This window comes from Pseudomonas sp. P106(2024) (assembly GCF_057480815.1).
The window spans coordinates 1-56,710 of record NZ_JBLIYU010000021.1 but is presented as its reverse complement, the minus strand read 5'-3'; the positions used below and the strand labels follow the sequence as shown (position 1 = coordinate 56,710).

Sequence of the window (56,710 nt, the reverse complement as noted above, 5' to 3'; positions counted from 1 at the left end):
CACCGCCGCCCTCGCCCTCGCCTCCCTGGCAGGGGCAGCCGTGGCCGACGACACCACCAAGGCAGCCACCATGGAGAAATGCTACGGCGTGGCCATGGCCGGCAAGAACGACTGCAAGGCCGGCGCCGGCACCACCTGCGCCGGCAGCGCGAAAAAGGACTACGACGGCATGCACTGGAAAAACGTACCGACCGGTACCTGCACCTCGATCAAGACCCCCAACGGCATGGGTTCGCTGACCCCGGTCAAATCCTGAGCAGAGGCCATCGACCATGAACGGGAATCAGCCGATGGGCGCAGGGCTCGGCTTGAAGGCCGAGCACTATGACCAGGCCTGGGCCTGCCACGCCGAAGGGTTGTGGTTCGAAGTCCATCCGGAGAACTACATGGTCGGTGGCCCTCGTCTGGCCTGGCTGGCGCGGATGGCCGAGCGCCATCCGCTGTCGCTGCACGGCGTGGCGCTGTCACTGGCGGCGGATGCCGAACCTGACACCACGCACCTGCGGCGCCTGCGTACCCTGATCGACCAGGTACGCCCGGCCCTGGTGTCGGAGCACTTGGCCTGGTCGACCTGGCGCGGCCAGTATCATCCAGACCTGCTGCCCTTTCCACGCAGCGACGAGGCCCTGGCCCGTATTGCCGACAACATCCAGCGCACCCAGGACGGTTTGGGCTGCCACATCTCCATCGAGAACCCCAGCCATTACCTGCACTTGCAGGGCCATGACCTGGATGAGATCGACTTCCTTGCCGAGCTGGTGCGACGCACCGGCTGCGGCCTGTTGCTGGACGTCAACAATGTGTACGTCAGCGCCCACAATCTCGGCTTCGATGCCGCCGACTACCTCGCCCGCTTCCCTGCCCAGGCCATCACCGAGATTCACCTGGCCGGGCACAGTCACGACGACCAGGGCGCACTGCTGGTCGATTCCCACGATGCCGCCATCGCTGCGCCGGTGTGGTCGCTGTACCAGCAGTTGATCGCCCGCATCGGTCCGCGCCCGACCTTGATAGAACGCGACGGCAACATCCCGGCGTTCGACGAACTGCTCGCCGAACGCGCCTTCGCCCAGGCCACCCTGGACCTGGCAGGAGCCTTGCCATGAACCTCAGCCTCGGACAGTTCCAGAACGCCTTCATCGACGCCCTCTATCAGCGCCCCGCGCCTGAGCTGGCGACACTGACGGCGCAGCCCGCGTTCGCGGTGTATCGCAACACGGTGCTGTCCGGTTGCGTCGAGGCCCTGCGCGCCAACTTTCCCAGCGTCGAGACCCTGGTCGGGCAGCAATGGATGCACGACGCCGCCGCGGAATATGCCCGGCAATCGCCGCCCTGTGATGTGCGGCTGATCCGCTATGGCGCGGCGTTTCCGGCATTTCTCGAGGCGTTGCAGCCCGTCCATGGACTTTGCTACCTGGCGGATGTCGCACGGCTGGACTTCGCCTGGTGCGAAGCATTCAGCGCCGACGACGATCCCTGGCTGAGATTGGCCGACCTGGCCGGCATGACCGCCTCGGACCTCGAACACAGCCAGTTGAGCCCGCGCTCCGGCGTGCGCTGGCACTGGTTCGACCAGCATCCTGCCTACAGCCTCTGGCAGCACGGCCGCGATGGCAGGCCCTGGCCCGAGGACCAGCCCTGGGTGGCCGAAGGCGCCCTGCTCAGCGGCGACCGCGAAGGCGTCGTCCACCAGCCGTTGAGCCTGGGGGGATGCATCTTCCTCGATGCCTGTGCCGCCGGCTACCCATTGGACAAGGCCTCGCAGTTGGCCCTGCACGCCCAACCCAACCTGGACTTCAGTGACCTGCTGGGCAGGCTGCTGAATGCCCGGGCCTTGCGCCCGCTCGCCTTCACCTGAGGAAAACGCCATGGACATCAGCCACGCCAGTTCATCGCCCCACGGCCTGCGTTTTTACTGGAACCGCCTCGCCGAACAGCTGCAACGCCTGCTTGGCGACAGCGTCCTGTGCCTGGTCGCCCGCCTGGGCATCGCCTCGATCTTCTTTCTGTCCGGTCGGACCAAGGTCGAAGGCCTGCTGAGCATCACCCCCGGCACCTACGAGCTGTTCCAGAGCGAGTACGCCTTGCCGCTGGTGTCACCCTGGCTGGCGGCGCACCTGGCGACCTACGCCGAGCACCTGTTCCCACTGTTGCTGGTACTCGGCCTGTTCACCCGGCTGTCAGCCCTGGCCCTGCTGGGCATGACCCTGGTGATCGAGATCTTCGTCTATCCGGACGCCTGGCCCACCCACCTTTCCTGGGCCGGCCTGCTCCTGCTGCTGATCGCCCGGGGCGGCGGTGCACTGTCCCTGGACCGGGTATTGCGCTTGCGTTAAGAAAAAGGGTCGCCAAGCGACCCTTTTCATTCATTCGAGCGACTCGGCTCAGAGCCCTGCCGCCCGCGCCCGCGCCGCGTGCAGCTTCTTGTAGCTCTCCACCAGGCGCAGGTGGCGATCCAGTCCCTCGAGCTGCAGGTTGGTCGGCGTCAACCCATGGAACCGGACGCTGCCGTCCACCGAGCCCAGCACCGCGTCCATCCGCTCATTGCCGAACATGCGACGGAAGTTGTGCTCGTAGTCGGCCATCTCCAGCTCATCGTCCAGCACCACCTCCAGCACCACGTTCAACGCCTGGTAGAACAGCCCGCGCTCGACGGTGTTGTCGTTGAACTGCAGGAACATCTCGACCAGCTCCTTGGCCTCCTCGAAACGCTGCAGCACCAGGTGGATCAACAGCTTCAGCTCGAGGATGGTCAGCTGACCCCACACCGTGTTGTCGTCGAACTCGACGCCGATCAGCGTGGTGATGGTGGTGTAGTCATCCACCTCGGCGTTGTCCAGGCGCTTGAGCAGCAGCTTCAGCGAACGATTGTCCAGCTTGTGCAGGTTGAGGATATCGGCACGGAACCCCAGCGCGCGGTTGGTGTTGTCCCAGATCAGGTCCTCGACCGGGTAGATCTCGGAATAACCCGGCACCAGGATGCGGCAGGCAGTGGCGCCAAGGTCGTCGTACACGGCCATGTACACCTCCTTGCCCAGGTCCTTGAGGATGCCGAACAGGGTCTGCGCCTCCTGCTGGTTGGAGTCCTCGCCGTGCCCCGAGAAGTCCCACTCGACGAACTCGAAGTCGGCCTTGGCGCCGAAGAAGCGCCACGACACCACGCCGCTGGAATCGATGAAGTGCTCGACGAAGTTGTTCGGCTCGGTCAGCGCGAGGCTGTCGAAGGTCGGCTGCGGCAGGTCGTTCAGGCCCTCGAAGCTGCGGCCCTGGAGCAGTTCGGTGAGGCTGCGTTCCAGCGCCACCTCGAAGCTCGGGTGGGCGCCGAACGAGGCGAACACGCCGCCGGTGCGCGGGTTCATCAGGGTCACGCACATCACCGGGAACTCACCGCCCAGCGACGCGTCCTTGACCAGCACCGGGAAGCCCTGCTCCTCCAGCCCCTGGATGCCGGCGACGATGCCCGGGTACTTGGCCAGCACCTCCTGCGGCACGTCCGGCAGGCACAGCTCGCCTTCGAGGATCTCGCGTTTGACCGCTCGCTCGAAAATTTCCGAAAGGCACTGGACCTGTGCCTCGGCCAGGGTGTTGCCGGCGCTCATGCCGTTGCTCAGGTACAGGTTCTCGATCAGGTTGGACGGGAAGTACACCGTCTCGCCGTCCGACTGGCGCACGAACGGCAGCGAGCAGATGCCACGCTCCTTGTTGCCCGAGTTGGTGTCGTACAGGTGCGAGCCGCGCAGCTCGCCGTCGGGGTTGAAGATCTGCAGGCAGTGCTCGTCGAGGATCTCGGCCGGCAGCGCGTCCTTGGGTCCTGGCTTGAACCACTGCTCGTTGGGGTAGTGCACGAACGCCGCATTGGCGATGTCCTCGCCCCAGAACTGGTCGTTGTAGAAGAAGTTGCAGTTCAGCCGCTCGATGAACTCGCCCAGCGCCGAGGCCAGCGCCGCTTCCTTGGTCGCGCCCTTGCCATTGGTGAAGCACATCGGCGACTGCGCGTCGCGCACGTGCAGCGACCAGACATTGGGCACGATGTTGCGCCAGGAGGCGATCTCGATCTTCATCCCCAGGCCCGCGAGGATCGCCGACATGTTGGCGATGGTCTGCTCCAGCGGCAGGTCCTTGCCCGGAATGTAGGTGCTGGTATCCGACACCGGCATCAGCAGCGCCTGGGCGTCGGCGTCGAGGTTGTCGACCTGCTCGATGATGAACTCGGGGCCGGTCTGCACCACCTTCTTCACGGTGCAGCGGTCGATGGAGCGCAGGATGCCCTGGCGGTCCTTCTCGGAGATGTCCTCGGGCAGCTCGACCTGGATCTTGAAGATCTGGTTGTAGCGATTCTCGGGGTCGACGATGTTGTTCTGCGACAGGCGGATGTTCTCGGTCGGAATATCGCGGGTCTGGCAGTACAGCTTGACGAAGTACGCCGCGCACAGCGCCGACGACGCCAGGAAGTAGTCGAACGGCCCCGGGGCCGAGCCGTCGCCCTTGTAGCGGATCGGCTGGTCGGCGATCACCGTGAAGTCGTCGAACTTGGCTTCGAGACGAAGGTTGTCGAGAAAATTGACCTTGATTTCCATGCGCAGGGGTACCAAAAGCGGGCGGGAACGGATAAATGGCGGGCATTATCCGGGATTTTTGCCGGAAAGTGTTGGCCTGCGACGAGCTGGGGATTGCTGCCCCTCGCAAAAGCCAGCCGTGCTTACTACGCTGGGTCATCGACAGGGAGAGCGAGACGACAATGCCCCATCACGCGACACTTCAGCAGGCCGGTTACGTCCTGCTTCGCCAGGCCGTCCCCCAGGGATGGCTGGAAGAACTGCGCCATGTGTTCGAGGCCGGGGTGAAACCTGCGCGGCAGTGGCCAGTGCCGCGCGCCAGCGACTGGCGTCACTCGCAACTGGACTGCGCCAAGCGGGTCCAGGCGGTCTGCCGCCTGCCGCAGTTGCTGGCAGCGGTGGGCGCGCTGATCGGCGAACGGTTCTTTCTCTACCAGGTGGAGGGCCGTGCCCCCGTGGCGGGTGGCGGCCACCAGGCGCTGCATCGCGATCTGTCGATGCAGCGGCCGGGCGACCTGGTGGGTGTCATGGTCTATCTGGACGACTACGGCCCGCAGAACGGCGCCACCCGCATTGTCCCTGGCAGCCACCGGCCTGAACCTGGCGAGACGCCCTTCGACTACAGCGACGAATCCCGGAGCCTTCACCTGTCGGGGCGCGCGGGGGATGCCCTGGTGTTCGATGTAGACCTGGTGCATGCCGCCAGCCTGAATGCCAGCGGCGCGCCGCGCCGCGCCTTGCTCATCGGCTATGCCGCCGAACCGCTCCAGGTGGCACTTCAGCAAACCGAGCATTTGCGCAATGTGCACATGAACACGCAGGAATGCTTCGAACCCTCAGACTACGTGTTCACAGCACCATGACCGGGAGCCTGCCATTCACCCGACCGATCCTCGCGATGTAGGGGCTGTAGGCCGCTGCAACCAGGACGGCAACTTCATCGGCGTCGTCGAGCATGGCCCGGCGCAGGCGGATTGCAGCATCCATGTCCGTCTCAGTCCCTGACTACCGGCCACAGCACCGCTTGAGCAGCCACTACATGTCCCTTGCTGCTATCGAAGGTCACACTGGGCGACCCATGAAGCTGATAGCCCAAGGCCAGGCTCTCGGAAATACGCTGGCAGAAACTGGCGTCGTCCTTGCCGGTGATCAGGCGATAGACCGGCAGGCCGTTGGGTGGGGTCGAGGGCATCTGAGTATTCCTTTCATGGCAGGCGTCTATCGCGTGCGAGGCCGGGCATCATGCCATAGCTATCGTGTTGATTCGCCTCGGTGTGGGCTGAGCGGGCATGCTCCATAAGGATGGCACCGGCTGCGCCGGTTCGGCCATGAGTGGTGTTTCTTAACCAACCCCTGCTGAAAAGAGTGTTACCGAAACGCAGAGTGAGCCCTCGAATAATGCAGAAGATCGCATTCAAACCACAATGGATGAGTTGAAGGCTCACACGCCACCCCATTAACTCATTAGACGACATCTACGAATTCGCTGACCAATTAAGGGACACCGTGGGCTACTACGAGTAAAGAAAAGACGCCCTCGCCACTGGAGTGCCGCCGGAGCAAGGATAACCCTACCGTCTCACCATCAACTGCCCCCCGCCCGATCCCGCACCGGACACTGCGCCCGGTGCAGGTTCAACGCCGTATTGATGATCCCGATATGGCTGAACGCCTGCGGGAAATTCCCCAGCATGCGCTTCCCCGCCGGGTCGTACTGTTCGGCCAGCAGCCCCACGTCATTGCACAAGCCCGTCAGTCGCTCATACAGCACCTGCGCCTCGTCCTGCCGCCCCAGCAGCACATACACATCCGCCAGCCAGAACGAACACACCAGGAACGTCCCCTCCCCCGGCGTCAGGCCGTCGCTGCAACTGTCGCTGTCGTAGCGCAGCAGCAGGCCGTTGCGCAGCAGGCGCCTTTCGATCTGTTCCAGGGTGCGCAGAAAGCGTGGATCGTCGGCCGGCAGAAAGCCGGTCAGGGCGATCTGCAGCAGACTCGCGTCCAGCTCCGTCGAGCCGTAGGCCTGGACGAAGTGCCGGCCGCCGGCGTCCAGCCCGCGCCGGCAGACCTCGTCACGGATCTCGTCCGCCACCTGGCGGTAATGCCGGCTGCGCTCACGCCCCTCCTCGGTGGTGTCGGCCAGGCCCGCCGCCCGGTCGAAGGCAACCCAGGCCATGACCTTGGAGTGCACGAAGTGCTGGCGGCCGCCCCGCACCTCCCACAGCCCCTCGTCCGGCTCTCGCCAGATGCCTTCCAGGTACGGCAGGATCGCACGGGCGATGGCTGCGCCGCGCGAGTGGCGCGGCAGCCCGCCCTTGATGGCCTGGGTCATGGCGTCGGCCAGTTCGCCGTAGATGTCCAGCTGCAACTGCCCGGCGGCGGCATTGCCGACCCGAACCGGTTGCGAGCCCTCGTAACCCGGCAGCCAGGGCAAGGTGAACTCGGGAAGATCCCGCTCCCCCGCCAGGCCGTACATGATCTGCATCTGCTCGGGGTTGCCGGCCACCGAGCGCAGCAGCCATTCGCGCCAGGCCTGGGCCTCGTCGAAGTAGCCCAGGTTCATCAACGCCAGCAGGGTCATGGTGGCGTCGCGCAGCCAGCAGTAGCGGTAGTCCCAGTTGCGCTCGCCGCCGACGCGCTCGGGCAGCGAGGTGGTGACGGCGGCGACCATGCCGCCAGTGGGCGCGTAGGTCATGGCCTTGAGGGTCAGTAGCGAACGACGTACCCGGTCGGTGTAAGGCCCGACATCAGGGCAGCGGGCGGCGAAGGCGCGCCACTGCTCCAGGGTCTGTTCGAAGTCGTGGTCAATGTCGCATTCGGGCTGCACGGGCAGGTGCGAGGCCTGGTGGCAGAGGCTGAATACCTGGCGCTGCCCCGCGCCCACGCGAAAACGGGCGACGCTGTGGTGGTCGCGGCCATGGATTTCGGTGCTGCTGCGCAGGATCAGCCGATCGGGACCGGCGACGGCGCTCAGGGTCAGCGGGTCGATCTTTTCCACCCAGGGCACGCTGCGGCCGTAGTCGAAGCGCAGCACCAGGTCCATCTCGAAGGCCGTTTCGCCGGCCAGGCCCTCGACGATGCGCAGCACGGCGTTGCGCTCGCCTAGGGGCATGCAGTCGAGCACCCGGGCGCGGCCACTGGCGGTGGTCCAGGTGGTTTCCAGTACCAGGGTGTCGTCGAGGTAGCGGCGCGCGCTGTGCTCGACCGGGTCGCTGGGGGCGATGCGCCAACGTCCGTTTTCCTCGTTGCCCAGCAGCGCGGCGAACACCGCGGGAGCATCAAAGCGTGGCAGGCACAGCCAGTCGAGGGCGCCGTCGCGGTTGATCAGGGCGGCGCTACGGCAGTTGCCGATGAGGGCGTAGTCTTCGATGTGGGCGGGCATCTCGGAGCCTCGGGAGGGAGGTTGAGGTTGGATGCCGGAGAGGGATTCAGGGTTCCGCTGAAGTGCTCTCGGGGTGGAGTAGAAGTTGTCGATATCGATGCCCAGGAACATTGATCCACGACATTGAGCCACTCTTTTCCTGTGCTAGAAATAGCGGGCCAGAGGCTGCTTACAGGAATGAGCATGCCTCTGCCCATGCGTAGCCATTACGCAGGATCAATCCCCTCAACAAGGACGTTATATGAAGATCGTCGGACTTTCCGCAATACTGCCGTCACGCCAAGTCACCAACCAGGACGTCATCAACCTGGTCGAACAACACTCCAGGGACACCTTCCAGGAGGACTTGCCGAAAACCTTGAAGACCATCGGCAAGTTGCTGGACAAAAGCGGCAGCGATACCCGCCATTGGCTGGCGGCTGACGAGACGCCGATGGCCCTGATGGAAGCAGCATTCGACGCGGCGCTGGCCCAGGCCAATATCAGCAAGGCCGACCTGGACCTGCTGATCTATCCCAACGTCACCCGTGGTTTCATCGAACCGGCCAACAGTACCTTCATCGCCAAGGCGCTGGGCCTGAACTGCCGCAACTTCGATGTGGTCGACGCCTGCAACGGCTGGGTGACGGCCATGGACGTCATCAACAGCAAGATGCAAGCCGGTGAAATCCGCTACGCCGCCATCGTCAACATGGAGTTCGGCATGTCGGAAGGCGGGCCGGTGATGCCCAAGAACTTCTCGTTGCAGTCGTCGGCCGAACTGGCCTACAAGTTCCCGAGCTTTACCATTGGCGAGGCCGCCGTCGTCACCATCCTGAGTAACGAGGCACCGGGGAACTTCAAGTTCTCCTATATCAACCGACCTGATCTGAGTGACTTGTCGACGATCTCCTTGCCGGACTGGAAGCTGTTCTGCAACGAGGCCGATATCGCCAAGATCGAACCGACCGGTGGCCAGTACCAGTTCAACTCCTATGCCGCCGCCTTGCATGAAGACGGGCGCAACGAAGCGATGAAAGTCTTCAACATGCAGAACCTCACCGCGGACGACGTGCACAAAGTGTTCATCCATACCGGCTCGCCAAAGATGTGGGAACACATTGGCCAGATGATTGGCGTCGATCACAAGTTGCATCACGTCGGGCACAAGACCGGCAACATCATTACCGCGTCGATTCCCTTCGGCATCTTTGATGCCATGAGCCGGGGCGAAGCCGAGCCAGGCCAGTTCTGCATGGGCTGGGCGGGCAGTGGCGGGATGGTGTTCTCGGCGCTGTCGTTTACCTTGTAGGGCTGCTTTGAAGGCCTGCCGCCGCGCTGTAACGGCGGCAGGATGCTATCCCGGCCAGCGTCACCCCAGCGTGTGCCACTCGCGCTTATCCCGCGCCAGCAGTTCGTCGCCGGCCTCGGGGCCATCCTCCCCCGCCGCATACCCATGCACTTCGCCGCCCTCGGCCGCCCAGGCATCGAGGAACGGTTGCACCGCGCGCCAGCCGTTTTCGATGTTGTCGGCTCGCTGGAACAGGGTCTGGTCGCCGGTGAGGCAGTCGTAGATCAGCGTCTCGTAACCGGTCGCTGGGGTCATCTTGAAGAAGTCCTTGTAGGCGAAGCCCATCTCGACATTTTCCATCACCAGCTCCGGCCCTGGGCGCTTGGCCTGCAGGTCGAACCACATGCCTTCGTTGGGCTGGATCTGGATCTTCAGGTAGTTCGGCTTGGGCCGCTCCAGCTCGCTTTCGCGAAACTGCGCGTAGGGCGCCGGCTTGAAGCAGATGGCGATCTCGGTGTCGCGCACGCTCATGCGCTTGCCGGTACGCAGGTAGAACGGCACCCCGGCCCAGCGCCAGTTGTCGATCATCACCTTGAGGGCGACGTAGGTCTCGGTCTGGCTGTGCGGGGCGACGTTGGCCTCCTCGCGATAACCGGGCAGTTGCTTGCGGCCCTGCTTGCCGGCGCTGTACTGGCCACGCACGGAATTGCGCAGGGCCATCTTGTGCGACCAGGGGCGGATGGCGCCGATCACCTTGGCCTTTTCACCGCGCACGGCGTCGGCGCCGAAGGCCGCCGGTGGCTCCATGGCGACCATGGCCAGCAACTGGAACAGGTGGTTGGGCACCATGTCGCGCAGGGCGCCGGTGTTGTCGTAGAACGCCCCGCGCGTCTCGACGCCGACAGTTTCGGCGGCGGTAATCTGCACGTGGTCGATGTAATGATTGTTCCAGAACGATTCGAACAGGCCGTTGGAGAAACGGCTGACCAGGATGTTCTGGACGGTCTCCTTGCCCAGGTAATGGTCGATACGGTAGATCTGCCGCTCGTTCATCACCTTGAGCAGGCGGGCGTTGAGCGCCTCGGCGCTGGCCAGGTCAGTGCCGAAGGGCTTTTCCACCACCACCCGGCGAAAGCCACCGCCCGACTCGTCGAGCAGGCCGGCATCGCCCAGGCGCTGGGCCACCTCGGGGAAAAAGCGTGGCGAGGTGGCCAGGTAGAAGATGGCGTTGCCGTGGCGCGTCTTGTCGATGCGCCGGGCCAGGGCCTGGTAAGTCTGCGGATCGAGGAAATCGCCGGTCTGGTAGTCCAGGCGCTTGGCCAGGCGTGCCCAGAGCTTCTCGTCCAGGCACTTGCCGGCATCGCGCTCGGCCATGAAGGCATGCAGGCGCTCGGCGAACGCCTCGGCCGTGGCGGCATTGTGGTCGACTCCGACGATGCGCATGTTGCGATCGAGCAGGCCGTCACGGCTGAGGTTGTACAGCGCCGGCATCAGCAGGCGCTTGACCAGGTCGCCGCTGGCGCCGAACAGGAACAGGGTGCAGGGCGGCGCAGCGGGGATGGTCGATTTGCTCATTCAGTCCTTCTTCTTCTCGACGTGGCCGCCAAAGCCCAGGCGCATGGCGGAAAGGATCTTGTCACCGTAGGTGCCCTGCTGCTGGCGCGAGCGGAAGCGGGCGAACAGCGCGCTGGACAGCACCGGCACCGGCACGGCCTGCTCGACGGCGGCGTCGATGGTCCAGCGGCCTTCGCCGCTGTCGGAGACCGAACCGCTGAATTCGGTCAGTTGCGGGTCGGCGACCAGCGCGTCGGCGGTCAGGTCCAGCAACCAGGAGGTGACCACGCTGCCGCGGCGCCACACTTCGGCGATCTCGGCCACATTCAGGTCAAAGCGCTGGTCCTTCGGCAGTTCCGGGCCGCCCTTGCTGCGCAGCAGGTCGAAGCCTTCGGCGTAGGCCTGCATCAGGCCGTACTCGATGCCGTTGTGCACCATCTTCACGTAATGGCCGGCACCGGGCGGGCCGGCGTGGATGTAGCCGTGCTCGGCGCGCTCGTGCTCGCCGCTGCGGCCCTGGGTGCGCGGAATGTCGCCGACGCCCGGGGCGAGGGCCTTGAACAGCGGCTCCAGGCGCTCGAACACCGCCTTCTCGCCGCCGATCATCATGCAGTAGCCACGGTCCAGGCCCCACACGCCGCCCGAGGTGCCGACGTCGAGGTAGTGCAGGCCACGCTTGCCCAGTTCGGCGGCGCGGCGCACATCATCCTTGTAGAAGGTGTTGCCGCCATCGATGATGGCGTCGCCCGGCTCGAGCAGGTCGGCGAGCTGGGCGATGGTCTGCTCGGTGATTTCGCCCGCCGGCAGCATGACCCATACTGCCCGCGGCGCCTTGAGTTTCTGCACCAGCGCACCCAGGTCGTGGGCGCCCACGGCACCTTCGCCTTCCAGGGTGGTGATGGCTTCGCGGTTGCGATCGTGGACCACAGTGCTGTGACCTGCGCGCATCAGGCGCCTTGCGATATTGCCGCCCATGCGGCCAAGCCCGATGATTCCCAGTTGCATGTGACGACGCTCCCGTTGGTTTTGCTTTACAACAATTGACGATTTCAGATTAGTCCAGCGTTCTGGCGGAGGGTTCACCGACGAACGGGGCGACAACGATAAACAAAAAAGTTCCCAAGGGCCTGCGAAGAATTCAGAATGCGCGCCGCGCGAAGCGACTACGCTTCAAATTGTCACCAGCCATGCGAGGTGTGCCATGGGTACCCTGATGCCAGCCACTCCCACCCAGACCCTCTATGTCACCGTGCGCCGCGACGAGCTGCGCCAGTTGAAGGACGAACGTGACCAGTTGCGTCAGCAGGTCGCCCAGCTGAACCTGCTGCTCGAGCAGGCCCGCGTGCACGGCAAGGCCGCCGGTCTCTGATTCACCCTTCCTGTGTGGGAGCACCTTGGCTCCCACCCGCTCACTGACGCCCTTCCTTGTTGCCGTATCGCGCCCGTAGCGGGTCGAACCCTAACGTAGCGCTGCGACCCTCATATTTTGCAACAACTCGCCAACGTTTGCGCGGGCAAACGTCCGCGAGAAACATGACCAACGGGTCACTTTTCTTGCATTTGGTCTCCTACACTGCAGTTTCGGCCCGCGTTTTGCTCATAAAAAAAGTGACGTAAAAAAGTCGAACTTTGCAAAGCACGGGCAGGTCAGGACTTAAGTGGGCCGGTGCAAAAGGACTTCCTCACGCCAGGCCCGCCCACCCCAACCAGTCAATACGTCTTTCGGCCGGAATGCCGAACGTGCCGTGCCTGCGCGCACGAATCTGGGGCAAGGACCGCACTACGAAGATGCAACAACGATCAGAGAGCACACCCACGAGCCAACGTTAAGCACACACCAGAACAAGGGACGGAGAGAAGTATGATCAGTGCCGCTGTCGAACCTCACGTAGAATCATTCAACCCGGATAGCCGCGAGCCGCTGCCAGCGGCGCTCGCTCCGACAGTCAAGGCACCCGGCGCCCAGCGCCAGCACAATCCGAACAAGCGCAAGATCCTGTTCGTCACCTCGGAGATCGCCGACCTGGTCAAGACCGGCGGCCTGGGCGACGTGTCCTCCGCCCTGCCCCGCGCCCTGGCGCATTTGCACGATGTGCGGGTACTGATCCCCGGTTACCGGCAGGTAATGGAAAGCGACAACCCCATCCATATCGTCGGCGAACTGGGTGGCCACGCAGCCCTGCCACCGTGCAGGATCGGCCGCATGGACCTGGCCGACGGCCTGGTGATCTACGTGCTGATCTGCCCCGAGCTGTACCAGCGCGACGGCACGCCCTACGGTGCCAACAACGGCCGCGACTGGCCCGACAACCATATCCGCTTCGCCCGCCTGGGCTTGGCGGCGGCGGAAATCGCGGCTGGCGAAGGCATGGCCCACTGGCGCCCCGACCTGGTGCACGCCCACGACTGGCCGGCCGGGCTGGCCCCGGCCTACATGCACTGGCGCGGCTTGAGCACCCCGACCCTGTTCACCATCCACAACCTGGCCTATCAGGGCGTGTACAGCCGCGGCTGCAGCCCGGAGCTGGCGATCCCCGACCACGCCATGCAACAGGAAGGCATGGAGTTCTACGGCAAGCTGTCGTTCCTCAAGGCCGGCCTGGCGTACTCCAGCCACATCACCACGGTCAGCGCCACCTATGCCCGGGAGATCACCACCCCCGAGTTCGGCTGCGGCCTGGACGGTTTCCTGGCCAGCAAAGCGCAACAAGGGCTGCTCGGCGGCATCCCCAACGGCATCGATGAAAGCTGGGACTCGGCCACCGACCAGCACCTGCACCACAATTTCAGCCTCAACGACTGGGCCGGCAAGGCGCGCAACGCCCAGCAGGTACGTGAGCTGTTCGAACTGGAGCCGTCGGACGGTCCGCTGTTCGCCGTTGTGTCGCGGCTGGTCTACCAGAAAGGCCTGGACCTGACCCTGGGGGTGGCCGACTACATCGTCCAGCAGGGCGGCCAGATCGCCATCATCGGCCGCGGCGAACCCGAGGAGGAACAGGCCATGCGCGAGCTGGCCCTGCGTCATCCGGGCCGTATCGGCGTGCGCATCGGCTTCAACGAGACCGACGCCCGGCGCATGTTCGCAGGCAGTGACTTCCTGCTGATGCCGTCGCGCTACGAGCCTTGCGGCCTGAGCCAGATGTACGCCCAGCGCTTCGGCTCGCTGCCAGTGGCGCGCAACACCGGTGGGCTGGCCGACACCATCGAGAACGGTGTCACCGGCTTTTTGTTCGACGATTCGACCGTCGACAGCTACCGCGAGGCCCTGGCCCGCGCCTTCTACGTGTACGGCAAGAAGAGCCTGTTGAACGCCATGCGCTGCCTGTCGATGACCCAGCCGTTCAACTGGTGCCAGGCGGTGGAGCCCTATGCACGCCTGTACGAGGACTTGGTCAAGCAGGCGCAGCACAGCCACTACTGAGCGGGGAATTGAAGATGCACAGGCATGGCGCACACCTGCTGGACGCCACGTCGGCGCGCTTCGCCCTCTGGGCGCCGGATGCGCGCAGCGTGAGCGTGGAACTGGAGCAGCAGCCGGCGATCGAGCTGTTGCCCGACGGTGACGGCTGGTACACCGGCGTGGCCCCGTGCCGGGCCGGTGACCGTTACCACTACCGTATCGACAATGCACTGAAGGTGGCCGACCCGGCCTCGCGCTATCAGCCCGATGGCGTACAGGGGCCGAGCCAGGTGGTGGATGTGGCCAGCTACGCCTGGCGACACCCCTGGCAGGGCCTCCCCTGGCACGAAGCGGTCATCCAGGAGCTGCATGTCGGCTTGCTCGACGGCTACGTCGGGGTGGCCCGGCACCTGCCGCGTCTGGCCGAACTGGGCATCAGCGCCGTCGAACTGATGCCGCTGGGACAGTTCCCTGGCGAGCGGAACTGGGGTTACGACGGCGTGCTGCCCTATGCGCCGCAAAACACCTATGGCAGTCCCGAGCAATTGTGTGAGCTGGTCGACCAGGCACATGGCCAGGGGCTGATGGTGCTGGTCGATGTGGTGTACAACCATTTTGGCCCCGACGGCAATTACCTGCAGCAGTACGCCAGCCCATTCTTTCGCGAGGACCGGCAGACTCCCTGGGGTGCAGCCATCGACTTCCGTCGCCCGCAGGTGCGCGAGTACTTCATCCAGAACGCCCTGATGTGGTTGTGCGACTACCGCATTGATGGCCTGCGCCTGGATGCCGTGCACGCCATCGATCAGCCCGACTTCCTGGTCGAGTTGGCGCAACGGGTACGCGCGGCCGTGGAGCCGGGCCGTCACGTATGGCTGGTGCTGGAAAACGAGCACAACCAGGCCGCACTGCTGCAGCAAGGCTTCGACGCGCAGTGGAACGACGATGGCCACAACGCCCTGCATGTGTTGCTGACCGGCGAGACCGAAGGCTACTACGCCGACTACAAGGACCGACCGATCAACCAACTGGCCCGCTGCCTGGCCGAAGGCTTCGTGTTCCAGGGCCAACCCGACCGCCACGGCACGCCCCGCGGCGAGCCCAGCGGCCACCTGCCACCGAGCGCCTTCGTGCTGTTTTTGCAGAACCACGACCAGATCGGCAACCGCGCCCTGGGTGAACGCCTCACCCGCCTCTGCCCACCGCCGGCCCTGCGCGCCGCCACCGCGCTGCTGCTGCTGGCGCCGATGATCCCGCTGCTGTTCATGGGCGACGACGACGGCAGCCGTGAGCCGTTCCTGTTCTTCACCGATTTTCACGATGAGCTGGCCGACGCCGTGCGTGAGGGCCGCCGCGGCGAGTTCGCCCATTTCGACGCCTTCGCCGACCCGCACAAGCGCGAGCAGATACCCGACCCGAATGCCGAGGCGACCTTCGCCTCATCCAGGCCCCGGCAACGGAATGTACTGGCCGGCTGGCACGGTCTGTACCAGCAATTGCTCGACCTGCGCCGGCGCCATGTCGTACCGCACCTGCCCGGCGCACGCGCCCTCGGCAGCGAGGTGCTCGGCGACCAGGCGCTGACCGCCCGCTGGCGCCTGGGCAATGGCGACGAGCTGCGCATCGACCTCAACCTCGCCGCCCAACCCCAGCCGGTCGCGCTGCCCGCCCTTCAGCGGCGCCTGTACGACAGCAGCGACAACGCCCACCCCGACTCGGCCCTCGCCGCGCACAGCTGCGTGGTCAGCCTACTGCCCCCCGACCAGGAGACGCAATGAGCGAACAGCCCCTCCACCGCCTGGCCGCGCGGGTCGGCCTGGCCCGCGACTGGATCGATGCCAACAACCGCCCGCAGCAGGTCAGCGACGAGGTATTGCGCCGAGTGCTCGCAGGCCTCGGCCACCCGGCCGGCGATGCCGCCGCCATCGCTGCCAGCCTGCGCGCCGTCGAGCAAGCCGAGGACAGCGAGCACCTGCCGCCACTGCTGACCGTCGATATCGGCCAGCCCCTGGACCTGCGGCGCTATTTCACCGCCGACCGCCAGGCGCACTGCACACTGGAGGACGGCAGCCTCCGCCACCTGGCCCTGGACACCCAGGCGCGGTTGCCGGGCGAGCTGCCGCTGGGCTACCACCGGGTTGACATCGATGGCCGCAGCTTCAGCGTGGCCGTGGCGCCGCCGCGCTGCCATGCCCTGGAGGACCGCGTCGAGCAGCAACCGCCGCGCTGCTGGGGCATCGCGGCGCAGCTGTACAGCCTGCGCCGCCCCGGCGATGGCGGCTACGGCGACTGCCTGGCCCTGGAGCAACTGGCGCGCAACGCCGCAGAGCGCGGCGCCGATGCCTTGGCGATCAGCCCGATCCACACCCTGTCGGCGTTCGATCAGCGCCACTTCAGCCCCTACTCGCCCTCCAGCCGGCTGCTGCGCAACGTGCTGTACGCCAGCCCCGGTGTGGTCTTTGGCGAGCGCGAGGTGCGCATGGCCATCGAGGCCTGCGACCTGCAGGCGACCCTCGACACGCTGGAGCAGCAGGCGCTGGTGGACTGGCCACGGGCCGCCGATGCCCGCCTGCGCCTGCTCGAGGCGCTCTACCGGCAGTTCAGCCAGGGCGAGCATCCATTGCGCGAGGACTTCGAGAGTTTCCGCGCCAGCGCCGGCGAGCGACTGGAGCACCATTGCCGCTTCGAAGTGCTGCAGGCGGAAGCTGTCAGTACGGGCCTGGGCGCCGACTGGCGCCGCTGGCCCAAGGCCTGGCACGACCCCTACCACCCCGAGGTCGAAGCCTTCGCCAACGCCTATCCGGCGCGGGTCGAGTTCCACGCGTTCTGCCAGTGGCTGACCGAGCGCAGCCTGCAGCGGGCCCAGGACGCGGCGCGCGGCAACGGCATGGCGGTAGGCCTGATCGCCGACCTGGCGGTGGGGGCCGACGGCGCCGGCAGCCAGGCCTGGAGCCGCCAGGACGAACTGCTGGCCGAGCTCAAGGTCGGCGCGCCACCGGACATCCTCAACCGCTCCGGCCAGGATTGGGGCATCTGCGCCTTCTCCCCCGAAGGCCTCAGGCGCAACGGCTACCGCGCGTTCATCGAGATGCTGCGGGCCAACCTGGCCCATGCCGGTGGCCTGCGCATCGACCATGTGATGGGCCTGCGCCGGCTGTGGCTGATCCCCCGCGGCGCCAAGCCGAGCGAAGGCGCCTACCTGGACTATCCGCTGGACGACCTGCTGCGCCTGCTGGCGCTGGAATCGGCGCGACACCAGGCGATCATCCTCGGTGAAGACCTGGGCACCGTGCCCGAGGGCCTGCGCGAACGCCTGGCCGACAAGGCCGTGCTGGGCATGCGCGTGCTGCCGTTCGAGCAGGCCGCGCCCGGACAGCTCAAGCCGATCCTCGACTGGCCGGACAATGCCCTGGCCACCACCGGCACCCACGACCTGGCGCCCCTGGCCGGTTGGCTGGCGGGCCGCGACATCGACTGGAGCCATCGCCTGCAACTGATCGACGCCGCCACCGAGCTGCACTGGCGCCACACCCGGGCCCTGGAACGCGACGGCCTGCGCCGCACCCTGGAGCAGAACTACGGGCCACTGCGCGGCGACGACGCGCTGATCGACGCGGCGATCCGCTATGTTGGCCACACCCGCGCCCCCCTGGTACTGGTGCCGCTGGAAGACCTGCTGGGCAGTGACGAGCAGGCCAACCTGCCCGGCACCACCGAAGGCCACCCCAACTGGCGCCGGCGCTTCAAGGCGCCAGCATGCGATCTGCTCGACGACGAGGACGCCGCCCGCCGCCTGGAGCTGCTGGCCCAGGCTCGCGAACAGGCCTGGGAGCGTGACCGATGAAACCGTTGACCGCGACCCTGCGACTGCAACTGCACAGCGACTTCACCCTGGATGACGCGGTGCCGCTGGTGCCCTACTTCGCCCGCCTTGGCATCAGCCACCTGTACGCTTCGCCGATCCTCACCGCCCGCGCCGGTTCCCGGCATGGCTACGACGTGGTCGACCCGACCCGGGTCAACCCGGAGCTTGGCGGCGAGGCGGCGCTCGAACGCCTGGTGGCCGCGTTGCGCCAGCACGGCATGGGGCTGATCCTCGACACCGTGTCCAACCACATGGCCGTCGGCGGCGCCGACAATCCCTGGTGGCAGAGCCTGCTGGCCTGGGGCCGGCGCAGCCCCTATGCGGAATTCTTCGATATCCAGTGGCATTCCAGCGACCCGTTGCTGGCCGGGCAACTGTTGCTGCCGTTCCTGGGCAGCGATTACGGCGCGGCCCTGCAAAACGGCGAGATCCCGCTGACCTTCGAGGCGCCACAGGGGCGTTTTGAGGTGGCCCACCATGAACATCGCTTCCCGATCTGTCCGCTGGACTACGGGCGCATCCTCGATCAGGCCGAGGATCCGCGCCTGCAGGCACTGGCCGCGCACTTCAGCGCCCTCGGCGAGGCCGACGACCCACTGGCCGCGGCCCTGTCCCTGCAGCACGAGCTGGCGCGCCTGGCCGCCGCCGGCGCGGACCTGCAAGCGGCCCTCGGCGCCTTCGACAGCCGCACCGAGGCCGGTTTCAAGCGCTTGCACCTGCTGCTGGAACGCCAGACCTACCGCCTGGCCAGCTGGCGCACCGCCGCCGACGACATCAACTGGCGGCGCTTCTTCGACATCAACGAACTCGGTGGCCTGCGCGTCGAGCGCGCGGTGGTGTTCGAGGCCACCCATGCCAAGCTGTTCGAGCTGATCGAACGCGGCCTGGTGGACGGCCTGCGCATCGACCATATCGATGGCCTGGCCGATCCGCGACGCTACTGCCGCAACCTGCGCCGCCGGGTCGACCGCTTGCTGGCGCGACGGCCACTGGATGCCGCACTGGCGCACTTCCCGATCTATGTGGAGAAAATCCTCGGCGCCGACGAACACCTGCACCGCGACTGGCTCACCGACGGTACCACCGGCTACGAGTTCATGAACCAGGTGTCGCTGCTGCAGCACGATCCCGCCGGCGAGGGGCCGCTGGGCGAGTTGTGGAACAGCGTCAGCGAGCGCCCCGAGTTCGCCGAGGAGGTGCGCACTGCCCGCCACCTGGTACTCAACGCCAGCCTGGCCGGCGACTGCGAGTCGGTGGCCCAGGCCCTGCTGCAGGTGGCCCGCGACGACCTGATGACCCGCGACCTCACCCTTGGCGCCATTCGCCGGGCGCTGCAGGCGCTGGTCGAGCACTACCCGGTATACCGCACCTACATCAACGCCTGTGGCCGCCCCGCCGAGGACGAGGCGTTTTTCCAGCAGGCGTTGGCCGGGGCGCGGCAGTCACTGGGCGAAGCCGACTGGCCGCTGCTCGAGCAGCTAGAGCGCTGGCTCGGTGGCCAGCCGTGGCGCCGCTTGCCGCCGGGCCGGCCGCGCAAGCACCTGCACCATGCCTGCGTGCGCTTCCAGCAACTGACCGCGCCCAGCGCCGCCAAGGCCGTCGAGGACACCGCGTTCTATCGCTCGGCCCGCCTGCTGTCGCGCAACGACGTGGGCTTCGACGCCGAGCGCTTCAGCGCCGCGCCGGCCTGGTTCCACAACGAGGCCCAGCGCCGCCTGCGCGACTTCCCCGACAACCTGTTGGCCACCGCCACCCACGATCACAAGCGCGGCGAGGATTGCCGGGCGCGCCTGGCCGTGCTCAGCGAGCACGGCCCCTGGCTGGCCAGCCGCGTCGAGCACTGGCGCGAGCTGGCCGCGCCGCTGCGCGAAGCACTGGACGATGGCGAGGCCCCCAGCCCCGCCGACGAACTGCTGCTGTTGCAGACGTTGCTCGGCAGCTGGCCGCTGACCCTCGACCTGCATGACCCAACGGCCCTGCGCGCCTATGCCGAACGCATCCGCCAATGGCAGCGCAAGGCCCTGCGCGAAGCCAAGCTGCGCAGCAGCTGGGCCGCGCCGAACGAGCGCTACGAGCAGGCCTGCGCGACCTATGTCGACGGCCTGCTGCTGAACGACGAAAACCAGCAGTTGCGCCAGTCCCTGCACGAAGCGGCGCGCCGCCTGGCCTGCCCCGGCGCCTTGAACGGCCTGGTGCAGTGCCTGTTGCGCATGACCACGCCCGGCGTGCCGGATCTTTACCAGGGCAACGAGTACTGGGACCTGTCGCTGGTCGACCCGGACAACCGCCGCCCGGTGGACTACCCTGCAAGACGGGCCAGCCTGGACGACGCAACGCCCCTGGCCGATCTGCTCGCCCACTGGCGCGACGGCCGCCTCAAGCAGGCCCTGGTGGCCCGGGTGCTGGACGCCCGCCAGGCCCACCCCGAACTGTTCCAGCGTGGCGCCTACCTGCCGCTTGCCGTGCGCGGGCGCCATGCCGACAAGGTGCTGGCCTTCGCCCGGCTGGGCGAGGACGCCCGCGCCATCATCGTCGTACCGCGGTTGGCCAGCGCCCTGCTGGGCCCGGCCACCACCCCGTTGATCCCGGCACAGAACTGGGACGACACCCGGCTTGTCCTGCCGTTTGCCTTGTCGCCTGCCAACTGCTCGGGACTTTTCGGCGGCGGTGCTGTCACCCCTTCAAGGGAACTGATGTTGAGCACCGTGCTGATGGAGTTTCCAGTCAATGTGTTGATTGAACATGCCTAACTGCATTCAGGAGTGTCGAGATGAGCGTCGAAGAAAAACGAATTCGCGAGTTCGCCTATCAGATCTGGGAGTCGGAGGGTAAGCCCGAGGGGCGCGAAGAGGAACATTGGGACAAGGCCCGCAAGCTGGCCGAAGCCGAGGCGCTGGCGCCCAAGACGCCACCGCGCAAGAAGGCGGCGGCAAAACCCAAGCCCACCACTGCCGTGGAAAAACCGCTGGCGGTGAAGAAGCCCAGGGCAGTGAAGAAGCCGGCAAGCTGATTGCCTTGTAGCGCCTGTACCGGCCTCATCGCTGGCAAGCCAGCTCCCACAGGGTCCGTGCAGGCTTCTCGAGTACCGCTGTACCTGTGGGAGCTGGCTTGTCGTAGCGACGATCCGCAGCAATGGGCCGCACAGCGGCCCCGCTTCCGCCCCAAGGACCATGAGGACCGCCATGAGCCCCCGCACCCCGAAGAAGACCCGCTCCGTCGCCCCGTCGCGCATTCGCGAAGGCCTGCCCTTTCCGCTCGGCGCCACCTGGGACGGCCTGGGGGTCAACTTCGCGCTTTTCTCGGCCAACGCCACCAAGGTCGAGCTGTGCCTGTTCGACGCCAGCGGCGAGCAGGAAATAGAGCGCATAGAACTGCCCGAGTACACCGACGAGATCTATCACGGCTACTTGCCGGACGCCCACCCTGGCCTGGTCTACGGCTACCGTGTGCACGGCCCGTACGACCCCGAGAACGGCCACCGTTTCAACCCCAACAAACTGCTGATCGACCCCTACGCCAAGCAGCTGGTCGGCTCGCTGAAATGGTCCGAGGCGCTGTTCGGCTACACCATCGGCCACCCGGACGCCGACTTGTCGTTCGACGAGCGTGACAGCGCGCCGTTCGTGCCCAAGTGCAAGGTCATCGACCCGGCCTTTACCTGGGGCCGCGACCAGCGCGTGTCGATCCCGTGGGAGCGCACCATCATCTATGAAGCCCACACCCGCGGCATCAGCATGCGCCACCCGGCGGTGCCCGAGCACCTGCGCGGCACCTTCGCCGGGCTGGCCAACGACGAGCTGCTGGCGCATATCAAGGAACTTGGCGTATCGAGCATCGAGCTGCTGCCGATCCACGCCTTCGTCAACGACCAGCACCTGCTGGACAAGGGCCTGAACAACTACTGGGGCTACAACAGCATCGCCTTCTTCGCCCCCCACCCTCGCTACCTGGCCAGCGGCAAGATCGCCGAGTTCAAGGAGATGGTTGCGCACCTGCACGACGCCGGGCTCGAGGTGATTCTCGACGTGGTCTACAACCACACCGCCGAAGGCAACGAGCGCGGACCGACCCTGTCGATGCGCGGCATCGACAACGCCTCGTACTATCGTTTGATGCCCGACGACCGGCGCTTCTACATTAACGATTCGGGCACCGGCAATACCCTCGACATGAGCCATCCACGGGTGCTGCAACTGGTCACCGACTCGCTGCGCTACTGGGCCGGCGAGATGCACGTGGATGGCTTTCGCTTCGACCTGGCAACCATCCTCGGCCGCTATCACGACGGCTACAGCGAGCGACACGGCTTTCTTGTCGCCTGCCGCCAGGACCCGATGCTCAGCCAGACCAAGCTGATCGCCGAACCCTGGGACTGCGGCCCGGGCGGCTACCAGGTGGGCAACTTCGCCCCTGGCTGGGCCGAGTGGAATGATCGCTTCCGCGACACCGTGCGCAGCTTCTGGAAGGGCGACGAAAGCATGCTTGCCGACTTCGCCTCGCGCATGACCGCCTCGGGCGACCTGTTCAACAACCGTGGTCGACGCCCCTACGCCTCGGTCAACTTCATCACCGCCCATGACGGTTTCACGTTGCGCGACCTGGTGTCGTACAACGACAAGCACAACGAGGACAACGACGAGAACAACCAGGACGGCACCGACAACAACCTATCGTGGAACTGCGGCGTCGAAGGCCCCACCGACGACCCGGCGATCAACGCCCTGCGCATGCGCCAGATGCGCAACTTCTTCGCCACCCTGCTGCTGGCCCAGGGCACGCCGATGATCGTCGCCGGCGACGAATTCAGCCGCACCCAGCACGGCAACAATAACGCCTACTGCCAGGACAGCGAGATCGGCTGGGTGAACTGGGACCTGGACGAGGACGGCCAGGCGCTGATGGCCTTCGTCAAGCGCCTGACCCGGCTGCGCCTGGCCTATCCGATCCTGAGGCGCTCGCGCTTCCTGGTCGGCGACTACAACGAGGCGATTGGCGTCAAGGACGTCACCTGGCTGGCCCCGGACGCCAGCGAGATGACCGTCGAACAGTGGGAAGACCCGCACGGGCGCTGCCTGGGCATGCTGATGGACGGTCGCGCCCAGGTCAGCGGCATTGCCCGGCCGGGCGCCGAGGCGACCATGCTGCTGATCGTCAATGCCTACCACGACGTGGTGCCGTTCACCCTGCCGGCCGTGCCGGAGGGCGACTACTGGAGCTGCCTGGTGGACACCGACCGGCCCGAGTTGCGCAAGCCGCAGCACCTGGCGTTCGACACGGTGTTCGAGGTCACTGGACGGTCATTGCTGTTGCTGGTGCTGCAGCGCGAGGAGGACTGAACCCCAAAGGGGAAGGCCTGTCCTAGACTGTGTTGTGTCAGTAAAAATCTGGGGTTGCTGCGCAGCCCATCGCGACACAAGGCCGCTCCCACAGAGGCCGCGATCTCCTTTGGGAGCGGCCTTGTGTCGCGATGGGCCGCAAAGCGGCCCCGTCAGCCAGGAGCACCCGTGAACCTCGAAGCCGGCAGTCCAGGTTTCGCCAACGTCAACCAGGCGCCGGCCGTGCACCGGGTCAAGGTACTGACGGTCAACACCCACAAGGGCTTCACCGCCTTCAACCGACGCTTCATCCTGCCAGAGCTGCGCGAGGCGGTGCGCAGCACCGGGGCCGACATCGTGTTCCTCCAGGAGGTGCTCGGCAGCCATGACCGCCACGCCGCGCGCTACCCCGGATGGCCACGGACCTCGCAGTACGAATTCCTCGCCGACAGCATGTGGAGCGACTTCGCCTATGGCCGCAACGCGGTCTACCCCGACGGCCACCACGGCAATGCGCTGCTGTCCAAGTACCCGATCATCGAGCACCGCAACCTCGACGTGTCGATCACCGGCCCCGAGCGCCGCGGCCTGCTGCATTGCGTGCTGGACGTACCCGGGCGGCGCCAGGTGCATGCCATCTGCGTGCACCTGTCGTTGCTCGAGCGCCACCGCCAGCAACAGCTGCACCTGCTGCGCCGGCTGCTCGACGCCCTGCCCGCCGACGCCCCGGTGATCATCGCCGGCGATTTCAACGACTGGCGGCTGCGCGGCAACCACACCTTGGGGCTGCAGCATGGTCTGCACGAGGCCTTCGAGCGCCACCATGGCCTGCTGGCCCGCACCTACCCCGCGCGCCTGCCGCTGCTGCGCCTGGACCGTATCTACCTGCGCAACGCCGAAAGCCACGCACCGAGAATCCTTGGCAACAAACCCTGGACCCACCTCTCCGACCATCTGCCGCTGGCAGTGGAAGTGCGGTTGTAGCAACGATTCGGCATAGCCGCCGCACGGCAAATCACCATTTTCGATATGCACGCTTAAAAATCACATAAATTCAATAGGTTGAGCTGTCAAACAGTAATTTTGCAATCCATTCACGCTTTCTTGACGCAAGCGCTGTCCTCTCCTTAGCTGAACAGTAATCACCAGACGTAAAAACTCGTGCCGGGCCTCTAGCGCGCACCTTCGTGCGCTCTCCAGAAGGTTGGTGCGCTGGTTCGTGTCGCCCCTGTTCTTGTCGTACAGCACGTGACATCAGGCCAGGTCTTGGGCTGTTCACTTCACACACCAACAGGAGATCCGCCATGAAAAGCACCTCGAATTCTTCGCGCTTCGACGCTTTTTTCTGTGCGGTTTCCACGTCGCTGCTCTTGGCAACCCCGGTGGAAACCTTCGCCTTCGAAACCCAGGAGGGCGAACCCTTCGCCCCCGTCCTGGCGCAGCCCGAGGTGCCGCGATTGTCGCTCGATCCGGTCAGCGTCAGCGGCCTCAACCAGGGCCTGCTCAGCGCCTTCTCCGAGCGCATGGATGAACGTCATGGCCAGCCCGACACCAACCCTATCGCCAGCCAGTGGGCGCAGTTCTTCCCCGGCACGCCGCGCCCGGGCGCCCAGCCGCCAGCGCAGGTGGAGGCACCCAGCCAGCAGATGCTGATCGGCCCGGACCTGTTCGTGCGTGAAACCAGCGGCGGCAACGTGCACCGCGCGGGGATCTTCGTCGGTCACAACAACCTGCAGAGCAGCTTCAACGGCATGCGCCCGCTGCTGGGCGACAAGCAGCGTGACGCGGTAAACCTCAGTGGCGAGAGCCTCGGGGTGTACTGGAGCATGACCCATGAACAGGGCTGGCACGTGGATGCACTGGCCATGGGCACACGCATCGATGTCAACGGCCGCTCCCAGGCGGGGCAGCGCGTCGACGACAGTGGTCATGCCATGACGCTCTCGGTGCAAGGCGGCTATCCCATCGGCCTGGGCGCCGGCTGGGTGATCGAGCCCCAGGCGCAGTTGATCAACCAGCAGTTCTTCCCGGGTAGCCAGGTACAGGAGGAAACCCTGCAGGCCTTCGACAGCCAGCCCAGCTGGAGTGGCCGGGTCGGTGCCAAGCTGTCGGCGCGCTACGAAGTGCGCGGCATGCCCATCGAACCCTATGTGCGCACCAACGTCTGGTACGACTTCAGCAATGCCGATTCGGTGAAGCTCGACCAGGTCGACAAGATCTCCAGTTCGCGCAGCGCCACCACGGTGGAACTGGGCTTGGGCCTGGTGGCCCGGGTGACGCCGAACGTGGCGCTGTTCGTCAGCGCCGACTACAGCTCCGACGTGGATGACAACGACCTCAACGGCTTGATCGGCAGCCTTGGCGTGAGAATGCGCTGGTAGACGGGTTCGGCCTCATCGCCGGTTTGCGATGAGGCCGTGCGTCGCGTTGTCGATCAGGCCTGGTCCACCTTGTGCCGCGCCGCATACAGGCACAGCATCTCCATCGCCAGCGTTGCCCCGGCCAGCGCGGTGATATCGGCATGGTCATAGGCCGGCGCCACCTCCACCAGGTCCATCCCCACCAGGTTGATCCCGCGCAAGCCGCCGAGAATTTCCAGTGCCTGCACCGTGCTCAGCCCGCCGCATACCGGCGTGCCGGTGCCAGGCGCGAAGGCCGGATCCAGGCAGTCGATATCGAAGGTCAGGTAGACCGGCCTGTCCCCCACCCGCTGACGGATCGCGGCGATGATCGCCTCGGTGCCCTGGCGATGCACCTGACGGGCATCGAGGATGGCGAAGCCCTGGCTGTCGTCATTGGTGGTGCGCAGGCCGATCTGCACCGAATGCGCCGGGTCCACCAGGCCTTCGCGCGCCGCGTGCCAGAACATGGTGCCGTGATCGATGCGCTTGCCCTCCTCGTCCGGCCAGGTGTCGCTGTGGGCGTCGAAGTGGACCAGCGCCAGCGGGCCGTGCCGGCGGGCATGGGCCTTGAGCAATGGGTAGCTGATGAAGTGGTCGCCACCCAGGGTGAGCATGGCGCAGCCGGCCCCGAGGATGTGCTCGGCGTGTGCCTCGATGCTGTCCGGCACCGAGGCTGGCGTGCCGCTGTCGAACGCGCAGTCACCGTAGTCGATCACCGCCAGGTGATCGAACGGGTCGAACGTCCAGGGCCAGTGGCGGGCCCACGCCTGCTGCACCGAGGCGGCGCGGATCGCCCGCGGGCCGAAGCGCGCGCCGGGGCGGTTGCTGGTGGCGGTGTCGAACGGCACCCCGCTGACCACCACGTCAACACCGCGCAGGTCGCGGCTGTAGCGGCGCCGGGAAAAACTGGTAATACCGGCGTAGGTGCTCTCGGCGGCGGTGCCGTAGAGGCTGTCACGGGTCATGGCCTGGTCGTTGTCCTGGGCGAGGTCCACGGTCTGTCTCCTGTCGTTGTTGTTCACTGGCGGCTGCGGAAGGTGGTCCACAGGCGGTTGCGCTGGCGCAGGTCGGACAACGCCATGCTGCGGTCGGCAAACAGGCGCTGGCGCACCTCGGCCGATGGGTAAATGTCCGGGTCATTGCGGATTGCCGCGTCCACCAGCGGCGTGGCGGCCTGGTTGGCGTTGGCGAAGAACAGCGTGTTGGTCAGTGCCGCCACCGACTCGGGGCGCAGCATGAAGGCGATGAAGGCGCGGGCCGCCTCGGGGTGCGGCGCGTCCTTGGGGATCACCAGGTTGTCCTGCCAGACCAGCGTGCCCTCGCGGGGAATGCGGTAGATCAGCTCGAATGGCTTGCCGGCGCGTCGGGCCTGGTCGGCGGCCATGGCCGCATCGCCGTTGTAGGTCAGCGCCAGGCACACGCTGCCGTTGGCCAGGTCGTTGATCTGGCGACCGTTGGCCACGTAGCTGATCGATGGCTGCAACTGCTGCAACAACGCCTGGGCGGCGTCCAGGTCGGCCTTGCTCTGGCTGTACGGGTCCTTGCCCAGGTAGTTGAGGGTCAGCCCGATCACCTCCTGGGGCGAGTCCGGCATGGCGATCCCGCAGTCCTTCAGGCGACTGGCGTATTCGGGCTTGAACAGCAAGTCGAGGCTGTCCAGCGGCACGTCACCGAGGCGCTGGCGCACGGCCTCGACATTCACCCCCAGACCCAGCGTGCCCCAGGTGTACGGCACGGCATGGCGGTTGCCGGGATCTGCCTCGGCCAGCTTGGTCAGCAGGTCCGGGTCAAGGTTGGCATAGCCGGGCAGCGCCTGGGCATCGAGCGGCTGCAGGGCACCGGCCTTGAGTGCCCGGGCCAGCACCGTGGCCGACGGCACCACCACGTCGTAGCCACTGCCGCCGGTGAGCAGCTTGGTTTCCAGCACCTCGGTGGTGTCGAAGGTGTCGTAGCGGACCTTGTAGCCGGTCTCCTGCTCGAACCGCGCCAGGGTTTGCGGGGCGACATAATCGGCCCAGCTGTACAGGTTGACGACCTTCTCCTCGGCCTGCAGTGGCAGGGCGATCAGCAATGAAAGCAGGCACAACGTTCGACGCATGGCGGGCACCTCGGCTTGGGGGTGGATGCCGCCAGCATGCCTGCCGGGTTACATTGTAAAAATGACAACTATTCAAAGCTGACATTCACCAGGATCAATGTAATGCTCGGACAATTGCACGACCCCGACCTGCACCTGCTGCGGCTGTTCGTCACTGTAGTCGAGGCCGGCGGCTTCAGCGCCGCCCAGGGCGTGCTGGGGCTCAGCCAGCCCAGCATCAGCCAGCAAATGGCCAGGCTCGAGACCCGCCTGGGTTATCGCCTGTGCAGCCGTGGCAAGGGCGGCTTCCGGCTGACCGAGAAAGGCGAGCTGCTGCTCCAGGCGACCCGCGGCCTGCTGCTGCAGATCGAACAGTTTCGCCAACAGGCCAACGGCGTGGCCGGGCGTTTGCTCGGCACGCTGCGCATCGGCCTGGCCGAGAACCAGGACAGCGAGGTCACCTTGCGCCTGGCCCGGGCCATCGCCCGGTTCCGTCAACGCGACGAGCAGGTGCGCCTTGAATTGACCAGTGCGCCACCCGCCGAGCTTGAGCGGCTGTTGCTGGAGCAGCGCCTGGACTGCGCCATCAGCTACTTTTCCGGCAACCAGGCGGCGTTCGATTACCTGCCGTTGTTCGAGGAACGCCAGCGACTCTACTGTGGCCTGGGGCATGAACTGTTCGACCGGTCCCTGGTCAGTCGCGAGCACTTGCTGGAGGCCGACCAGGTCTGTCATCCCTATCGTTTTCTCAAGCAAGGTGAACCCTTCCAGAGCCGCCACAGCCTGGCGGTGGCGGAGCAGATCGACAGCGCGCTGACCCTGATCCTGTCAGGCCAGCATATCGGCTACCTGCCCTGCCACTGCGCCGCGCCCTGGGAAGCCCAGGGACTGTTGCGGGCACTGGACCCGACACTGGATTTCGTGGTGCCGTTTACCTTGGCGCGGCACCGTGGGCAGGAGCCCGGTGAGGCGCAGCAGGCGTTCATGGAGGATCTGCACCGTGTCTTTGTCGAACAGGGAACGCACTGAGCCCCGCTTTCCTCGCCGCCGCGCATTTGCCACACTGCGGACTCGCCCGTGCCCCGAGGTCCCGATCACCATGCATGCCCGCGTCTGTCTGATCCTGCTGCTGACCCTTGGCCTGAGTGCCTGCGCCCTGTTCCAGGCGCGTGATCCGCTGAACATCAGCGTGATCGGTATCGATCCTCTGCCCGGCCAGGATCTGGAGCTGCGCATGGCGGTGAAGATCCGCGTGCAGAACCCCAACGAAACCCCCGTGGACTTCAACGGCATCGCCCTCAACCTGGAAGTCAACGACCAGCCCCTGGCCGCCGGGGTGAGCGACCAGCGCGGGCATATTGGCCGCTACGACGAAGCGGTGATCGTGGTGCCGGTGAGCATCACCGCCTTTGCCTTTCTGCGCCAGGCCTATGGCCTGAGCCGGGTGGAGTCCCTGCAGGGCCTGCCCTATGTATTGCGCGGCAAACTGGCAAGCGGCCCGCTGGGCACCGTACGCTTCACCGACAAAGGCAAACTGGACCTGCCCGCAGCCACAAGCGCCGGATGGTGAACCTGTTGTCGAGCAAACGAACGATCACTTGCCAGCAGTGGCTTGACCGACAAAGCGCACGCCGGGACGCGGACGCTCGTCCACGCTGAGCTCGAACACGTCCGGCCGCGCATAGTGGCCGACCACATCGAAGTCGTAGCGCGCACGCACCAGCTCGTCGGTATCGATTTCGGCGCAGAGCAGGCCGCGCTCGCCCACCAGCGGCCCGGCCAGCACCTCGCCGAGGGGGCCGACGATCACGCTGCCACCGTTGATCAACGGCCGCTCGGCCGGCCAGTTGGCCACCTCAAGACCCAGCGCCGCCGGAGAATCCTGCACCTGGCAGGCGCTGATGACGAAACAACGCCCTTCGGCGGCGATGTGGCGCATGCTGATCTGCCACAGTTCGCGCTCATCCACCGTCGGCGCGCACCACAGTTGCACGCCCTTGGCGTACATCGCGGTGCGCAGCAGCGGCATGTAGTTCTCCCAGCACACCACCGCGCCGATGCGCCCGGCGCGGCCCTCCACCACCGGTAGCGTGGAGCCGTCGCCCTTGCCCCAGATCAGCCGCTCGGTGCCGGTGGGCATCAGCTTGCGGTGCTTGGCCACCAGACCGCCCCCGGGCTCGAAGAACAGCACGGTGCAGTACAGGGTGTTGCCGCTGCGCTCGATCACCCCGAGCACCAGGCTCGCGCCGGTCCGTGCCGCCAACCCGGCCAGCGCTTCGGTCTCGACGCCCGGTACATCGATGGCGTTGGCGAAATAGCGGGCGAAGGCTTCGCGCCCTTCAGGCAGGCGATAACCGAGCTGGGTGCCAAACCCCTCGCCTTTCGGATAACCGCCGAGCAACGCCTCGGGCATCACCACCAGGCTGGCGCCGGCCTCGCGGATGGCCTGCTCGTAGTGGAGGATCTGCGCCAGGGTAGCGGCCTTGCCCGCCGGCAGCGAACCGATCTGCAAGGCGGCAACGATGGATCTTGGCATCTTGGAGACTCCTGTCAGAAGAAAGCCGAAAGGTGCGCGCCGCCTCAGCGCAAGTGTTCGCCTGACTCAGCGGTTGGCGCTGGCGGCGGCCATCATCTTGTTCACTTCACTGCGTACCAGCTGGTTGAACTCCACTGGCGACATGCCGTCGAGTTCGGCGCGCACCCATTCGGCCCACTTGCCCTTGCGCCGCGGTTTCTCCGCGATCAGCCGCGCGGCCTCGCCCTTGGCCTTGGCCAGGTTGTTCTGCCAGTACTCGAACAAACGCGCCTTCTCTGCCTCGATCTGCGCCCGTTCCTGGAAGCTCATGTTGGCCAGATTGAAACTCATGGGGGTATTACCTGCCGCTGGAAAATGGACGCTATCTTACACTTAGCGACGGGCCATCGGTACGCCGCTGCAACTTTCCCGGCGCCGTGGCATCCACTGTTCAACGCCCAACCCTTCATGAGGATGTGTACATGCCCAGGAAAACCGCCGCGCAAGCCGACAACGACCAGATCAAGGATCAGGTATTCAGCGAACTGCAGGCATTGATCGAGGAGTCGGAGAAACTGCTCAGCGACAGCGCGTCGCTGGTCGGGGAAGAAGCAGAGGGCCTGAGGGCGCAACTGGGGCTGAAACTGCGCCAGGCACGCGAAGCCACTGGCCGGCTGGGGGAGAAGGCGCAGCCGGTGGTCGAGGCGACCCAGGAATACATTGGCGGCCATCCCTGGCAGACGGTGGCGATCTCCGCGGGCTTCGGCCTGGTGGTCGGCCTCTTGCTCGGACGCCGGCAATAGCTCAGGCGGCTTGCGCCATCGGGATCCCACTGTGGAAGCGCAGTTCTTGGTCGGGTGAGGTAATCAGCCCGGCCTCGGCCTCGCGCACCTGCTCCACTACTTTGGCGATATCCGCCTCGTCACCGTACTGGTTAGCCAGTTTCAGATAGCCCTGGTAGTGCCGTGCCTCGCTCTTGAGCAAGCCGTGGTAGAACGTGCCGAGCTCTTCATCCAGGTGCGGCACCAGGGCGGCGAAGCGCTCGCAGCTGCGCGCCTCGATGAAGGCGCCCACCACCAAGGTATCGACCAGCTTGACCGGCTCATGGGCACGCACCAGCCGCCGCAGGCCCGAGGCATAGCGCCCGGCCGAGACCGGACGCAGCGGCACGCCACGGCGCTTCATCAGGCGCAGCACCTGCTCGTGGTGCACCAGCTCCTCGCGGGCCAGGCGCGACATCATGTTGATCAGGTCCAGGTGGGTGTTGTACTTGGCGATCAGGCTTAGCGCAGTGCTGGCGGCCTTGAATTCACAGTTCTTGTGATCGATCAGCAGCGTCTCCTGGTCGGCCAGCGCCGCCTCGATCCAGGCATCAGGGGTACGGCAACCGAGGAAGGCGTCGATTTCGGGAATCAGGGACATGGCACTCACAATCACACAGGACATCGGCAGGACCTGCGATTATACCGGCGACCGCGTCGAGCACCAGTGACTATGCTTGATACATATCAAGCGGCGGCGGCAGTGGCGCCGTCTATAGTCAGGCATTGGCCGCCATTCTGAACGGAGTTCACGCCCATGCAAGCCGTACGCAGCATTCTTGTCGTCCTCGACCCCGAGCACGCCCACAGCCGTGCCCTGACCCGGGCCAAGCTGATCGCGGGGGTGACCGGCGCGCGCCTGCACCTGCTGATGTGCGACAAGAAACAGGATCATGACGCGCTGCTCAGCCTGCTCAGCAGCCAATTGCATGACGACGGTTACGACAGTGTCACCCACGAGCAGCACTGGAAGGACAACCTGCACAAGTCGATCATCCATGTGCAGCAAGCCGAAGGCTGCGAACTGGTGATCAAGGAGCACCGGCCGGACAATCCGCTGCGCAAGGCCTTGCTCACCCCCAGCGACTGGAAACTGCTGCGCGAGTGCCCGTGCGCGGTGCTGATGGTCAAAAGCGAGCGGCCATGGACGGGGGGCAAGATCCTGGCGGCCGTGGATGTCGGCAACCAGGATGAAGCCCATCGCCTGCTGCATGCCAGCATCATCGACCATGGCTATGACATTGCCAGCCTGGCCAAGGGCGAACTGCACGTGATCAGTGCCCACCCCTCGCCCATGCTGTCGGCGTCCGACCCGGTCTACCAGCTGACGGAGACCATCGAGAAACGCTATCGTGAGGCATGCCTGGCGTTCCAGGCGGAGTTCGATATTACCGATGACCGACTGCATATCGCCGAGGGGCCGGCGGATGTGTTGATTCCCCATACCGAGAAGAAGCTCGATGCCGTGGTGACCATTATCGGCACCGTGGCACGAACAGGTATCTCGGGGGCCTTGATCGGTAACACCGCGGAGGTCGTGCTGGACTCGCTGGAAAGCGATGTACTGGTGCTCAAGAGCGAGGAGGCCAAGTCGCACCTGGCCGAGCTGGCGCGGGGCTAGACCCGCTTCGGGCAGAAGCCTCCAGGGTAGTGGCGAAATGCCTGGCATGCGCAGTCATCCAGGCATCGGTCGCCCCATCTCGGTGCAAAGTCACTAGAATGGGCGGTCTCTCCAGCCACAGAACCTTCCCATGGACATCGATCAGGCCCGTACCTTCCTGGAAATTGTCCGCTGCGGCAGCCTGGTCGCCGCCGCCGAACGCCTGTTCGTGTCGCAGACCGCGATCACCGCCCGGGTCCAGCGCCTGGAGCAGCAACTGGGCTGCCAGCTGTTCGTGCGCAGCCGCAATGGCGCCAGCCTCACCAGCGACGGCGAGGCGTTCGTCCCTTATGCCAACCAGCTGGTGCAAACCTGGGAAGCAGCACGCCGTGACCTGCCGCTGCCCCAGGGCTGCCAACAGGTGCTGCACGTGGGCGCCGAAGTGAGCCTGGGCAATCCGATGCTGCTCGACTGGGTCAGCGCCCTGCATCACGAGCTGCCCAGCCACGCCATCCGCAGCGAGGTCAGCGACGGCGAATCGCTGCTGCGCAAGGTGCAGATGGGCCTGCTCGACGCCGCGCTGGTCTACCAGCCGACCTATGGTCCGGGCCTGCAGGTCGAGCAGTTGATGGAAGAGAAGCTGATCCGCGTGCGTCGGGCCGATGCGCCCGATCCCTATGTCTACATCGACTGGGGCGAGGCCTTCCGTCGCCAGCACGATGCGGCCCTGCCCGAGCTGTCACGCCCGGCCCTGAGCTTCAACCTTGGGCCGCTGGCTCTGCAGTTCATCCTCGACCGTGGCGGCAGTGGCTATTTCCGTACGCGCGTGGTGCAGGCCTACCTGCAGAACGGCGTGTTCGAGCGCGTGTCCCAGGCGCCGGAGTTCACCTACCCGACCTTCCTGGTGCATGCCCGCGAGCGCGACAGCGAGGCTTTGCAGCAGGCCTTCAACGTGCTGCGCCGGCTGGTGGCCGCTGGCGAAAGCGACTGGTCACAACGCTGGGATCCGTTGATCTGAGCCCGACGCGGCGGCGCTAAGCAGGTGTCGCTTGAGGCCGGCGATCAGGTCGGTCTGGGTGATCACCCCCACCAGACGCTCGCCGTCGAGCACCGGCAGGCAGTGCAAGCCTTGCTCGCCGAGCAACGGCAACAAGCGCTCCAGGGGCTGCCCGCAGTCGACACTGACCACCCGGCGACTCATCACCTGTTCCAGACGCACGGGCTGGCGACGGAACAGGCCACGCCAGCTGAATCGCCCACGGGCCATGGCCGCGCCGACCAGGTCGCTGAGGCTGACCATGCCGACCAGGTGGCCATCTTCCAGCACCGGCAAGGTCTTCAGGTGGTGATCGGCCAGCATCCGCCAAGCCTGCTCCAAGGTGGTGGCCGGAGTGGCGACCTGAACGTCGCGGGACATCACCAAGCACGCGGTGATGCCGCCCAGGCTGCGCTGCAGGGCATGCTGCTCGGTGGCCAGGATGATGCGTTCCAGCTCATCGCGGGTGACATCGACGAACTCGCCAATCTCTGCCAGGGCCTGGTCCAGGTCTTCGCCCCGGATACCGACCCGTTCGCCCGGCAGGGGATCGTGGGTATGGTGCGGGTCCTTGCGCGGCGCCGCATTCTTGGGATAGCGCACGCCGGTCAGGCGGTTGTACAGCACCGCCACCGCCACCAGCACCAGCGCGTTGAGCAGCACCGGTTCGAGCAGATGGTCCCCCATGGCCACAAGGCCCGGATCGGCCAGCACCGCGCTCACCGCCACGCCGCCACCAGGCGGGTGCAGGCAGCGCAGCAGGCACATCGCCAGGATCGCGACACCCAGCGCCGCCGCCGCCACCCACAGGCCATCACCGAAACCGTGGCGCATGGCCAGGCCCACCACGCCAGCCAGGGCATAACTGCCCAGCACCGGCCAGGGCTGGGCCAGGGGCCCGGAGTGCACGGCGAACACCAGCACCGCCGAGGCCGCCAGCGGCCCGAGCAGGTGCAGGGCGATGGACGGGCCGTAGGCCAGGCTGCACAAGTAGCCGGCGAGAAACAGGCCCAGCAGCGCGCCGAAGCCAGCGCGCAACCACTCTTTGCGAGGAATGTTCAGGGGCGCCGGGAGCAGGCGCTGCAAGCGGGATTGGGGACGCGAGGCAGGCATCGAGGTATTCGGATCGTGTTCTTGTGCGAAAAAAGAAAGCCCAGCGCGACCGGCCTGGGCCCTGTGTTGCGCAGTGCAATCGCGCAAGGGGCTCCGTCCATGGAGAGATGGAAACCGCAGGGTTTCGTGGGGAATGATTGTGCCGGGCGCGGGTGACCATGGGCCAATTCAAAAAACTGCGGCTGTACTGCAATTTTTTTGCAGGGTTGATCCGCCTTTCTTCAAGGCATACGCCATCCCTGTGGGAACGGCCTCGCCGATCAACGCCCCGTGCGCGGCAGGTCAATGCTGACCCGCAACCCGCCCTGGGGGCTTTCCAGCAGCGCAATCCGCCCGCCCCAGGCCTCGACGATATCGCGCACGATGCCCAGCCCCAGGCCATGGCCAACGACCTGCTCGTCCAGCCGCGAACCGCGTTCAAGCACCTGCAGGCGCTGCGTCTCGGGGATGCCCGGGCCATCGTCGTCCACCCACAGCCGGTAACCCTCGGCGGTCGGCGCGATACCCAGGCGCACCTCGCTGTCGGCCCATTTGCAGGCGTTGTCCAGCAGGTTGCCGAGCAGTTCCAGCAGGTCTTCGCGGTCCCAAGGCAACAACAACCCGGGCGGTACATCGCGCTCGAGCAGCAGGCCCTCGCCATGGATCATGCCCAGCGTCGCCAGCAGCCCGGGCAACTCAGCGTCGCAGTCGAACTGCGCCCCCGGCAGCGCATCGCCGGCCAGGCGCGCGCGGTTGAGCTCGCGGGCCAGGCGCTGCTGGATCTGCTCGAGTTGCTCGCGCATCTGCGCACGTACCTCAGGCAATCCTTGGAGGCGCTCGCTGGCGGCCAGGCTGAGCAGGACCGCCAACGGTGTCTTCAAGGCATGGCCGAGGTTGCCCAGGGCATTGCGCGAGCGGCGCAAACTGTCCTCGGTGTGGGCCAGCAGGTGGTTGATCTGGTCCACCAGCGGTTGCAACTCGCTGGGCACCTCGGCGTCCAGTTGCGAGCGCTGGCCCTGCTGCAACTGGGCGATCTGCTGACGCGCCCGTTCCAGTGGACGCAGCGAACGGGTCACGGTGATGCGCTGCAGCACCAGCACCAGCAGCAGCGCCACCAGGCCCAGGCCCAGGCCGATCTGCTGCATGCGCCGAAAGCCCTCGCGCACCGGCGAATAGTCCTGGGCCACGCTGATCGAGATGTCCTGCCCCAGGCGCCGGTAATCGCCGCGATAGGCCAGCAGCTGCTGGCCCTCGGGCCCCAGCTCGTGACCATCGTCCAGCCCCGGCTTGCCGGGCTTGGGCATGTCCATGTCCCACAACGAACGCGAGCGCCAGGTGCCCTGGTCGAAATCGATGCGAAAGTAGTAGCCCGAGAATGGCTGCTGGTAGGCCGCCGACAGCCGTCGCTCGTCCAGTTGCAAACCGGACGGGCCGCGCACCAGCGCCACCAGCAGGTTCTCGCTTTCCTTGCGCAGGCCGGCTTCCAGGTAGCGCTGCAGGCCGGCTTCGAACAGCCACAGGGTCAACTGCGCCAGGGCCAGCCCGACCACCACCAGCACCGCCACCAGGCCCAGGCTCAGGCGCGCCTGGATCGACTTCACGCGGTGCTCCCGGCGTACACGTAGCCCTGACCGCGACGGGTCTCGATCACGCTGCGCCCAAGCTTGCGCCGCAGATGGTTGACGTGAACTTCCAGCACATTGGAATCGCGCTCGGTTTCACCGTCATACAAGTGCTCGGCCAGGTGGCTCTTGGACAGCACCTGCCCCGGGTGCAGCATGAAGTAGCGCAGCAGGCGGAACTCGGCGGCGGTGAGCTGGACATCGACGCCTTCGCGGCTCACGCACTGGCGCGATTCGTCCAGGTGCAGGCCGGCCGCTTCCAGCTTCGGCTGGTTGGCCACCCCCTTGGCCCGGCGCAGCAGGGCCTGGATGCGCAGTTGCAGCTCCTCGGGGTGGAAGGGCTTGCTCAGGTAATCGTCGGCGCCAGCCTTGAGCCCCTCGATCCGCTCGGCCCAGGAACCGCGGGCGGTGAGGATCAGCACCGGAGTGGCCAAGCCGCCCGCCCGCCACTGCGCCAGCACCTCGAGCCCCGGCAGACCGGGCAGGCCGAGGTCGAGGATGATCAGGTCATAGGGTTCGCTCTGGCCCTGGTACACCGCGTCGCGGCCATCGGCCAGCCAGTCCACGGCGTAGCCCTGGCGTTGCAGGGCGGCGGTCAGTTCATCGGCCAGGGGGACATTGTCCTCGACAAGCAACAGGCGCATCTCAGTCGTCTTCCTCGTCTTTGAGCAACTCGCCGGTGCGGGCATCGAGCTTGATCTCGCGTACCACGCCGGCCGGGGTCAGCAGTTCGACCTCGTACTCGTAGCGCTCGTGCTTTTCTTCCAGCTCCGCCTCCAGCAGCCGCGCCCCGGGGTAACGCCCCAGGGCGGACTCGAGCAGTTGCTCGAGCGGCAGGATGATGCCCTGTTGCCGAAGCGCCAGGGCTTCATCCTGATCCAGATCGCGCGCGGCGGCCAGCGAACACACGACCATCAGGGCCAAGGCCAGGTAGCGTGCCGTTCGCGGTAGTGCGGGCATCAGTTGTCTCGCTCGTCCTTCAGGACTTCACCGGTCTTGGCGTCCAGATCCACATCCCATTCGACGTTCTGGGCATCGCGCAGGTCGACCTTGTAGATGTAGCGACCGTACTCGTTCTCGAGCTCCGAGTCGGTCACAGTGGCGCCGGGGTGCTTGGCGATGGCGGCGGCCTTGAGTTCGTCCAGCGATTTGATGGTCTTGGCGTTCACCAGTTTGACCACTTCATCGGGCTGCACGTCCTTGGCAAAGGCGGCGTTGGCACCGAAAGCGAGGGCAGCGGCGGTGAACAGGGCAGTCAAAGTTTTCATGAGGTTCTCTCCAGCGAGATGTGTAATTTGTCTACGGGGTTAAGATTAACCACCGGCCCTTAACTCAACCTGAAAACAGCTGGCCGCATGATAGCGCAGCTCTTGGTGCCCATGCGCAGCCCCTTGCAGGAGCACCTCGGCAAGGCCGGCAAATCCCCTATACTGCCCGCCTGCCCCACCCGAGACCCCGCCATGAGCGCGATTCACATCAAGTACCCCGCCCTGACCTTCAAGGCCGGCCAGCGTGCCCTGCGGCAGATCCGCGAACGCGGCCTGCGGGCCGAAGATGTCGGTGTGTTGCCGGGCGCCGCCGGTGGCCCCAAGCCGCTGGGGATCCAGGGCCTGGACCTGGCGTTGTTCGGTGAATGGCTGACCAGCGCGCCGCGCCAGCGTGCGCTGATCGGCGCCTCGATCGGTGCCTGGCGCTTCGCCAGCGCCTGCCTCGACGATCCGGTCGCCGGCATCCGCCGCCTGGGCAAGCTGTACACCGAGCAGGACTTTGCCAAGGGCGTGACACCCAAAGAGATCAGCCAGAGCTGCCAGCGCATGCTCGACGACCTGCTGCAAGGCCGCGACGGGCAGGTCCTGGCCAACCCGCACTACCGCCTGAACATCCTGGTGGTGAAGAGCCATGGCCAGCTCGCCCACGACCACCGCGGCCGTCTGGGCATGGGCCTGTCCTCGGTGATCGCCAGCAACCTGCTGGGACGCGCGCGCCTGGGCCGGCATTTCGAGCGGGTCATCCTCCACGACCAACGCGCCGCGCCGCCGCTGGAGCCACTGACCGACTTCCCGTCGCGCAGCCTGCCGCTGGACCTGGCCAACCTGCGCCACGCCCTGCTCGCCTCGGGCTCGATCCCCATGGTCATGGAAGGCGTGCGCGACATCCCCGGCGCCGGGGCCGGCACCTACCGCGACGGCGGCCTGCTCGACTATCACCTGGACCTGCCCTACCAGGGCGACGACCTGGTGCTCTACCCGCACTTCACCGACAAGGTGGTGCCCGGCTGGTTCGACAAGGCCCTGCCCTGGCGCAAAGGCGACGCCACGCGCCTGCAGAACGTGCTGCTGATGACCCCGTCACCGCAGTACCTGGCCGCCCTCCCCTACGGCAAGCTGCCAGACCGCAACGACTTCAAGCGTTTCATGGGCGATGCGTCGGGCCGCAGGCGCTACTGGTACCAGGCCATGGCCGAAAGCCGGCGCCTGGGCGACGAACTGCTGGAACTGATCGCCACCGGGCGGTTGCAGGATCGGTTGCAAGCCTTGTAGCGGGCATGCTGGTAGACTGCGCGCATCGTTGATTCACACAGAGTTATGCCAGCGTGGAAATCTTTAAGGAATTTACCTTCGAATCGGCTCACCGCCTGCCCAACGTCCCTGCCGGCCACAAGTGCGGTCGCCTGCATGGCCACTCGTTCAAGGTTGCCCTGCACCTGACCGGCCCGCTCGATCCGCACACCGGCTGGATCCGCGATTTCTCCGAGATCAAGGCGATCTTCAAGCCGATCTACGAGCAGTTGGACCACAACTACCTGAACGATATTCCAGGCCTGGAAAACCCCACCAGCGAAGTGATCGCCAAGTGGATCTGGGACCAGGTCAAGCCGCTGCTGCCGGAGCTGTCGAAGGTGCGGATCCATGAGACCTGCACCAGCGGGTGCGAGTACACCGGCGACTGATCTGCACCGGCCTTTTCGCGGGTAATCCCGCGAAGAGGCCAGCACCGTTCCCCCAGAGCTTCAGCCCTGCCCGCGGTCCAGGGCGTCTCGCAAAAAGCTCGGCGCGATATAGCGCTGGTAATGCGCCTCCGACAACAGGAAAAACTCCCGGTCGATGGCATCGCGCAACTGCGGCAGTTCCCAGTCGCGAAACTCCGGCAGCAGCGCCATCCCGTACGCCTCCAGGTCACGGATCATCCGCGCCCCACGGGCGATCAGCTGATACGCCCAGCAATACTCGGACTGGTGCGCGACGAAGCGGACCGAGCGCTGCTCCAGCTGCTGGCGCAGCAGCGCTTTATCGAACACTTCCAGCTTGGCCATCATCACCTGCACCAGCAGTTGCTCCAGGCGCAGCCACACCGCGCGCTTCTGCTCGTCGTCGTAGCCGTTCCAGTGGATCACTTCGTGGTGAAAGCGCTTGCAGCCGCGGCACACCAGGTCGCCGTAGACCGTGGAGCACAGGCCGACGCAAGGGGTCTTGATGGATTGGTTGGACATGTAGAAACAACAGCTTGGCGGTGGAACACCGGTTCATGTTAGCCCTTTGTCTAACCAGGGTCACCCGTTAAAGTCATCTACGCCGCCTTACTTTCGGCTTATTTTTGCCGTAGAATCACCCCGCCTTTTCAAGGCAACAATGTCCGTTGGAAGCTGTTTTCAAAGCGTCACGAGCACAGTTAATCCGGTAGAACGGCGTTGGCCCTGTCCATGCAAGCGTGCATGGCCATGGCCAACCCCTCATCAGCCTTCCGTTCTACAGGCGTAAAACTTTGAAAGCAGCTTCTGTAAGGATTCTCTGCGACCCTGGCTTGCCGGCCCAAAAAGCCGTCTTGAGCGCATGGGTGCATGGGAATGCTGGATGAGCGTCCCGGACTCCCTTTAGGGACCACTGATGAGGGTAATAACTGTGCTTGAAGCCTACCGCAAACACATCGAAGAGCGTGCCGCTCTGGGTATCGTGCCCCAGCCGCTGAACGCCGAACAAACTGCAGGCCTGGTCGAGCTGCTGAAAAACCCGCCGGCCGGCGAAGAAGCCTTCCTCGTAGACCTGATCACCAACCGCGTTCCGCCAGGAGTGGACGAAGCCGCCTACGTCAAGGCCGCGTTCCTCTCCGCCGTCGCCAAGGGTGAAGCCAAATCCCCGCTGATCGACCGCAAGCACGCCACCGAGCTGCTGGGCACCATGCAGGGCGGCTACAACATCGAGACGCTGGTCGCGCTGCTGGACGACGCCGAACTGGGCGCCGTCGCGGCCGAACAGCTCAAGCACACCCTGCTGATGTTCGACGCCTTCCACGATGTGGCCGAAAAAGCCAAGGCGGGCAACGCCCACGCCAAGGCCGTGCTGGAATCCTGGGCTGCCGGCGAGTGGTTCACCAGCCGTCCGGCGATCGCCGACAAGTACACCCTGACCGTGTTCAAGGTGCCTGGCGAAACCAACACCGACGACCTGTCCCCTGCTCCGGACGCCTGGTCGCGCCCTGACATCCCGCTGCACGCCCTGGCCATGCTGAAGATGGCCCGCGACGGCATCGAGCCTTCGCAGCCAGGTTCGGTCGGCCCGCTGGCCCAGATCGAAGCCATGAAAGCCAAAGGCTTCCCGGTTGCCTACGTCGGTGACGTGGTCGGCACCGGCTCCTCGCGCAAATCCGCCACCAACTCGGTGCTGTGGTTCTTCGGCGACGACATTCCGTACGTGCCGAACAAGCGCGCCGGTGGTTTCTGCTTCGGCACCAAGATCGCCCCGATCTTCTACAACACCATGGAAGACGCCGGCGCCCTGCCGATCGAGTTCGACTGCACCAACCTGGCCATGGGCGACGTCATCGACGTCTACCCGTTCAAAGGTGAAGTGCGCCGCCACGGCAGCGACGAACTGGTCACCCACTTCGAGCTGAAGACCGAAGTACTGCTCGACGAAGTCCGCGCCGGCGGCCGTATCCCGCTGATCGTCGGCCGTGGCCTGACCGAGAAGGCCCGCGCCGAACTGGGCCAGGCCCCATCGGACCTGTTCAAGAAACCCGAGCAGCCAGCCGCTTCGACCAAGGGCTTCACCCTGGCGCAGAAGATGGTCGGTCGCGCCTGCGGCCTGCCGGAAGGCCAGGGCGTGCGTCCAGGTGCCTACTGCGAGCCGAAGATGACCACCGTCGGTTCCCAGGACACCACGGGCCCGATGACCCGCGACGAGCTGAAAGACCTGGCGTGCCTGGGCTTCTCCGCCGACCTGGTGATGCAGTCGTTCTGCCACACCGCGGCCTATCCGAAGCCGATCGACGTCACCACCCACCACACCCTGCCAGACTTCATCCGCACCCGTGGCGGCGTGTCGCTGCGCCCGGGCGACGGCATCATCCACAGCTGGCTGAACCGCATGCTGATGCCTGACACCGTGGGTACCGGTGGCGACTCGCACACCCGCTTCCCGATCGGCATCTCGTTCCCGGCCGGTTCCGGCCTGGTGGCCTTCGCCGCCGCCACCGGCGTCATGCCGCTGGACATGCCAGAATCCGTGCTGGTGCGCTTCAAGGGCAAACTGCAGCCAGGCATCACCCTGCGTGACCTGGTCCACGCGATCCCTTACTACGCCATCCAGAAGGGCCTGCTGACCGTCGAGAAGAAAGGCAAGAAGAACATCTTCTCCGGCCGCATCCTCGAGATCGAAGGCCTGAACGAGCTGACCGTCGAGCAAGCCTTCGAGCTGTCCGACGCCTCGGCCGAACGTTCCGCCGCCGGTTGCACCATCAAGCTGCCAGAGAAGGCCATCGCCGAGTACCTGCAGTCCAACATCACCCTGCTGCGCTGGATGATCGGCGAAGGCTACGGCGATGCCCGCACCCTGGAGCGCCGCGCCCAGGCCATGGAAGCCTGGCTGGCCAAGCCTGAGCTGCTGTCGGCCGACGCCGACGCCGAGTACGCCGAAATCATCGAGATCGACCTGGCCGACGTCAAGGAGCCTGTGCTCTGCGCGCCGAACGACCCGGACGATGCCCGCCTGCTGTCCTCGGTACAAGGCGAGAAGATCGACGAAGTGTTCATCGGCTCGTGCATGACCAACATCGGTCACTTCCGCGCTGCCGGCAAGCTGCTGGACAAGGTCAAGGGCGGTATTCCGACCCGTCTGTGGCTGGCTCCGCCAACCAAGATGGACGCCCACCAGCTGACCGAAGAAGGCTACTACGGCATCTACGGCAAGGCTGGCGCGCGCATGGAAATGCCAGGCTGCTCGCTGTGCATGGGTAACCAGGCACGTGTGCAGACCGGTTCGACCGTGGTCTCCACCTCGACCCGTAACTTCCCGAACCGTCTGGGCGACGCCACCAACGTGTACCTGGCCTCGGCCGAGCTGGCTGCTGTCGCTTCGATCATCGGCAAGCTGCCGACCGTCGAGGAGTACATGCAGTACGCGAAAGACATCGACAGCATGGCTGCCGACGTTTACCGCTACCTGAGCTTCGACCAGATCGCCGAGTTCCGCGAAGCGGCGGCCAACGCCAAGATCCCGGTGGTTCAGGCGTAAGCTGAGCAGGACGTTGTAGAAGAAAGCCCCGGTAGCGATACCGGGGCTTTTTTGTTGGATTTACGATCCTGTCGCGGGGCAAGCCCGCTCCCACGTCAACATGAATTTCCCCACGCGGGAGCGGGCTTGCCCCGCGATTGTCGTCAGATCACGAACAGATCAACGAACCTGTGCACCGGCATCACCTCCAGCGCCTGCTGATCCTTGCACACGTCCAGGATCGCCTCACAACGCTGCCGCGCGAACCGCGTCGCCAGGTTCTCGCGGAACTTGGCCTCGAGCAACGGCATCCCCTCCTCCCGCCGCCGCCGATGCCCGATCGGGTACTCCACCACCACCTGCGGCGTGTGCGAGCCATCCCTGAAGAACACTTGCACGCCATTGGCGATGGAGCGCTTGTCGGGCTCCAGGTACTCGCGAGTGAAGCGCGGCTCCTCGACGATCACCATCTTCTCGCGCAGGCGGTCGATGCTCGGGTGCGCGGCGTGGAAGGCATCCTCGTAGTGCTCCGCCACCAGGTCACCGAAGATCAGCGGCACGGCGGTCATGTACTGCAGGCAGTGGTCGCGGTCGGCGGCGTTGGCCAGCGGCCCCTCCTTGGAAATGATGCGGATCGCCGACTCATGGGTGGTGATGACGATCCGGTCGATCTCGTGCAGGCGGTTGCGCACCTGCGGGTGCAGGGTCACTGCAGCCTCGCAGGCGGTCTGGGCGTGGAACTCGGCGGGGAAACTGATCTTGAACAGCACGTTTTCCATCACGTAGCTGCCCAACGGCTGCGGCAGGCGCAGTTCACGCAGCGGCTCGGGCTTGAGCGCCAAGTCCTTGTTGGTGTGGCTGAACGACACATCGTAGAAGCCCCACTGTCTGGCGGTCAGCGCACCGGGCACGCCCATCTCGCCACGCAGGGCAATATCGGCCAGGCGCACGCCGCGACTGGAGGCATCCCCCGCCGCCCACGACTTGCGCGACCCGGCGTTGGGCGCGTGACGGTAGGTGCGCAGGGCCTGGCCATCGACGAAGGCGTGGGACAGCGCCGACAGCAACTGCTCGCGATTGGCGCCCATGAGCCTGGCGCAGACCGCCGCGGAGGCGACCTTGACCAGCAGCACATGATCCAGGCCGACCCGGTTGAACGAATTCTCCAGCGCCAGCACGCCCTGGATCTCGTGGGCCATGACCATGGCATCGAGTACCTCGCGCATGACCAGGGGCGCCTCGCCATTGGCCACACGCTTTTGCGAGAGGTGGTCGGTGACCGCCAGGATGCCGCCGAGGTTGTCCGAGGGGTGCCCCCACTCCGCCGCCAGCCAGGTGTCGTTGTAGTCCAGCCAGCGGACGATGCAGCCAATGTCCCAGGCGGCCTTGACCGGATCGAGGCGATAGCTGGTACCAGGCACGCGGGCGCCATGGGGGACAAGGGTGCCCTCGACCAGCGGGCCTAGGTGCTTGGTGCATTCAGGAAAGCGCAGGGCCAGCAGGCCGCAGCCCAGGGTGTCCATCAGGCAATAGCGGGCGGTGTTCAGGGCTTCGGCACAATCGACGCGGTAGCCAAGCACGTAGTCGGCGAGGGTCTGCAGGACCTGGTCGTAGTCGGGGCGGGTGTTGAGGTCTACGTTTGCGCTCATATACAGCTCCCTTCTGGATTGCCGGGGCCGCTTTGCGGCCCCAACCAACGAAAGCCGAACGCTAGATGCCTTAGAAACTATCACCGGGCACGCGCACCCAGCCCTCCATCAGCACCCGAGCGCTTCGGCTCATGATTGCCTTGGTCACGGTCCACTGCCCATCCACCTGACGCGCCTCGGCCCCGACCCGCAACGTCCCGGACGGATGACCGAAACGCACGGCACTGCGTTCACCGCCACCGGCGGCAAGGTTGACCAGCGTCCCCGGGATCGCTGCGGCGGTGCCGATGGCGACCGCCGCGGTGCCCATCATCGCGTGGTGCAGCTTGCCCATCGACAACGCACGCACCAGCAGGTCGACGTCCTCGGCTGCGACAACCTTGCCACTGGAGGAGGTATAGCCGGTCGGCGCCGCGACGAACGCGACCTTCGGCGTGTGCTGGCGCCCGGCGGCCTGGTCGATGTGCTCGATCAGCCCCATGCGCACCGCGCCATGGGCACGGATGATCTCGAAACGCTGCAATGCCGCGGCATCGCCGTTGATCGCGTCCTGCAGCTCGGTTCCGGTATAGCCGATATCGGCGGCATTGACGAAGATGGTCGGTATGCCGGCGTTGATCAGGGTCGCCTTGAAGGTGCCGACACCCGGCACCTCGAGGTCGTCGACCAGGTTGCCGGTAGGGAACATCGCCCCGCCGTCACCGTCCTCGTCGGCGGCCGGATCGAGGAATTCCAGCTGCACCTCGGCGGCCGGGAAGGTCACGCCATCGAGCTCGAAATCGCCGGTTTCCTGCACCTCGCCTTCGGTGATCGGCACATGGGCGATGATGGTCTTGCCGATATTGGCCTGCCAGATCCGCACGGTGGCGATACCATTGCGCGGAATCCGACTGGCATCGACCAGCCCGCTGCTGATGGCGAACGAGCCGACCGCGGCGGACAGGTTGCCGCAGTTGCCGCTCCAGTCGACGAAGGCCTTGTCGATCGACACCTGGCCGAACAGGTAGTCGACGTCGTGGTCGGGCTTGATGCTCTTGGACAGGATCACCGTCTTGCTGGTGCTGGAGGTGGCGCCGCCCATGCCGTCGATCTGCTTGCCGTACGGGTCGGGGCTGCCGATCACCCGCAGCAGCAGGGCGTCGCGGGCAGGACCAGGAATCTGCGTCTGCTCGGGCAGGTCCTGGAGGCGGAAGAACACGCCTTTGCTGGTGCCGCCGCGAATATAGGTGGCGGGAATTTTGATCTGGGGTACGTGAGCCATTGTCTTGGGCATCCTGATAGTCCGGTGAAGTACCCTGGGGCTGCCCTGCTGCCCTTTCGCGACACAAGGCCGCTCCCACAGGTACTGCGCCGCTCGTTGTGGGAGCGGCCATGTGTCGCGAAAGGGCCGCAAAGCGGCCCCCGTTTCATGCTCAGGCCGCCCCCTCCAGGAAGTCCTGGGCAAAGCGCTGCAACACCCCACCCGCCTCGTAGATCGATACCTCTTCGGCGGTATCCAGGCGACAGGTCACCGGCACCTCGACACGCTCGCCATTGCGCCGCGTCACCACCAGGGTCAGCGTCGCCCGTGGCGTGCGCTCGCCGAGCACATCGTAGGTCTCGCTGCCGTCCAGGCCCAGGGTCTTGCGGTCGGTGCCCGGCTTGAACTCCAGCGGCAGCACGCCCATGCCCACCAGGTTGGTGCGGTGGATACGCTCGAAGCCTTCGGCGACGATGGCCTCGACACCTGCCAGACGCACGCCCTTGGCCGCCCAGTCACGGGACGAGCCCTGGCCGTAGTCGGCACCGGCGATGATAATCAGCGGCTGCTTGCGCTCCATGTAGGTCTCGATGGCCTCCCACATGCGGGTCACCTTGCCTTCCGGCTCGAGGCGCGCCAGCGAACCCTGCTTCACGCTGCCGTCGTCCTTGCGCACCATTTCGTTGAACAGCTTGGGGTTGGCGAAGGTGGCGCGCTGGGCGGTCAGGTGGTCACCGCGGTGGGTGGCGTAGGAGTTGAAGTCCTCCTCCGGCAGGCCCATCTTCGCCAGGTACTCGCCGGCGGCGCTGTCGAGCATGATGGCATTGGACGGTGACAGGTGGTCGGTGGTGATGTTGTCCGGCAGCACCGCCAGCGGGCGCATGCCACGCAGGGTACGCTCACCGGCCAGGGCGCCTTCCCAATACGGCGGACGGCGGATGTAGGTGCTCATCGGGCGCCATTCATACAGCGGCGCGACTTTCGGCCCCTTGTCTTCCTCGATGGTGAACATCGGGATGTACACCTGGCGGAACTGCTCAGGCTTGACCGAGGCGCGCACCACGGCGTCGATCTCTTCATCGCTCGGCCAGATGTCCTTCAGGCGAATCTCCTTGCCGTCGACCACGCCCAGCACATCCTTCTCGATATCGAAGCGGATGGTGCCGGCGATGGCGTAGGCCACCACCAGCGGCGGCGAAGCCAGGAACGCCTGCTTGGCGTACGGGTGGATGCGCCCGTCGAAGTTACGGTTGCCCGATAGCACGGCGGTGGCGTACAGGTCGCGGTCGATGATTTCCTGCTGGATCACCGGGTCCAGCGCGCCGGACATGCCGTTGCAGGTGGTGCAGGCGAAGGCGACGATGCCGAAGCCCAGCTGCTCCAATTCCTGCTCCAGCCCTGCTTCCTTGAGGTACAACTGCACGGCCTTGGAGCCCGGCGCCAGCGACGACTTGACCCATGGTTTGCGGACCAGGCCGAGCTTGTTGGCGTTGCGCGCCAGCAGGCCGGCGGCGATCACGTTGCGCGGGTTGCTGGTGTTGGTGCAACTGGTGATGGCGGCGATGATCACCGCGCCATCGGGCATCTGCCCAGGCACTTCTTCCCATTGGCCGGCGATGCCCTTGGCCGCCAGGTCGCTGGTGGCCACGCGGGCGTGCGGGTTGGACGGGCCGGCCATGTTGCGCACCACGCTCGACAGGTCGAAGCTCAGGGCGCGCTCGTACTCGGCCTTGGCCAGGCTGTCGGCCCACAGGCCGGTGGCCTTGGCATAGGTTTCCACCAGCTGCACTTGCTGGTCATCGCGGCCGGTGAGCTTGAGGTAGTCGATGGTCTGCTGGTCGATGGCGAACATCGCCGCGGTGGCGCCGTATTCCGGGGCCATGTTGGAGATGGTGGCGCGGTCGCCCAGGGTCAGCGCGCTGGCGCCGGCGCCGTGGAACTCCAGGTAGGCGCCGACCACCTTCTGCTTGCGCAGGAACTCGGTGAGCGCCAGCACCAGGTCGGTGGCGGTGATGTTCGGCGCCAGGCGACCGGTCAGCTCGACGCCGACGATCTCCGGCAGGCGCATCCACGAGGCGCGGCCGAGCATCACGTTCTCGGCCTCCAGGCCGCCGACGCCAATGGCGATCACACCCAGGGCATCCACGTGCGGGGTGTGGCTGTCGGTGCCGACACAGGTGTCCGGGTAGGCCACGCCGCGATCGTTGTGGACCACCGGCGACATCTTCTCCAGGTTGATCTGGTGCATGATGCCGTTGCCCGGCTGGATCACGTCGACGTTCTTGAAGGCCTGCTTGGTCCAGTTGATGAAGTGGAAACGGTCTTCGTTGCGGCGATCCTCGATGGCACGGTTCTTCTCGAACGCCTGCGGGTCGAAGCCGCCGCACTCCACGGCCAGCGAGTGGTCGACGATCAGCTGCACCGGCACCACCGGGTTGACCTGGGCCGGGTCGCCGCCTTTATCTGCAATGGCATCGCGCAGGCCGGCCAGGTCGACCAGGGCGGTCTGGCCGAGGATGTCGTGGCACACGACGCGGGCGGGGAACCAGGGGAAGTCGAGGTCGCGCTTGCGCTCGATCAGCTGCTCCAGCGAGGCGTTGAGCGTGGCCGGATCACAGCGGCGCACCAGGTTCTCGGCCAGCACGCGGGAGGTATACGGCAGGCCGTCGTAGGCGCCGGGCTTGATCGCCTCGACCGCGGCACGGGCGTCGAAGTAGTCCAGGGCGGTGCCAGGCAGGTTCTTGCGGAATGCGGTGTTCATATCGTTATCGGGCTCGGTCACGGTGTTCAGTAGGCAGGTCTGGCCTTGGGGGGCGCTGCGCGCCCCTTTCGCGACACAAGGCCGCTCCTACAGGGACTGCGCCGCACCTGTGGGAGCGGCCTTGTGTCGCGATAGGGCTGCACAGCAGCCCCAGCGCTCTATCAGTCAACGCTGCTCGATCGGCACGAACTGGCGTTGCTCGACGCCGACGTACTCGGCGCTCGGGCGGATGATGCGGTTGTTGGCGCGCTGTTCGAACACGTGCGCGGCCCAACCAGTCAGGCGCGAGCAGACGAAGATCGGGGTGAACAGCTTGGTCGGGATGCCCATGAAGTGGTACGCCGAGGCATGGTAGAAGTCGGCGTTGGGGAACAGGCGCTTCTGCTCCCACATGGTCTTGTCGATGGCCTCGGAAACCGGGTACAGGACCTTGTCGCCGACTTCATCGGCGAGTTGCTTGGCCCAGCCCTTGATCACCTCGTTGCGCGGATCGGACTCTTTATAGATGGCGTGGCCGAAGCCCATGATCTTGTCCTTGCGCTCGAGCATGCGCAGCAGCTCGGCAGTGGCTTCCTGCGGAGTCTGGAAGCGTTCGATCAGCTCCATCGCCGCTTCGTTGGCGCCGCCGTGCAGCGGGCCGCGCAACGAGCCGATGGCGGCGGTCACGCAGGAGTACAGGTCGGACAGGGTCGAGGCGCAGACCCGGGCGGTGAAGGTCGAGGCGTTGAACTCGTGCTCGGCGTAGAGGATCAGCGAGACGTTCATCACCTTGACGTGCAGCGCGCTCGGCTTCTTGCCATGCAGCAGGTGCAGGAAGTGGCCGCCGAGGGTGTCCTCGTCGCTGGTGCAGTCGATGCGCACGCCGTGGTGGGTGAAGCGGTACCAGTAGCACATCACCGCCGGGAACAGCGCCAGCAGGCGATCGGTCTTCTCACGCTGGGCGTCGAAGGTCAGTTCCGGCTCCAGGGTGCCGAGCACCGAGCAGCCGGTGCGCATCACGTCCATCGGGTGGGCATCGCGCGGGATGCGCTCGAGCACTTCCTTCAGCGCTTGCGGCAGGTCACGCAGCCCCTTGAGCTTGCGCTTGTAGTCGGCAAGCTCCGCCTTGCTCGGCAGCTCGCCGTACAGCAGCAGGTAGGCGACTTCCTCGAACTCGGCGCCGGCGGCCAAGTCGCGCACATCATAGCCGCGGTAGGTCAGGCCGGCCCCGGCCTGGCCGACGGTCGACAGCGCGGTCTGGCCGGCCACCTGGCCACGCAGGCCAGCGCCACTGAGTACTTTTGCTTCGGCCATGGTGTTTCTCCTTTCTTGAATTTGTTATCGAAGTCTTTTCTGGCTAATCGGGTATCGGGCCTGTTCGCCGGCAAGCCGGCTCCTACAGGGCGACGTGCGCTTGAATCATCCCTTCTTCTGCGCGAACAGCGCATCGAGGCTCTGCTCGAAGGCGTGGTAGCCGATGGCATCGTAGAGCTCCATGCGGGTCTGCATGGTGTCGATCACGTTCTTCTGCGTGCCGTCACGGCGCAGCGCGGTGTAGACGTTCTCGGCCGCCTTGTTCATGGCGCGGAAAGCCGACAGCGGGTAGAGCACCAGCGACACGTCGACCGAGGCCAGCTCCTCGGTGGTGTACAGCGGCGTGGCGCCGAACTCGGTGATGTTGGCCAGGATCGGCGCCTTCACCCGGTCGGCGAAGGTCTTGTACATCGACAGCTCGGTAATGGCTTCCGGGAAGATCATGTCGGCGCCGGCCTCGATGCAGGCGGCAGCGCGGTCCAGGGCGGCGTTCAGGCCTTCCACCGCCAGCGCGTCGGTGCGCGCCATGATCACGAAACTGTCGTCGCTGCGGGCATCCACGGCGGCCTTGATGCGGTCGACCATCTCCTGCTGCGAGACGATCTCCTTGTTTGGGCGATGGCCACAGCGCTTGGCGCCGACCTGGTCCTCGATATGAATGGCCGCGGCGCCGAACTTGCTCATCGACTTGACGGTGCGGGCGACGTTGAAGGCCGAGGCGCCGAAGCCGGTGTCGACATCCACCAGCAGCGGCAGGTCGCATACATCGGTGATGCGCCGTACGTCGGTGAGCACGTCGTCCAGGCCGCTGATGCCCAGGTCCGGCAGGCCCAGGGAGCCGGCGGCGACACCGCCGCCGGACAGGTAGATGGCCTTGAAGCCGGCACGCTTGGCCAGCAGAGCGTGGTTGGCGTTGATGGTCCCGACCACCTGCAGCGGATGTTCGGCGGCGACCGCGTCACGGAAACGCTGGCCGGGCGTGCTCTTCACTGTCATGACTCACCTCGTGGGCTATTGTTGTCGGCACCTTGGTAGTGGCGCTCGATATTGCGTTTGGACGCGCCGATGTGGCGGCGCATCAGGAGTTCTGCCAGTTCGCCGTCGCGGGCTTCGATCGCATCGAGGATGCGGTGGTGCTCGGCGAAGGCCTGGCGCGGGCGGTTGGGCGTGCTGGAGAACTGGATGCGGTACATGCGCACCAGTTGGTACAGCTCGCCGCAGAGCATCTTGTACAGGGTCTGGTTGCCGCTGCCCTGGATGATCCGGTAGTGGAAGTCGTAGTCGCCTTCCTGCTGGTAGTAGCCCTGGCCGGCCTGGAACGCGGCGTCACGCTCGTGGGTGTCGAGCACATGGCGCAGCTCGTCGATGGCCGCCTGGCTCATGCGTTCGGCGGCCAGGCGGCAGGCCATGCCTTCGAGGGATTCGCGGATTTCGTACAGCTCGATCAGCTCGGCATGGCTGAGCGACACCACCCGGGCGCCGACATGGGGCACGCGCACCAGCAGGCGCTGGCCCTCCAGGCGGTGGATCGCCTCGCGCAGCGGGCCGCGGCTGATGCCGTAGGTGCGCGCCAGCTCCGGCTCGGAGATCTTGCTGCCGGGGGCGATCTCGCCCTTGACGATGGCGGCCTGGATGCGCCGGAAGACGTGCTCCGAGAGGGTCTCGGTCTCGTCCTGAGGCAGCGTGGTGGCCGGGGCTGTGTCCAGCATGATTGTCGACACCTTCAAAATCAGTGACGCCAAAACTAGCCAAATAGAGGAATGGAGTCAAAGACAAAAAGAATATTGTCGACAATCGTCTAATAACGAACTTACCCCGCTTTCGTGGGGTCTGATCGCGGGCGCGCTGGCGTCAAGACATCGGCGTGATAGAATGCCGCGCTCCTTCGGGAGCATGGATAGTGTGTCTGTCATCATTTCATGTTGTTGACAGATCAATGAGGACGCTTGGCCAGTCGCCTTGCCCTGAAACCTGCACAGCACCGCGCCAGGATTATGAGACTCAAACCCGCTTTATTGCTGCTCTGCCTGACCCTGCTGCCGGCGCTCGCGCCCGCGGCCGAGAAAACCGTGTACGGCCTGAACGAATACGCCCGCCTGGGCGACCTTGACCTGGAAGTGGCGGCCAAGCTCGACACCGGCGCCAAGACCGCCTCGCTCAGCGCCCGCGACATCAAGCGTTTCAAGCGCAACGGCGAGAGCTGGGTTCGCTTCTACCTGGCCATCGACGCCGCGCACAAGCACCCCATCGAACGCCCCCTGGCCCGCGTCAGCAAGATCAAGCGCCGCGCCGGGGACTATGATGCCGACTCGGGCAAGGCCTACACTGCCCGCCCGGTCATCGAACTCGAGATCTGCATGGGCCAGACGCAACGCACCATCGAGGTCAACCTCACCGACCGCAGCGCCTTCCAGTTCCCGCTGCTGATCGGTTCCGAGGCCCTCAAGCACTTCGGTGCGCTGGTCGACCCAAGCCTTAAATACGCGGCCGGCAAACCTGCCTGCGCCACCGAAGCTCCCAAAGCAGAGTAATTCCGATGCGCTCTCTTACCCTTCACCTGAAAGTCCTGATCACCGTCCTGGTGCTGCTGGGCATCGCGATCACGGCCTACCAGATCTTCGCCCTCGGCATCCCGGTGACCGAGGACGAGACCGACGACCTGTGGAACATCGACGCCAAGGTCGAGTTCGTCGCCAGCGCCAAGGATCCGGTCAAGGTGCAGATGTTCGTGCCCCCACTGAACCGTGACTACGTGAGCCTCAACGAGAGCTTCATCTCCAACAACTACGGGGTCAGCGTCAACCGCGCCGACGGCAACCGCAAGGTGACCTGGTCGGCCCGTCGCGCCAGCGGCAACCAGACCCTCTACTACCGCCTGGTGCTGACCAAGCGCTACAGCAACGAAAAGACCAAGATCAAGGGCCCGACCTTCCGCGACAGCCTGGCCGTCGAGGGCCCGGAGAAGATCGCCGCCGAAGCGCTGATGGCACCGATCCGCCAGCACTCGGCCGACGTCGAGACCTTCGTCAGCGAGACCATCAAGCGTGTCAACAATGTCAACGACGACAACGCCAAGCTGCTGCTGGCCGGCGACAACTCACCGCTGAAGAAGGCCCAGGTCATCGACCTGCTGCTGTCCATCGCCCACGTGCCGCTGGAGAAGGTTCACACCATCCGCCTGGTGGCCGACACCCCGCAGAGCCCCGAACTGTGGCTGCGCAGCTTCAACGGCAACGACTGGCTGTACTTCAACCCGGAGACCGGCGAGCAGGGCCTGCCCAGCGACCGCCTGCTGTGGTGGACCGGTGACGACAACCTGATCACCGTCGATGGCGGCAAGAAGGCCACCGTCACCTTCAGCATGAACAACAGCGAGATGAACGCCATCCGCCTGGCCAAGCTGACCGACGAGAACACCGACGCCGACTTCCTCGAATACTCGCTGTACGGCCTGCCGCTGCAGACCCAGCAGACCTTCATGATCATGGTGATGATCCCGATCGGCGTGCTGGTGATCCTGGTCCTGCGCAACCTCATCGGCATCCAGACCCTGGGTACCTTCACCCCGGTGCTGATCGCCCTGGCCTTCCGCGAGACCCAGCTGGGCTTCGGCATCATCCTGTTCACGGTGATCACCGCCCTGGGCCTATCGCTGCGCTCGTACCTTGAGCACCTCAAGCTGCAGATGCTGCCGCGCCTGTCGGTGGTGCTGACCTTCGTCGTGGTGCTGATCGCCGCCATCAGCCTGTTCAGCCACAAGCTGGGCCTGGAGCGCGGCCTGTCGGTGGCACTGTTCCCGATGGTGATCCTGACCATGACCATCGAACGCCTGTCGATCACCTGGGAAGAGCGTGGCGGTGGCCATGCCATGAAAGTGGCCGTTGGCACGCTGTTCGCCGCCTCCATCGCGCACCTGCTGATGACCGTGCCGGAAGCGGTGTACTTCGTCTTCACCTTCCCGGCGGTACTGCTGATCCTGGTGGGCTTCATGCTGGCGATGGGTCGCTATCGCGGCTACCGCCTGACCGAGCTCGTGCGCTTCAAGGCATTCCTGAAGAAGGCTGACGCCTGATGTTCGGCCTGATCAAGACGTGGAAAGCCCTGGAGGCCCGGGGCATCATGGGTATCAACCGGCGCAACGCGGACTACGTGCTGAAGTACAACAAGCGCCACCTGTACCCGATCGTCGACGACAAGATCATCACCAAGGAGCGTGCCCTGGCAGCCGGCATCCATGTGCCGGAGATGTACGGCATCATCGAGACCGAGAAGCAGATCGAGAAACTCGACGAGATCATCGGCGGGCGCAGCGACTTCGTCATCAAGCCGGCCCAGGGCGCCGGCGGTGACGGCATCCTGGTGATCGCCGACCGCTTCGAGGACCGCTACCGCACGGTCTCGGGCAAGATCATCAGCCACGAGGAGATCGAGCACCAGATCTCCAGCATCCTTACCGGCCTGTACTCGCTGGGCGGGCACCGCGACCGCGCGCTGATCGAGTACCGGGTCACCCCGGACCAGATCTTCAAGAGCATCAGCTACGAAGGCGTGCCGGACATCCGCATCATCGTGCTGATGGGCTACCCGGTGATGGCCATGCTGCGCCTGCCGACCCGCCAGTCTGGCGGCAAGGCCAACCTGCACCAGGGCGCCATCGGCGTGGGCGTTGACCTGGCCACCGGCCTCACCCTGCGCGGCACCTGGCTGAACAAGATCATCAGCAAGCACCCGGACACCACCAACGCGGTGGACGGTGTGCAGTTGCCGAACTGGGACGGCTTCATGAAGCTTGCCGCCAGCTGCTACGAGCTGTGCGGCCTGGGCTACATCGGCGTGGACATGGTTCTGGACCAGGACAAGGGCCCGCTGATCCTCGAGCTCAACGCCCGCCCCGGCCTGAACATCCAGATCGCCAACGACTGCGGCCTGACCCAGCGCACCCACGCCATCGAGGCGCACCTGGAGATGCTGGCCAAGGAAGGTCGCAGCGAGGATGCCGAGCAGCGCGTGAAGGTCTCGCAGGGGTTGTTCGGGCACGTCAATCCGCTATAGCCCAGGCCCTGCGCAATCCCTCTAGGAGCGGCCTTGTGTCGCGAAAGGGCTGCAAAGCAGCCCCAGAATTTCAGCGTTTATGCAGAGATTGCCGGGGCCGCTTTGCGGCCCTTTCGCGACACAAGGCCGCTCCTACAGGGGAACTGCGCAGAACCGGACGATGAATGTCGTTGCCAGTGCTAGGCGCATTTCCCGCACGGGTCTACAATCGCCCACCTCGCTTGTTCATCGCCGTCCATCCTGATGCCGACCTGTACGCTCCACCCCCTGCCTTACCAGCCCGACCCCGCCTTCTACTTCGAACGCCTGCGCCGCGCGCCCGGTGCGATCCTGCTCGACAGCGCCCGCCCAGGTGCCGAACGCGGTCGCTACGACCTGCTCAGCGCCTGGCCTTTGCAGCAGTTGCAGGCAAATCCCGAGGAGGACGGTCGCGACTACCTGCAGCGCCTACGCCAGGCCTTGGCCGAGCTGGGGACGGCACAACTGCCCGAGGGCATCGAACTACCGTTCGCCGGTGGCCTGATCGGCTACCTGAGCTACGACTTCGGCCGGCGCCTGGAGCAGTTGCCGACACACGCGGTCGACGATCTCGGCCTGCCCGATGCCCGGCTGGGGCTGTATGCCTGGGCACTGGTGTCCGACCATCGGCTAAGCAGCAGCCAACTGGTCTTTCACCCGAGCCTGCCCCAGACCGAGCGGCAACGGCTCATCGCGCTGTTCGACGCCAGCGCCCCGGGCGACACCGGCGACTTCCGCCTGCTCGCGCCCATGACCGGCGATCTTCGCCCCGAGCATTACCGGGCGGCGTTCGACCAGGTGCAGCGCTACATCCAGGCCGGCGACTGCTACCAGATCAACCTTACCCAGCGCTTTCGCGCCCCCTGCCAGGGCGACCCGTGGCGCGCCTACCTGGCCCTGCGCGCTGCCTGCCCGACGCCGTTCTCCGGCTACCAGCAGTTGGATGAAGGCACTGCGCTACTGAGCTTCTCCCCCGAGCGCTTCATCCGTGTCAGCCAGGGCGAGGTCGAGACGCGCCCGATCAAAGGCACCCGCCCGCGCGCCGCCGATCCGGTGGAGGACGCACGCAACGCCGCCGAGCTGCTGGCCAGCCCCAAGGACCGCTCGGAAAACCTGATGATCGTCGACCTGCTGCGCAACGACATCGGCCGCACCTGCCAGACCGGCTCGGTGAAGGTACCGGAGCTGTTCAGCCTGGAGAGCTACCCCAACGTTCATCACTTGGTCAGCAGCGTGGTCGGCCGCCTGGCCGCCGGCAAGGACGCCCTGGACCTGATCGCCGGCAGCTTCCCCGGCGGTTCGATCACCGGTGCGCCGAAGATCCGCGCCATGCAGATCATCGACGAGCTGGAGCCGGCGCGCCGGGCGCTGTACTGCGGCTCGCTGCTGTATGTCGACGTGCGCGGCGAGATGGACAGCTCCATCGCCATCCGCAGTCTGCTGGTCAAGGATGGCCAGGTCAGTTGCTGGGGTGGCGGCGCGGTGGTGGCCGACTCGCACTGGCAGGCCGAGTACGAGGAGTCGATCGCCAAGGTGCGGGTGCTGATGGAAACGCTGCAGGCCTTGTAAGACTCGGTGGGAGCGGGCTTGCCCCGCGATCGCCGGAAGTGTCAGATTTTTTGTGTGCGGGCCGGTAACGGCCTGCCGTCAGGCAGGCCCTGACTTTCACCAGGTCGGCCTGATGAACCGATCTCCGTACAAA

Annotated in this window: 50 protein-coding genes (1 of these 50 cut by a window edge); 27 read left to right on the top strand and 23 right to left on the bottom strand. The window is 65.7% G+C overall.

What is annotated here, in order from left to right:
• The 4 genes in view from AC25M7_RS23710 to AC25M7_RS23695 are tightly spaced (at most 16 nt apart) and all read left to right on the top strand, a layout consistent with a single transcriptional unit that may run on beyond the window.
• On the top strand, positions 1-256 hold the 3' portion of the coding sequence (locus AC25M7_RS23710; RefSeq protein ID WP_028692560.1) for a BufA1 family periplasmic bufferin-type metallophore. The gene continues 20 nt to the left of window position 1, outside the view; the window shows 256 of its 276 coding nt (coding positions 21-276); its start codon lies off the left edge, out of view; its stop codon occupies positions 254-256.
• Between the two features lie 16 nt (positions 257-272).
• Positions 273-1,106 (top strand): MNIO family bufferin maturase, encoded by an 834-nt coding sequence (gene bufB, locus AC25M7_RS23705; RefSeq protein ID WP_486971529.1) that lies wholly within the window; start codon positions 273-275, stop codon positions 1,104-1,106.
• Positions 1,103-1,858, top strand: coding sequence for an HvfC/BufC N-terminal domain-containing protein (locus tag AC25M7_RS23700; RefSeq protein ID WP_186595445.1), 756 nt, complete (start codon positions 1,103-1,105; stop codon positions 1,856-1,858). The genes bufB and AC25M7_RS23700 overlap by 4 nt, the downstream gene beginning before the upstream one ends.
• A 10-nt stretch (positions 1,859-1,868) precedes the next feature.
• Positions 1,869-2,336 carry a DoxX family protein gene (locus AC25M7_RS23695; protein ID WP_096049848.1) on the top strand — a complete coding sequence of 156 codons (468 nt, stop codon included), beginning with the start codon at positions 1,869-1,871 and terminating at the stop codon, positions 2,334-2,336.
• Positions 2,337-2,384: 48 nt separating this feature from the next.
• Here AC25M7_RS23695 and AC25M7_RS23690 read toward each other — a convergent pair whose 3' ends face one another.
• On the bottom strand, positions 2,385-4,577 hold the full coding sequence (locus tag AC25M7_RS23690; RefSeq protein WP_486971528.1) for an OsmC domain/YcaO domain-containing protein: 2,193 nt from the start codon (positions 4,575-4,577) through the stop codon (positions 2,385-2,387).
• Between the two features lie 161 nt (positions 4,578-4,738).
• On the opposite strand from AC25M7_RS23690, the gene AC25M7_RS23685 reads away from it, so the two are divergent.
• A complete protein-coding gene (locus tag AC25M7_RS23685) occupies positions 4,739-5,419 on the top strand; it encodes a phytanoyl-CoA dioxygenase family protein (RefSeq protein WP_062359458.1) in 681 nt (226 codons plus the stop codon).
• Here AC25M7_RS23685 and AC25M7_RS23680 read toward each other — a convergent pair.
• From AC25M7_RS23680 to AC25M7_RS23670, 3 genes are all read right to left on the bottom strand, one after another.
• Positions 5,406-5,543, bottom strand: a complete 138-nt coding sequence (locus AC25M7_RS23680; protein ID WP_158509985.1) for a hypothetical protein — start codon at positions 5,541-5,543, stop codon at positions 5,406-5,408. The two genes, AC25M7_RS23685 and AC25M7_RS23680, sit on opposite strands and share 14 nt — an antisense overlap.
• Positions 5,544-5,550: 7 nt before the next feature.
• A complete protein-coding gene (locus tag AC25M7_RS23675; protein WP_062359459.1) occupies positions 5,551-5,748 on the bottom strand; it encodes a DUF1737 domain-containing protein in 198 nt (65 codons plus the stop codon).
• Between the two features lie 393 nt (positions 5,749-6,141).
• A complete protein-coding gene (locus AC25M7_RS23670) occupies positions 6,142-7,938 on the bottom strand; it encodes a glycoside hydrolase family 15 protein (RefSeq protein ID WP_486971527.1) in 1,797 nt (598 codons plus the stop codon).
• A 241-nt stretch (positions 7,939-8,179) separates the two neighbouring features.
• Between AC25M7_RS23670 and AC25M7_RS23665 the strand changes: the two genes are divergently transcribed.
• Complete coding sequence (locus AC25M7_RS23665) at positions 8,180-9,229, top strand: 3-oxoacyl-[acyl-carrier-protein] synthase III C-terminal domain-containing protein (RefSeq protein ID WP_062359461.1); 1,050 nt, start codon at positions 8,180-8,182, stop codon at positions 9,227-9,229.
• Positions 9,230-9,289: 60 nt separating this feature from the next.
• Here AC25M7_RS23665 and zwf read toward each other — a convergent pair whose 3' ends face one another.
• Together zwf and gnd are read right to left on the bottom strand one after the other, a co-directional pair.
• A complete protein-coding gene (zwf, locus tag AC25M7_RS23660) occupies positions 9,290-10,783 on the bottom strand; it encodes a glucose-6-phosphate dehydrogenase (protein WP_062359462.1) in 1,494 nt (497 codons plus the stop codon).
• A complete protein-coding gene (gnd, locus tag AC25M7_RS23655; protein ID WP_486971531.1) occupies positions 10,784-11,803 on the bottom strand; it encodes a phosphogluconate dehydrogenase (NAD(+)-dependent, decarboxylating) in 1,020 nt (339 codons plus the stop codon).
• A 160-nt stretch (positions 11,804-11,963) separates the two neighbouring features.
• On the opposite strand from gnd, the gene AC25M7_RS23650 reads away from it, so the two are divergent.
• The 9 genes from AC25M7_RS23650 (at position 11,964) to AC25M7_RS23610 (ending at position 25,723) form a co-directional block, all read left to right on the top strand.
• Complete coding sequence (locus AC25M7_RS23650) at positions 11,964-12,131, top strand: DUF6026 family protein (RefSeq protein ID WP_172402379.1); 168 nt, start codon at positions 11,964-11,966, stop codon at positions 12,129-12,131.
• A gap of 492 nt (positions 12,132-12,623) precedes the next feature.
• Positions 12,624-14,183 carry a glycogen synthase GlgA gene (gene glgA / locus AC25M7_RS23645; protein WP_028692576.1) on the top strand — a complete coding sequence of 520 codons (1,560 nt, stop codon included), beginning with the start codon at positions 12,624-12,626 and terminating at the stop codon, positions 14,181-14,183.
• 14 nt (positions 14,184-14,197) lie between these two features.
• A complete protein-coding gene (treZ, locus tag AC25M7_RS23640; RefSeq protein ID WP_486971526.1) occupies positions 14,198-15,940 on the top strand; it encodes a malto-oligosyltrehalose trehalohydrolase in 1,743 nt (580 codons plus the stop codon).
• Positions 15,937-18,006 carry a 4-alpha-glucanotransferase gene (gene malQ / locus AC25M7_RS23635; RefSeq protein ID WP_028692578.1) on the top strand — a complete coding sequence of 690 codons (2,070 nt, stop codon included), beginning with the start codon at positions 15,937-15,939 and terminating at the stop codon, positions 18,004-18,006. The genes treZ and malQ overlap by 4 nt, the downstream gene beginning before the upstream one ends.
• Positions 18,003-20,777, top strand: coding sequence for a malto-oligosyltrehalose synthase (locus AC25M7_RS23630; protein ID WP_486971525.1), 2,775 nt, complete (start codon positions 18,003-18,005; stop codon positions 20,775-20,777). Before malQ ends, AC25M7_RS23630 begins: the two co-directional genes overlap by 4 nt.
• Before the next feature lie 20 nt (positions 20,778-20,797).
• Positions 20,798-21,037: a DUF2934 domain-containing protein gene (locus AC25M7_RS23625; protein ID WP_028692580.1), complete on the top strand. Its 240-nt coding sequence runs from the start codon at positions 20,798-20,800 to the stop codon at positions 21,035-21,037.
• 172 nt (positions 21,038-21,209) lie between these two features.
• The gene (gene glgX / locus AC25M7_RS23620) at positions 21,210-23,363 is read left to right on the top strand and encodes a glycogen debranching protein GlgX (protein WP_207851503.1); all 2,154 of its coding nucleotides are present in this window, start codon (positions 21,210-21,212) and stop codon (positions 23,361-23,363) included.
• Positions 23,364-23,531: 168 nt separating this feature from the next.
• Positions 23,532-24,326, top strand: coding sequence for an endonuclease/exonuclease/phosphatase family protein (locus AC25M7_RS23615; RefSeq protein ID WP_028692582.1), 795 nt, complete (start codon positions 23,532-23,534; stop codon positions 24,324-24,326).
• A gap of 320 nt (positions 24,327-24,646) precedes the next feature.
• Positions 24,647-25,723 (top strand): autotransporter domain-containing protein, encoded by a 1,077-nt coding sequence (locus AC25M7_RS23610; RefSeq protein ID WP_486971524.1) that lies wholly within the window; start codon positions 24,647-24,649, stop codon positions 25,721-25,723.
• 53 nt (positions 25,724-25,776) lie between these two features.
• Here the strand turns inward: AC25M7_RS23610 and speB are convergent, their stop codons facing one another.
• Together speB and AC25M7_RS23600 are read right to left on the bottom strand one after the other, a co-directional pair.
• Positions 25,777-26,739, bottom strand: coding sequence for an agmatinase (gene speB / locus AC25M7_RS23605; protein WP_207851502.1), 963 nt, complete (start codon positions 26,737-26,739; stop codon positions 25,777-25,779).
• A 23-nt stretch (positions 26,740-26,762) separates the two neighbouring features.
• Positions 26,763-27,842, bottom strand: coding sequence for an extracellular solute-binding protein (locus AC25M7_RS23600; RefSeq protein ID WP_486971523.1), 1,080 nt, complete (start codon positions 27,840-27,842; stop codon positions 26,763-26,765).
• A 102-nt stretch (positions 27,843-27,944) separates the two neighbouring features.
• Here AC25M7_RS23600 and AC25M7_RS23595 point away from each other — a divergent pair, with 102 nt between their 5' ends.
• Positions 27,945-28,850 carry a LysR family transcriptional regulator gene (locus tag AC25M7_RS23595; protein WP_197866741.1) on the top strand — a complete coding sequence of 302 codons (906 nt, stop codon included), beginning with the start codon at positions 27,945-27,947 and terminating at the stop codon, positions 28,848-28,850.
• A 70-nt stretch (positions 28,851-28,920) separates the two neighbouring features.
• Positions 28,921-29,391 carry an LEA/WHy family protein gene (locus tag AC25M7_RS23590; protein WP_028692587.1) on the top strand — a complete coding sequence of 157 codons (471 nt, stop codon included), beginning with the start codon at positions 28,921-28,923 and terminating at the stop codon, positions 29,389-29,391.
• Between the two features lie 24 nt (positions 29,392-29,415).
• Here AC25M7_RS23590 and AC25M7_RS23585 read toward each other — a convergent pair whose 3' ends face one another.
• The gene (locus AC25M7_RS23585) at positions 29,416-30,357 is read right to left on the bottom strand and encodes a carbon-nitrogen hydrolase family protein (protein WP_486971522.1); all 942 of its coding nucleotides are present in this window, start codon (positions 30,355-30,357) and stop codon (positions 29,416-29,418) included.
• Positions 30,358-30,423: 66 nt separating this feature from the next.
• Positions 30,424-30,687: a hypothetical protein gene (locus AC25M7_RS23580; protein WP_028692589.1), complete on the bottom strand. Its 264-nt coding sequence runs from the start codon at positions 30,685-30,687 to the stop codon at positions 30,424-30,426.
• A 131-nt stretch (positions 30,688-30,818) separates the two neighbouring features.
• Between AC25M7_RS23580 and AC25M7_RS23575 the strand changes: the two genes are divergently transcribed.
• The gene (locus tag AC25M7_RS23575) at positions 30,819-31,139 is read left to right on the top strand and encodes an ElaB/YgaM/YqjD family protein (protein ID WP_062359475.1); all 321 of its coding nucleotides are present in this window, start codon (positions 30,819-30,821) and stop codon (positions 31,137-31,139) included.
• A 1-nt stretch (position 31,140) separates the two neighbouring features.
• Here AC25M7_RS23575 and AC25M7_RS23570 read toward each other — a convergent pair whose 3' ends face one another.
• Positions 31,141-31,758: a MiaE family protein gene (locus tag AC25M7_RS23570; RefSeq protein WP_486971521.1), complete on the bottom strand. Its 618-nt coding sequence runs from the start codon at positions 31,756-31,758 to the stop codon at positions 31,141-31,143.
• 156 nt (positions 31,759-31,914) lie between these two features.
• Between AC25M7_RS23570 and AC25M7_RS23565 the strand changes: the two genes are divergently transcribed.
• Positions 31,915-32,778, top strand: a complete 864-nt coding sequence (locus tag AC25M7_RS23565; RefSeq protein WP_028692592.1) for a universal stress protein — start codon at positions 31,915-31,917, stop codon at positions 32,776-32,778.
• 130 nt (positions 32,779-32,908) lie between these two features.
• Positions 32,909-33,775 (top strand): LysR family transcriptional regulator, encoded by an 867-nt coding sequence (locus AC25M7_RS23560; protein ID WP_236180122.1) that lies wholly within the window; start codon positions 32,909-32,911, stop codon positions 33,773-33,775.
• Here AC25M7_RS23560 and AC25M7_RS23555 read toward each other — a convergent pair.
• From AC25M7_RS23555 to AC25M7_RS23535, 5 genes are all read right to left on the bottom strand, one after another.
• A complete protein-coding gene (locus AC25M7_RS23555) occupies positions 33,749-34,906 on the bottom strand; it encodes an HPP family protein (protein WP_486971520.1) in 1,158 nt (385 codons plus the stop codon). The genes AC25M7_RS23560 and AC25M7_RS23555 overlap by 27 nt on opposite strands.
• A 260-nt stretch (positions 34,907-35,166) precedes the next feature.
• The gene (locus AC25M7_RS23550) at positions 35,167-36,486 is read right to left on the bottom strand and encodes a sensor histidine kinase (protein ID WP_486971519.1); all 1,320 of its coding nucleotides are present in this window, start codon (positions 36,484-36,486) and stop codon (positions 35,167-35,169) included.
• Entirely contained in the window at positions 36,483-37,151 is a 669-nt protein-coding gene (locus AC25M7_RS23545) for a response regulator transcription factor (protein WP_028692596.1), read from the bottom strand. The genes AC25M7_RS23550 and AC25M7_RS23545 overlap by 4 nt, the downstream gene beginning before the upstream one ends.
• A 1-nt stretch (position 37,152) precedes the next feature.
• Complete coding sequence (locus AC25M7_RS23540) at positions 37,153-37,467, bottom strand: PepSY domain-containing protein (RefSeq protein ID WP_182323694.1); 315 nt, start codon at positions 37,465-37,467, stop codon at positions 37,153-37,155.
• Complete coding sequence (locus AC25M7_RS23535) at positions 37,467-37,775, bottom strand: PepSY domain-containing protein (RefSeq protein WP_182323696.1); 309 nt, start codon at positions 37,773-37,775, stop codon at positions 37,467-37,469. Before AC25M7_RS23535 ends, AC25M7_RS23540 begins: the two co-directional genes overlap by 1 nt.
• Before the next feature lie 192 nt (positions 37,776-37,967).
• Here AC25M7_RS23535 and AC25M7_RS23530 point away from each other — a divergent pair, with 192 nt between their 5' ends.
• Positions 37,968-39,047 carry a patatin-like phospholipase domain-containing protein gene (locus AC25M7_RS23530; protein ID WP_486971518.1) on the top strand — a complete coding sequence of 360 codons (1,080 nt, stop codon included), beginning with the start codon at positions 37,968-37,970 and terminating at the stop codon, positions 39,045-39,047.
• A 53-nt stretch (positions 39,048-39,100) separates the two neighbouring features.
• Positions 39,101-39,457 (top strand): 6-carboxytetrahydropterin synthase QueD, encoded by a 357-nt coding sequence (gene queD / locus AC25M7_RS23525; protein ID WP_023630589.1) that lies wholly within the window; start codon positions 39,101-39,103, stop codon positions 39,455-39,457.
• Positions 39,458-39,517: 60 nt separating this feature from the next.
• Here queD and AC25M7_RS23520 read toward each other — a convergent pair whose 3' ends face one another.
• The gene (locus tag AC25M7_RS23520; RefSeq protein ID WP_028692600.1) at positions 39,518-39,997 is read right to left on the bottom strand and encodes a DUF1289 domain-containing protein; all 480 of its coding nucleotides are present in this window, start codon (positions 39,995-39,997) and stop codon (positions 39,518-39,520) included.
• 409 nt (positions 39,998-40,406) lie between these two features.
• On the opposite strand from AC25M7_RS23520, the gene acnB reads away from it, so the two are divergent.
• A complete protein-coding gene (gene acnB, locus AC25M7_RS23515; protein ID WP_062359486.1) occupies positions 40,407-43,016 on the top strand; it encodes a bifunctional aconitate hydratase 2/2-methylisocitrate dehydratase in 2,610 nt (869 codons plus the stop codon).
• 143 nt (positions 43,017-43,159) lie between these two features.
• Here the strand turns inward: acnB and prpD are convergent, their stop codons facing one another.
• The 6 genes from prpD to AC25M7_RS23485 all read right to left on the bottom strand — a co-directional run bounded on the left by prpD (position 43,160) and on the right by AC25M7_RS23485 (position 51,647).
• The gene (gene prpD, locus AC25M7_RS23510) at positions 43,160-44,644 is read right to left on the bottom strand and encodes a 2-methylcitrate dehydratase (RefSeq protein WP_028692602.1); all 1,485 of its coding nucleotides are present in this window, start codon (positions 44,642-44,644) and stop codon (positions 43,160-43,162) included.
• A 70-nt stretch (positions 44,645-44,714) separates the two neighbouring features.
• Positions 44,715-45,905 carry a 2-methylaconitate cis-trans isomerase PrpF gene (gene prpF, locus AC25M7_RS23505; RefSeq protein ID WP_062359488.1) on the bottom strand — a complete coding sequence of 397 codons (1,191 nt, stop codon included), beginning with the start codon at positions 45,903-45,905 and terminating at the stop codon, positions 44,715-44,717.
• Positions 45,906-46,056: 151 nt separating this feature from the next.
• Positions 46,057-48,645 carry a Fe/S-dependent 2-methylisocitrate dehydratase AcnD gene (gene acnD / locus AC25M7_RS23500; protein ID WP_028692604.1) on the bottom strand — a complete coding sequence of 863 codons (2,589 nt, stop codon included), beginning with the start codon at positions 48,643-48,645 and terminating at the stop codon, positions 46,057-46,059.
• A 165-nt stretch (positions 48,646-48,810) separates the two neighbouring features.
• Positions 48,811-49,938 (bottom strand): bifunctional 2-methylcitrate synthase/citrate synthase, encoded by a 1,128-nt coding sequence (prpC, locus tag AC25M7_RS23495; RefSeq protein WP_028692605.1) that lies wholly within the window; start codon positions 49,936-49,938, stop codon positions 48,811-48,813.
• Positions 49,939-50,043: 105 nt separating this feature from the next.
• On the bottom strand, positions 50,044-50,934 hold the full coding sequence (gene prpB, locus AC25M7_RS23490) for a methylisocitrate lyase (RefSeq protein ID WP_028692606.1): 891 nt from the start codon (positions 50,932-50,934) through the stop codon (positions 50,044-50,046).
• Entirely contained in the window at positions 50,931-51,647 is a 717-nt protein-coding gene (locus tag AC25M7_RS23485) for a GntR family transcriptional regulator (RefSeq protein ID WP_028692607.1), read from the bottom strand. Before AC25M7_RS23485 ends, prpB begins: the two co-directional genes overlap by 4 nt.
• A gap of 285 nt (positions 51,648-51,932) precedes the next feature.
• On the opposite strand from AC25M7_RS23485, the gene rloA reads away from it, so the two are divergent.
• From rloA to pabB, 4 genes are all read left to right on the top strand, one after another.
• On the top strand, positions 51,933-52,469 hold the full coding sequence (rloA, locus tag AC25M7_RS23480; protein WP_028692608.1) for a retropepsin-like aspartic peptidase RloA: 537 nt from the start codon (positions 51,933-51,935) through the stop codon (positions 52,467-52,469).
• Between the two features lie 5 nt (positions 52,470-52,474).
• A complete protein-coding gene (gene rloB, locus AC25M7_RS23475) occupies positions 52,475-54,010 on the top strand; it encodes an osmotic stress tolerance membrane protein RloB (protein WP_062359491.1) in 1,536 nt (511 codons plus the stop codon).
• Positions 54,010-54,990: an alpha-L-glutamate ligase-like protein gene (locus tag AC25M7_RS23470; RefSeq protein ID WP_028692610.1), complete on the top strand. Its 981-nt coding sequence runs from the start codon at positions 54,010-54,012 to the stop codon at positions 54,988-54,990. The genes rloB and AC25M7_RS23470 overlap by 1 nt, the downstream gene beginning before the upstream one ends.
• Positions 54,991-55,233: 243 nt before the next feature.
• Positions 55,234-56,577 (top strand): aminodeoxychorismate synthase component I, encoded by a 1,344-nt coding sequence (gene pabB / locus AC25M7_RS23465; RefSeq protein WP_028692611.1) that lies wholly within the window; start codon positions 55,234-55,236, stop codon positions 56,575-56,577.
• Positions 56,578-56,710 lie beyond the last annotated feature (133 nt).

Excerpts from the sequence above, each read along its gene's own strand:
- bufB (WP_486971529.1), top strand. The coding sequence starts at position 273 with ATGAACGGGAATCAGCCGATGGGCGCAGGGCTCGGCTTGAAGGCCGAG.
- AC25M7_RS23700 (WP_186595445.1), top strand. The coding sequence starts at position 1,103 with ATGAACCTCAGCCTCGGACAGTTCCAGAACGCCTTCATCGACGCCCTC.
- AC25M7_RS23695 (WP_096049848.1), top strand. The coding sequence starts at position 1,869 with ATGGACATCAGCCACGCCAGTTCATCGCCCCACGGCCTGCGTTTTTAC.
- AC25M7_RS23690 (WP_486971528.1), bottom strand. The coding sequence starts at position 4,577 with ATGGAAATCAAGGTCAATTTTCTCGACAACCTTCGTCTCGAAGCCAAG.
- AC25M7_RS23685 (WP_062359458.1), top strand. The coding sequence starts at position 4,739 with ATGCCCCATCACGCGACACTTCAGCAGGCCGGTTACGTCCTGCTTCGC.
- AC25M7_RS23680 (WP_158509985.1), bottom strand. The coding sequence starts at position 5,543 with ATGGATGCTGCAATCCGCCTGCGCCGGGCCATGCTCGACGACGCCGAT.
- AC25M7_RS23675 (WP_062359459.1), bottom strand. The coding sequence starts at position 5,748 with ATGCCCTCGACCCCACCCAACGGCCTGCCGGTCTATCGCCTGATCACC.
- AC25M7_RS23670 (WP_486971527.1), bottom strand. The coding sequence starts at position 7,938 with ATGCCCGCCCACATCGAAGACTACGCCCTCATCGGCAACTGCCGTAGC.
- AC25M7_RS23665 (WP_062359461.1), top strand. The coding sequence starts at position 8,180 with ATGAAGATCGTCGGACTTTCCGCAATACTGCCGTCACGCCAAGTCACC.
- zwf (WP_062359462.1), bottom strand. The coding sequence starts at position 10,783 with ATGAGCAAATCGACCATCCCCGCTGCGCCGCCCTGCACCCTGTTCCTG.
- AC25M7_RS23650 (WP_172402379.1), top strand. The coding sequence starts at position 11,964 with ATGGGTACCCTGATGCCAGCCACTCCCACCCAGACCCTCTATGTCACC.
- glgA (WP_028692576.1), top strand. The coding sequence starts at position 12,624 with ATGATCAGTGCCGCTGTCGAACCTCACGTAGAATCATTCAACCCGGAT.
- treZ (WP_486971526.1), top strand. The coding sequence starts at position 14,198 with ATGCACAGGCATGGCGCACACCTGCTGGACGCCACGTCGGCGCGCTTC.
- malQ (WP_028692578.1), top strand. The coding sequence starts at position 15,937 with ATGAGCGAACAGCCCCTCCACCGCCTGGCCGCGCGGGTCGGCCTGGCC.
- AC25M7_RS23630 (WP_486971525.1), top strand. The coding sequence starts at position 18,003 with ATGAAACCGTTGACCGCGACCCTGCGACTGCAACTGCACAGCGACTTC.
- AC25M7_RS23625 (WP_028692580.1), top strand. The coding sequence starts at position 20,798 with ATGAGCGTCGAAGAAAAACGAATTCGCGAGTTCGCCTATCAGATCTGG.
- glgX (WP_207851503.1), top strand. The coding sequence starts at position 21,210 with ATGAGCCCCCGCACCCCGAAGAAGACCCGCTCCGTCGCCCCGTCGCGC.
- AC25M7_RS23610 (WP_486971524.1), top strand. The coding sequence starts at position 24,647 with ATGAAAAGCACCTCGAATTCTTCGCGCTTCGACGCTTTTTTCTGTGCG.
- AC25M7_RS23600 (WP_486971523.1), bottom strand. The coding sequence starts at position 27,842 with ATGCGTCGAACGTTGTGCCTGCTTTCATTGCTGATCGCCCTGCCACTG.
- AC25M7_RS23595 (WP_197866741.1), top strand. The coding sequence starts at position 27,945 with ATGCTCGGACAATTGCACGACCCCGACCTGCACCTGCTGCGGCTGTTC.
- AC25M7_RS23590 (WP_028692587.1), top strand. The coding sequence starts at position 28,921 with ATGCATGCCCGCGTCTGTCTGATCCTGCTGCTGACCCTTGGCCTGAGT.
- AC25M7_RS23585 (WP_486971522.1), bottom strand. The coding sequence starts at position 30,357 with ATGCCAAGATCCATCGTTGCCGCCTTGCAGATCGGTTCGCTGCCGGCG.
- AC25M7_RS23580 (WP_028692589.1), bottom strand. The coding sequence starts at position 30,687 with ATGAGTTTCAATCTGGCCAACATGAGCTTCCAGGAACGGGCGCAGATC.
- AC25M7_RS23575 (WP_062359475.1), top strand. The coding sequence starts at position 30,819 with ATGCCCAGGAAAACCGCCGCGCAAGCCGACAACGACCAGATCAAGGAT.
- AC25M7_RS23570 (WP_486971521.1), bottom strand. The coding sequence starts at position 31,758 with ATGTCCCTGATTCCCGAAATCGACGCCTTCCTCGGTTGCCGTACCCCT.
- AC25M7_RS23565 (WP_028692592.1), top strand. The coding sequence starts at position 31,915 with ATGCAAGCCGTACGCAGCATTCTTGTCGTCCTCGACCCCGAGCACGCC.
- AC25M7_RS23560 (WP_236180122.1), top strand. The coding sequence starts at position 32,909 with ATGGACATCGATCAGGCCCGTACCTTCCTGGAAATTGTCCGCTGCGGC.
- AC25M7_RS23555 (WP_486971520.1), bottom strand. The coding sequence starts at position 34,906 with ATGCCTGCCTCGCGTCCCCAATCCCGCTTGCAGCGCCTGCTCCCGGCG.
- AC25M7_RS23545 (WP_028692596.1), bottom strand. The coding sequence starts at position 37,151 with ATGCGCCTGTTGCTTGTCGAGGACAATGTCCCCCTGGCCGATGAACTG.
- AC25M7_RS23540 (WP_182323694.1), bottom strand. The coding sequence starts at position 37,467 with ATGCCCGCACTACCGCGAACGGCACGCTACCTGGCCTTGGCCCTGATG.
- AC25M7_RS23535 (WP_182323696.1), bottom strand. The coding sequence starts at position 37,775 with ATGAAAACTTTGACTGCCCTGTTCACCGCCGCTGCCCTCGCTTTCGGT.
- AC25M7_RS23530 (WP_486971518.1), top strand. The coding sequence starts at position 37,968 with ATGAGCGCGATTCACATCAAGTACCCCGCCCTGACCTTCAAGGCCGGC.
- AC25M7_RS23520 (WP_028692600.1), bottom strand. The coding sequence starts at position 39,997 with ATGTCCAACCAATCCATCAAGACCCCTTGCGTCGGCCTGTGCTCCACG.
- prpD (WP_028692602.1), bottom strand. The coding sequence starts at position 44,644 with ATGAGCGCAAACGTAGACCTCAACACCCGCCCCGACTACGACCAGGTC.
- prpF (WP_062359488.1), bottom strand. The coding sequence starts at position 45,905 with ATGGCTCACGTACCCCAGATCAAAATTCCCGCCACCTATATTCGCGGC.
- acnD (WP_028692604.1), bottom strand. The coding sequence starts at position 48,645 with ATGAACACCGCATTCCGCAAGAACCTGCCTGGCACCGCCCTGGACTAC.
- prpC (WP_028692605.1), bottom strand. The coding sequence starts at position 49,938 with ATGGCCGAAGCAAAAGTACTCAGTGGCGCTGGCCTGCGTGGCCAGGTG.
- prpB (WP_028692606.1), bottom strand. The coding sequence starts at position 50,934 with ATGACAGTGAAGAGCACGCCCGGCCAGCGTTTCCGTGACGCGGTCGCC.
- AC25M7_RS23485 (WP_028692607.1), bottom strand. The coding sequence starts at position 51,647 with ATGCTGGACACAGCCCCGGCCACCACGCTGCCTCAGGACGAGACCGAG.
- rloA (WP_028692608.1), top strand. The coding sequence starts at position 51,933 with ATGAGACTCAAACCCGCTTTATTGCTGCTCTGCCTGACCCTGCTGCCG.
- rloB (WP_062359491.1), top strand. The coding sequence starts at position 52,475 with ATGCGCTCTCTTACCCTTCACCTGAAAGTCCTGATCACCGTCCTGGTG.
- AC25M7_RS23470 (WP_028692610.1), top strand. The coding sequence starts at position 54,010 with ATGTTCGGCCTGATCAAGACGTGGAAAGCCCTGGAGGCCCGGGGCATC.
- pabB (WP_028692611.1), top strand. The coding sequence starts at position 55,234 with ATGCCGACCTGTACGCTCCACCCCCTGCCTTACCAGCCCGACCCCGCC.